Annotated in this window: 52 protein-coding genes and 1 tRNA gene (1 of these 53 only partly in view); 24 read left to right on the top strand and 29 right to left on the bottom strand. The window is 62.8% G+C overall.

Annotated features, from left to right (window positions below; all coding sequences use genetic code 11):
* The 4 genes from GLX_RS11555 to GLX_RS11540 form a co-directional block, all read left to right on the top strand.
* Positions 1 to 1040: the 3' portion of an XdhC family protein gene (locus tag GLX_RS11555; protein ID WP_014106133.1), read on the top strand. 46 nt of this gene lie to the left of the window's left edge; the window shows 1040 of its 1086 coding nt (coding positions 47-1086); its start codon lies off the left edge, out of view; its stop codon occupies positions 1038 to 1040.
* Positions 1037 to 1672, top strand: a complete 636-nt coding sequence (locus tag GLX_RS11550) for a nucleotidyltransferase family protein (RefSeq protein WP_014106132.1) — start codon at positions 1037 to 1039, stop codon at positions 1670 to 1672. The genes GLX_RS11555 and GLX_RS11550 overlap by 4 nt, the downstream gene beginning before the upstream one ends.
* An 81-nt stretch (positions 1673 to 1753) precedes the next feature.
* Complete coding sequence (locus GLX_RS11545; RefSeq protein WP_014106131.1) at positions 1754 to 2104, top strand: RidA family protein; 351 nt, start codon at positions 1754 to 1756, stop codon at positions 2102 to 2104.
* Positions 2105 to 2424: 320 nt separating this feature from the next.
* The gene (locus GLX_RS11540; RefSeq protein WP_014106130.1) at positions 2425 to 3195 is read left to right on the top strand and encodes a CHAP domain-containing protein; all 771 of its coding nucleotides are present in this window, start codon (positions 2425 to 2427) and stop codon (positions 3193 to 3195) included.
* A 13-nt stretch (positions 3196 to 3208) separates the two neighbouring features.
* On the opposite strand, the gene GLX_RS11535 is transcribed toward GLX_RS11540, so the two are convergent.
* The 14 genes from GLX_RS11535 to rfaD form a co-directional block, all read right to left on the bottom strand.
* Positions 3209 to 3667: a 23S rRNA (pseudouridine(1915)-N(3))-methyltransferase RlmH gene (locus tag GLX_RS11535; RefSeq protein ID WP_014106129.1), complete on the bottom strand. Its 459-nt coding sequence runs from the start codon at positions 3665 to 3667 to the stop codon at positions 3209 to 3211.
* A gap of 3 nt (positions 3668 to 3670) precedes the next feature.
* Positions 3671 to 4135 (bottom strand): ribosome silencing factor, encoded by a 465-nt coding sequence (gene rsfS, locus GLX_RS11530; protein ID WP_014106128.1) that lies wholly within the window; start codon positions 4133 to 4135, stop codon positions 3671 to 3673.
* Between the two features lie 80 nt (positions 4136 to 4215).
* Entirely contained in the window at positions 4216 to 4809 is a 594-nt protein-coding gene (locus tag GLX_RS11525) for a nicotinate-nucleotide adenylyltransferase (protein WP_148268674.1), read from the bottom strand.
* A gap of 53 nt (positions 4810 to 4862) precedes the next feature.
* Entirely contained in the window at positions 4863 to 6146 is a 1284-nt protein-coding gene (locus GLX_RS11520; RefSeq protein WP_014106126.1) for a glutamate-5-semialdehyde dehydrogenase, read from the bottom strand.
* 44 nt (positions 6147 to 6190) lie between these two features.
* The gene (ychF, locus tag GLX_RS11515) at positions 6191 to 7285 is read right to left on the bottom strand and encodes a redox-regulated ATPase YchF (RefSeq protein ID WP_014106125.1); all 1095 of its coding nucleotides are present in this window, start codon (positions 7283 to 7285) and stop codon (positions 6191 to 6193) included.
* A gap of 6 nt (positions 7286 to 7291) precedes the next feature.
* Positions 7292 to 7864: an aminoacyl-tRNA hydrolase gene (pth, locus tag GLX_RS11510; protein WP_014106124.1), complete on the bottom strand. Its 573-nt coding sequence runs from the start codon at positions 7862 to 7864 to the stop codon at positions 7292 to 7294.
* A gap of 38 nt (positions 7865 to 7902) precedes the next feature.
* Positions 7903 to 8520: a 50S ribosomal protein L25/general stress protein Ctc gene (locus tag GLX_RS11505; protein WP_014106123.1), complete on the bottom strand. Its 618-nt coding sequence runs from the start codon at positions 8518 to 8520 to the stop codon at positions 7903 to 7905.
* 113 nt (positions 8521 to 8633) lie between these two features.
* Positions 8634 to 9224, bottom strand: coding sequence for a histidine phosphatase family protein (locus GLX_RS11500; protein WP_014106122.1), 591 nt, complete (start codon positions 9222 to 9224; stop codon positions 8634 to 8636).
* Positions 9225 to 9292: 68 nt separating this feature from the next.
* Positions 9293 to 10282 carry a ribose-phosphate pyrophosphokinase gene (locus GLX_RS11495; protein ID WP_014106121.1) on the bottom strand — a complete coding sequence of 330 codons (990 nt, stop codon included), beginning with the start codon at positions 10280 to 10282 and terminating at the stop codon, positions 9293 to 9295.
* A 151-nt stretch (positions 10283 to 10433) separates the two neighbouring features.
* On the bottom strand, positions 10434 to 11930 hold the full coding sequence (locus GLX_RS11490) for a hypothetical protein (RefSeq protein WP_014106120.1): 1497 nt from the start codon (positions 11928 to 11930) through the stop codon (positions 10434 to 10436).
* An 8-nt stretch (positions 11931 to 11938) separates the two neighbouring features.
* Complete coding sequence (gene pgeF / locus GLX_RS11485; RefSeq protein WP_041247379.1) at positions 11939 to 12733, bottom strand: peptidoglycan editing factor PgeF; 795 nt, start codon at positions 12731 to 12733, stop codon at positions 11939 to 11941.
* Positions 12733 to 13785, bottom strand: a complete 1053-nt coding sequence (locus GLX_RS11480) for a class I SAM-dependent methyltransferase (protein WP_014106118.1) — start codon at positions 13783 to 13785, stop codon at positions 12733 to 12735. Before GLX_RS11480 ends, pgeF begins: the two co-directional genes overlap by 1 nt.
* Positions 13782 to 14642: a prolipoprotein diacylglyceryl transferase gene (gene lgt, locus GLX_RS11475; protein ID WP_014106117.1), complete on the bottom strand. Its 861-nt coding sequence runs from the start codon at positions 14640 to 14642 to the stop codon at positions 13782 to 13784. Before lgt ends, GLX_RS11480 begins: the two co-directional genes overlap by 4 nt.
* Before the next feature lie 58 nt (positions 14643 to 14700).
* Positions 14701 to 15681 carry an ADP-glyceromanno-heptose 6-epimerase gene (gene rfaD, locus GLX_RS11470; RefSeq protein ID WP_014106116.1) on the bottom strand — a complete coding sequence of 327 codons (981 nt, stop codon included), beginning with the start codon at positions 15679 to 15681 and terminating at the stop codon, positions 14701 to 14703.
* Between the two features lie 184 nt (positions 15682 to 15865).
* On the opposite strand from rfaD, the gene GLX_RS11465 reads away from it, so the two are divergent.
* The 5 genes from GLX_RS11465 (at position 15866) to GLX_RS11445 (ending at position 18530) form a co-directional block, all read left to right on the top strand.
* Entirely contained in the window at positions 15866 to 16156 is a 291-nt protein-coding gene (locus GLX_RS11465; protein ID WP_014106115.1) for an accessory factor UbiK family protein, read from the top strand.
* 164 nt (positions 16157 to 16320) lie between these two features.
* Positions 16321 to 16824 (top strand): type III secretion system chaperone family protein, encoded by a 504-nt coding sequence (locus GLX_RS11460; protein WP_014106114.1) that lies wholly within the window; start codon positions 16321 to 16323, stop codon positions 16822 to 16824.
* Positions 16824 to 17660, top strand: coding sequence for a pyrroline-5-carboxylate reductase (gene proC, locus GLX_RS11455; protein ID WP_014106113.1), 837 nt, complete (start codon positions 16824 to 16826; stop codon positions 17658 to 17660). The genes GLX_RS11460 and proC overlap by 1 nt, the downstream gene beginning before the upstream one ends.
* A 61-nt stretch (positions 17661 to 17721) precedes the next feature.
* A complete protein-coding gene (locus tag GLX_RS11450; protein ID WP_014106112.1) occupies positions 17722 to 18363 on the top strand; it encodes a TetR family transcriptional regulator in 642 nt (213 codons plus the stop codon).
* Positions 18364 to 18455: 92 nt separating this feature from the next.
* Positions 18456 to 18530, top strand: a tRNA-Gln gene (locus tag GLX_RS11445).
* A gap of 114 nt (positions 18531 to 18644) precedes the next feature.
* Here GLX_RS11445 and GLX_RS11440 read toward each other — a convergent pair.
* Together GLX_RS11440 and GLX_RS11435 are read right to left on the bottom strand one after the other, a co-directional pair.
* Positions 18645 to 19667 carry an alpha-E domain-containing protein gene (locus GLX_RS11440; protein ID WP_041247378.1) on the bottom strand — a complete coding sequence of 341 codons (1023 nt, stop codon included), beginning with the start codon at positions 19665 to 19667 and terminating at the stop codon, positions 18645 to 18647.
* Positions 19649 to 21115 carry a circularly permuted type 2 ATP-grasp protein gene (locus GLX_RS11435; RefSeq protein WP_014106110.1) on the bottom strand — a complete coding sequence of 489 codons (1467 nt, stop codon included), beginning with the start codon at positions 21113 to 21115 and terminating at the stop codon, positions 19649 to 19651. The genes GLX_RS11440 and GLX_RS11435 overlap by 19 nt, the downstream gene beginning before the upstream one ends.
* Before the next feature lie 288 nt (positions 21116 to 21403).
* On the opposite strand from GLX_RS11435, the gene GLX_RS11425 reads away from it, so the two are divergent.
* Both GLX_RS11425 and GLX_RS11420 read left to right on the top strand, forming a co-directional pair.
* Positions 21404 to 22318, top strand: coding sequence for a transglutaminase family protein (locus GLX_RS11425; protein WP_014106109.1), 915 nt, complete (start codon positions 21404 to 21406; stop codon positions 22316 to 22318).
* Positions 22315 to 23382: a zinc-binding metallopeptidase family protein gene (locus GLX_RS11420; RefSeq protein ID WP_014106108.1), complete on the top strand. Its 1068-nt coding sequence runs from the start codon at positions 22315 to 22317 to the stop codon at positions 23380 to 23382. Before GLX_RS11425 ends, GLX_RS11420 begins: the two co-directional genes overlap by 4 nt.
* Before the next feature lie 6 nt (positions 23383 to 23388).
* Here GLX_RS11420 and GLX_RS11415 read toward each other — a convergent pair whose 3' ends face one another.
* A complete protein-coding gene (locus GLX_RS11415; RefSeq protein WP_014106107.1) occupies positions 23389 to 24324 on the bottom strand; it encodes a LysR family transcriptional regulator in 936 nt (311 codons plus the stop codon).
* Between the two features lie 106 nt (positions 24325 to 24430).
* Here GLX_RS11415 and GLX_RS11410 point away from each other — a divergent pair, with 106 nt between their 5' ends.
* From GLX_RS11410 to GLX_RS11400, 3 genes are read left to right on the top strand one after another with little or no spacing between them, the layout of a single operon-like run.
* The gene (locus tag GLX_RS11410) at positions 24431 to 25174 is read left to right on the top strand and encodes a (Fe-S)-binding protein (protein ID WP_014106106.1); all 744 of its coding nucleotides are present in this window, start codon (positions 24431 to 24433) and stop codon (positions 25172 to 25174) included.
* Positions 25171 to 26580 carry a lactate utilization protein B gene (locus tag GLX_RS11405; RefSeq protein ID WP_014106105.1) on the top strand — a complete coding sequence of 470 codons (1410 nt, stop codon included), beginning with the start codon at positions 25171 to 25173 and terminating at the stop codon, positions 26578 to 26580. Before GLX_RS11410 ends, GLX_RS11405 begins: the two co-directional genes overlap by 4 nt.
* Positions 26577 to 27164, top strand: coding sequence for a LutC/YkgG family protein (locus GLX_RS11400; RefSeq protein WP_014106104.1), 588 nt, complete (start codon positions 26577 to 26579; stop codon positions 27162 to 27164). Before GLX_RS11405 ends, GLX_RS11400 begins: the two co-directional genes overlap by 4 nt.
* A gap of 46 nt (positions 27165 to 27210) precedes the next feature.
* Here GLX_RS11400 and GLX_RS11395 read toward each other — a convergent pair whose 3' ends face one another.
* The 4 genes from GLX_RS11395 to GLX_RS11385 all read right to left on the bottom strand — a co-directional run bounded on the left by GLX_RS11395 (position 27211) and on the right by GLX_RS11385 (position 31502).
* A complete protein-coding gene (locus GLX_RS11395) occupies positions 27211 to 27480 on the bottom strand; it encodes an HU family DNA-binding protein (protein WP_014106103.1) in 270 nt (89 codons plus the stop codon).
* A 36-nt stretch (positions 27481 to 27516) separates the two neighbouring features.
* Positions 27517 to 27819, bottom strand: a complete 303-nt coding sequence (locus GLX_RS18190) for a hypothetical protein (RefSeq protein WP_148268592.1) — start codon at positions 27817 to 27819, stop codon at positions 27517 to 27519.
* Positions 27820 to 27851: 32 nt separating this feature from the next.
* A complete protein-coding gene (locus GLX_RS11390) occupies positions 27852 to 29276 on the bottom strand; it encodes a hypothetical protein (RefSeq protein WP_228391381.1) in 1425 nt (474 codons plus the stop codon).
* 165 nt (positions 29277 to 29441) lie between these two features.
* The gene (locus tag GLX_RS11385; protein ID WP_014106101.1) at positions 29442 to 31502 is read right to left on the bottom strand and encodes an NAD(+) synthase; all 2061 of its coding nucleotides are present in this window, start codon (positions 31500 to 31502) and stop codon (positions 29442 to 29444) included.
* A gap of 129 nt (positions 31503 to 31631) precedes the next feature.
* On the opposite strand from GLX_RS11385, the gene GLX_RS17395 reads away from it, so the two are divergent.
* Entirely contained in the window at positions 31632 to 31808 is a 177-nt protein-coding gene (locus GLX_RS17395) for a DUF1328 domain-containing protein (protein WP_041247376.1), read from the top strand.
* Here GLX_RS17395 and GLX_RS11375 read toward each other — a convergent pair.
* The 7 genes from GLX_RS11375 to GLX_RS11345 form a co-directional block, all read right to left on the bottom strand.
* Entirely contained in the window at positions 31762 to 32271 is a 510-nt protein-coding gene (locus GLX_RS11375; protein WP_014106099.1) for a disulfide bond formation protein B, read from the bottom strand. The two genes, GLX_RS17395 and GLX_RS11375, sit on opposite strands and share 47 nt — an antisense overlap.
* A gap of 5 nt (positions 32272 to 32276) precedes the next feature.
* Complete coding sequence (locus tag GLX_RS11370) at positions 32277 to 33629, bottom strand: alpha,alpha-trehalose-phosphate synthase (UDP-forming) (protein ID WP_014106098.1); 1353 nt, start codon at positions 33627 to 33629, stop codon at positions 32277 to 32279.
* Positions 33617 to 34372 carry a trehalose-phosphatase gene (otsB, locus tag GLX_RS11365; protein WP_014106097.1) on the bottom strand — a complete coding sequence of 252 codons (756 nt, stop codon included), beginning with the start codon at positions 34370 to 34372 and terminating at the stop codon, positions 33617 to 33619. The genes GLX_RS11370 and otsB overlap by 13 nt, the downstream gene beginning before the upstream one ends.
* A gap of 96 nt (positions 34373 to 34468) precedes the next feature.
* Positions 34469 to 35080 carry a DUF2155 domain-containing protein gene (locus tag GLX_RS11360; RefSeq protein ID WP_014106096.1) on the bottom strand — a complete coding sequence of 204 codons (612 nt, stop codon included), beginning with the start codon at positions 35078 to 35080 and terminating at the stop codon, positions 34469 to 34471.
* Positions 35077 to 35307, bottom strand: a complete 231-nt coding sequence (locus tag GLX_RS11355; protein WP_014106095.1) for a hypothetical protein — start codon at positions 35305 to 35307, stop codon at positions 35077 to 35079. The genes GLX_RS11360 and GLX_RS11355 overlap by 4 nt, the downstream gene beginning before the upstream one ends.
* Positions 35304 to 35840, bottom strand: a complete 537-nt coding sequence (gene mlaD, locus GLX_RS11350; protein WP_014106094.1) for an outer membrane lipid asymmetry maintenance protein MlaD — start codon at positions 35838 to 35840, stop codon at positions 35304 to 35306. Before mlaD ends, GLX_RS11355 begins: the two co-directional genes overlap by 4 nt.
* A gap of 59 nt (positions 35841 to 35899) precedes the next feature.
* Positions 35900 to 36268: an NADH-ubiquinone oxidoreductase subunit NDUFA12 family protein gene (locus GLX_RS11345; protein ID WP_014106093.1), complete on the bottom strand. Its 369-nt coding sequence runs from the start codon at positions 36266 to 36268 to the stop codon at positions 35900 to 35902.
* A 223-nt stretch (positions 36269 to 36491) separates the two neighbouring features.
* Here GLX_RS11345 and GLX_RS11340 point away from each other — a divergent pair, with 223 nt between their 5' ends.
* The 6 genes from GLX_RS11340 to GLX_RS11315 all read left to right on the top strand — a co-directional run bounded on the left by GLX_RS11340 (position 36492) and on the right by GLX_RS11315 (position 43859).
* Positions 36492 to 38078 (top strand): TSCPD domain-containing protein, encoded by a 1587-nt coding sequence (locus GLX_RS11340; protein ID WP_041247374.1) that lies wholly within the window; start codon positions 36492 to 36494, stop codon positions 38076 to 38078.
* Positions 38079 to 38125: 47 nt separating this feature from the next.
* Positions 38126 to 38593, top strand: a complete 468-nt coding sequence (locus GLX_RS11335; protein ID WP_014106091.1) for a RidA family protein — start codon at positions 38126 to 38128, stop codon at positions 38591 to 38593.
* Positions 38594 to 38671: 78 nt separating this feature from the next.
* Complete coding sequence (locus tag GLX_RS11330; protein WP_014106090.1) at positions 38672 to 39826, top strand: GNAT family N-acetyltransferase; 1155 nt, start codon at positions 38672 to 38674, stop codon at positions 39824 to 39826.
* 223 nt (positions 39827 to 40049) lie between these two features.
* A complete protein-coding gene (locus tag GLX_RS11325) occupies positions 40050 to 41036 on the top strand; it encodes a zinc-dependent alcohol dehydrogenase family protein (protein WP_014106089.1) in 987 nt (328 codons plus the stop codon).
* A gap of 169 nt (positions 41037 to 41205) precedes the next feature.
* Complete coding sequence (locus GLX_RS11320) at positions 41206 to 42978, top strand: DEAD/DEAH box helicase (protein WP_014106088.1); 1773 nt, start codon at positions 41206 to 41208, stop codon at positions 42976 to 42978.
* Positions 42979 to 43079: 101 nt separating this feature from the next.
* Entirely contained in the window at positions 43080 to 43859 is a 780-nt protein-coding gene (locus GLX_RS11315; protein ID WP_014106087.1) for a hypothetical protein, read from the top strand.
* A 79-nt stretch (positions 43860 to 43938) separates the two neighbouring features.
* Here the strand turns inward: GLX_RS11315 and GLX_RS11310 are convergent, their stop codons facing one another.
* Positions 43939 to 44469, bottom strand: a complete 531-nt coding sequence (locus GLX_RS11310; protein ID WP_014106086.1) for a hypothetical protein — start codon at positions 44467 to 44469, stop codon at positions 43939 to 43941.
* Between the two features lie 313 nt (positions 44470 to 44782).
* On the opposite strand from GLX_RS11310, the gene GLX_RS11305 reads away from it, so the two are divergent.
* From GLX_RS11305 to lepA, 3 genes are all read left to right on the top strand, one after another.
* Positions 44783 to 45001, top strand: a complete 219-nt coding sequence (locus GLX_RS11305) for a hypothetical protein (RefSeq protein ID WP_014106085.1) — start codon at positions 44783 to 44785, stop codon at positions 44999 to 45001.
* Positions 44998 to 45669 (top strand): S24 family peptidase, encoded by a 672-nt coding sequence (locus GLX_RS11300; protein WP_014106084.1) that lies wholly within the window; start codon positions 44998 to 45000, stop codon positions 45667 to 45669. The genes GLX_RS11305 and GLX_RS11300 overlap by 4 nt, the downstream gene beginning before the upstream one ends.
* Positions 45670 to 45759: 90 nt before the next feature.
* Entirely contained in the window at positions 45760 to 47565 is a 1806-nt protein-coding gene (gene lepA / locus GLX_RS11295) for a translation elongation factor 4 (protein ID WP_014106083.1), read from the top strand.
* Positions 47566 to 47698 lie beyond the last annotated feature (133 nt).

The following is a 47698-nucleotide window of genomic DNA, read 5'->3' as shown; positions in this document are numbered from 1 at the left end:
AATGGGCACGGGCGGGACAGCCTTGCGCCATGGCAACGGTGACCTCGACATGGGGCAGTTCCCCCCGCCCTGCCGGGAGCATGATGGCCGTATGCGCCAACGGCCGCATTGAAGGTTCGGTCAGTGGAGGATGCGTGGAAGGTGCCGTGATCGAGGAGGCCCGCACCGCGATGAAAATGGGCCGGCCTGCTTCTCTGTCCTATGGGGTCTCAAGCGATGATGCCTGGGTCGTGGGTCTGGCCTGTGGCGGCCTGCTGGATGTGTATGTGGTCGCCATCCGCAGCCCCGAACACCCACAGGGCACGCTGGAACTGGACATGCTGCAAACCGTGGCCGCAAAACGGCGGGCGCGCATTCCGGTCATCATGGCAACCGAACTGGCAACAGGCCGCACTCACCTGCTTTATTCCAATCCCCCCCGGACCGAACCGGATGCAGACGGGCTGGAGGCCAGACTCCATGCCCGGGCCATGGAAGCCTTTGCAACAGGCCGCAGCCTGCGGTTGGAAGATGATGCGGGCCAGACCACATGGTTCCTCCATCTCGTTCCCATGCAGCCGCGCCTGCTGGTTGTGGGCGCCGTGCATATTGCCCAGGTCCTTGCCCCCATGGCGCAGACAACCGGGTTTGACGTGACCGTGGTTGATCCCCGCACCCAGCTTGCCACGCCCGAGCGCTTTCCGGGCATCACGCTGCATACTGAGTGGCCGGACGAGGCGCTGGAGCAGATGGGGGTCGATAACCAGACCGCCATCGTGACCCTTACCCACGACGCCAAACTTGATGACCCGACCCTGCAATACGCCCTTGGTAGCGACGCCTTCTATATAGGTGCGCTGGGCTCGCGCAAAACCCAGGCTTCCCGCATGGAACGTCTGGCGGCAGCGGGTTTCACGCCCGCGCAGATTGCCCGCATCCATGGTCCCGTTGGGCTTGCCATCGGTGCAGTGGGGGCTGCGGAAATCGCCTTGTCCATCCTGGCCGAAATTGTGGCCGTGCGGCATGACAGACCCTTGGGGCGCATATCGGGCTGGACGTGAGCGGAACCTGCATGCGGGTTGCGGCCATCGTGCTCGCGGCGGGCGCTTCCAGCCGGACGGCACCCACACACAAACTGCTGGCCCCCGATGCAACCGGCCTGCCCATGATCGCTTGCACACTGCGCGCGGTTGCCGCCAGCAGGGCCGACCCGCTTGTTATCGTGTTCGGGCACCGCAGTACCGAAATCCATGCCGCCGCCCTGCGCGGCATCCCGCCCGAACGCGCGCACCTGTGCCTCAGCGCACGCAACCACGGCACGGGCCTTTCACGCACACTGGCAGCCGGCATACAGGCGGCTGGGCAGCATGACGTAGCGGGCGCACTGATCTGCCTGGGTGACATGCCACGGATCACCACTGCCCTGCTCGACCGCATGATTGCAGTCTTTGTCGCCAGTCCAGACCGCCCCGGCGTCATGCCGATTCATGATGGCAGGCGGGGAAACCCGATTTTATGGAACCGCACCCTCTTCCCGGCCCTCATGGAGCAGAAGGGCGATAAAGGGGCACGAGCGCTATTGCAGCAGTATGGGGCGGACATGCTGCGGGTCGAAGCCAGCACGGAAACGGTCGAGGATTTCGATACCCCGGCCCGACTGGTGGATTTCAGCCGTCTTTATACTGGCGGTTGACCTTGGACCGGACCGGCGCGAAGAGAGGAGACAGCACATGTGGACCACCCGCATGCCTGCCAACAAACCAGGACCAGTAACATGAGCAAGATCATCCGTACCGAACCAAACCCCATCCTGTCCAAGGTAGTGGAATATCATGGCTTCCTGTTCACGCAGGGATTCGTGGCGCGTGACCTGTCGGCCGACATCACGGCCCAGACCAAGGATATCCTCGCCCAGATCGACGAGGCACTGGAACTGCATGGCACCGACAACACCCGCCTGCTGCAGGCCCAGATCTGGCTGAAGGACATTAACGACCGGGATGCCCTGAATGCCGTATGGAGCCCGTGGCTGCCCAAGGGCGGTGCCCCTGCCCGTGCCTGCGTGGAAGCCAAGATGGCTCACCCGGACGTGCTGGTCGAAATCATGCTGATCGCCACAAAGTAATACATATGGGGAGACAGAAGAGACCGTGCGAAACATGTCACATTTTTGCAACTTTCCTGTCTCCCCAGAATCATTCCACTTCTGTTCTCCCTGCCTGTTTATGGGCTTTTTATGAGCAGAAAACAGGGAGCGATCGGTCCTAATAAAGAATTTATTCCTATTTTTTTATTAAGATGCCATTTTTGAGTTAAATATGCTGCGTTGCTGTTCATCCTTCACAGCGCAGGCTTGTCAGACTTGCACAGGGCTTGCTACTCGATGAACACGATGTGAGCCGGTTATTAAAGAATCACCCCAATGCGGTGGAGAGATTGTAGAAGATGTGGATCAGAAACCTGAAGCGTGGCGTCCTGCTTTCCGTTCTCAGCGCCACGTTCGGATTCATGTTTTCGGAACAGGGGCATGCACATACCACTACCCGGCATGCCAGCCACATCCATCCCGCTACAGCGCATGCGTCCGCCACGTCACACGGGCGCAGCAATATCCACCATGTGACCACCCGACGCGGGCATGTGCATGAACGCGGGCATGTAATCCAGTGCGTGGCTTTTGCCAAATCCGCATCGGATGTTGAAATCCGCGGCAATGCGGTGGATTGGTGGTATAACGCGGCAGGCCGCTATGCCCGTGGCAGCGCACCGGAAGCAGGCAGCGTGCTCAACTTCCGTGGCACACGCCGCATGCCGCTTGGCCATGTGGCGGTTGTGCGGCAACTGGTCAACAACCGCACCATCATCATTGATCAGTCACATTGGGGTCAGGGCGGCATAAGCCGTGATGTCCCGGTCATTGATGTCTCCCCCAACAATGACTGGTCGGCCGTGCGCGTGGCACTGAACAGCCGCAGCGGTGAATTTGGCAGCATCTATCCCACTTATGGCTTCATCTACGCCCGCCCGGCCACGAGTTCGGACGTGATGCTGACGACATACCAGAAAGCCATGCGCAACCCGACCGTGATGGCGCAGGCACAGACCCGTGGCCGCCACAACAACACGGAAGTGGCGGAAGCCCCCGAGGGCATTGCAGGCCACGCTTCGTCCTCTCTGGCCTATACGGATGATGTGCCGAATCGTTCTCTGCGTTAAGGTTGCAAAACGCTCAGGGCCGCCCGGCGCGGTGATACGGATGGCCTGCTGAAATAGCACGGGCACGATAAAGCTGCTCTGCCAGCATGCCGCGCACCAGCATATGCGGCCATGTCATCTTGCCCAGCGAAAGCGTATGATCGGCGCGCTGTACCACCGGGGCATCAAGCCCTTCGGCTCCACCAATCACGAAACATAATGGCCGTGGGGTTTCCACCCATTGCTCCACCATGCGCGAGAAGGCCAGGCTATCGTAGGTCCGCCCCCCTTCATCCATGGCGACAACAAGCGCGCGCTCGGGTAGAGCGGCCAGAATGGCCTGCCCTTCCCGGCGCTTGATTTCATTGGGAGCACCCCGCCCTTCAGCCAGTTCGGTCAGCTTGATGCGGGGTGAAATCCGGTTGGCGTAGCGCTCGAACAGGTCGCGCTCCACCCGGTCCTTCATGCGGCCAACGGCAATCAGGTGAAACAAGTTTTATTCCACCGGCGTGGGTGGCGCTTCCGGCGGTACATCTAGATCCGCACCCCACATCCGTTCCAGGCCATACAGCGCGCGCGCTTCGGTCTTGAACAGATGTACCACGATGTCGCCCGCATCCAGCAGTACCCAGTCGGAGCCACTGGCTCCTTCGGTACGGATGCGCTTCAGCCCGGCTTCACCCAGCTTGCGGTCGATATGCGCGGCCATGGCCGTGATCTGGCGGTCTGCAAGCCCGGTTGCAATCACCATCCGGTCTGCAAAAGATGCCCGTCCCGTCAGGTCGATCACGACTATATCTTCGGCCTTGTCATCTTCCAGGCTCGTAGTGATGATCTCAAGGAACTGGTCCACGCGCGGGTCGCTTTCACGGGTCTGGGTGGATGTAGGACCAGCCACGGCCGCCTTCTTGCGCGGCGTGCCTGGCACCTGCACGGCACTCCCCAGTGCGCCAGTGGTCACGCGCGGCTGCCCGGCGGGAAGGGTGCTGCCGGTACGGCGCTTGGCGCTGCCCTCGGCTGTAGGCTTTCTGGTTATGGCTGTTACTCCCGTCGGCGGCCGAAACTGGCCTGCGATGCACGTATTTCTGTAGCTGATATAGCGTTCTGTGGCGCGGGAAGGAAGACCCATGCCGGAGGTACGCACTGGGCAAGCGTGCCTGCCTCCCGCGCGGGGTGGCGCCAGCGGGCCAGCACATGAGCAACCTGCCCGTGCAATGCGGCACCATTATAACCCGGCCGCGGCAGGATCGCGAGCGGAACCATGCGGATGAGATCGGGCCAGCGCCGCCACCGCTCCATCTGGGCCAGGCCGTCCGCTCCCATCAGCCAGACAAACCGAACATGCGGGAAAAGCCGTTTCAGGCGCACCAGCGTATCTACCGTATAGCGCGTGCCCAACCGGCTTTCGATATCGGTAGCCACCAGTTTCCTGCCCCCGATACCCCGAATACGCGCCCGCACCCCCGCCAGTCGCTGCGCCAGCGGGGCCATGCCCGCAACTGGCTTGAGCGGGTTGCCCGGCGAAACAAGGAACCAGACCTGATCCAGCCGCAACTGGCGCAATGCCCTGCAGGCCAGTTGGATATGGCCTTCATGCACCGGGTTGAACGACCCGCCCAGCAGGCCCACACGCATGTGCCGCCCGTCACCCCGAGCGGGCAGCGCGCCGCCGCTGCCCCGCAACAAGGTCAGGGCCGGACCTGCCCCGTGCCGATCACTTCGTAACGGTAGGTGGTCAGCTGTTCCAGCCCGACCGGCCCACGGGCATGAAAACGCCCGGTGGCAATGCCGATCTCGGCCCCGAATCCGAACTCCCCCCCATCACAGAACTGGGTAGAGGCATTCCACATCACGACCGCGCTGTCCGTCCCGTTCAGGAAGGTGGCGGCCACCGTGGCGTCTTCCGTCACGATGGCCTCGGTATGTGCGCTGCCATAGCGGGCGATATGGTCCAGCGCGTCCTCCACACCATCCACCACACCAACGGACAGGACGGCATCCAGCCATTCGGTAGCAAAATCGGCGTCCGTTGCCGCTGGCAGGTCGGGTACGATGTCACGCGCACGGGCATCGGCACGGAAGGCGCAGCCACGGGTGGCCAGATCCTCGATCAGGCCGGGCAGGATCTTGGGCGCAATCGCCTGATCCACCAGCAGCGTCTCGGTCGCACCGCATATGCCGGGACGGCGCAGCTTGGCGTTGAGCACAATGCGCCGCGCCATTTCAAGGTCAGCTGCCGCATGCACATAGGTGTGGCACAGCCCTTCCGCATGGGCGAGCACCGGCACGCGGGCTTCCGCACAAACCCGCTCGACCAGCGACTTGCCGCCACGGGGAATGATAAGGTCGATCAGTCCGGCAGCCCCCAGCATGGAGGCCACATGCGCACGGTCAGCATCGGGCGGGATCTGCACGCAGTCCATCGGCAGACCGGCAGTCTTCAGCCCGGCCTGCATGGCGGCGTGGATCACCCGCGCGCTGTTCAGGCTGTCCGACCCACCACGCAGGATGACCGCATTACCGGACTTGATGCACAGAGCAGCAGCATCGGCCCCCACATTGGGGCGACTTTCATAGATCATGCCGATCACCCCCACCGGGGTGGCGACGCGGCGGATACGCAATCCATTGGGTCGGTCCCACTCCGCCATGACATGACCCACAGGGTCCGGCAGGGCAGCCACCTGCTCCAGTCCACGCGCCATGGCCTCGACCCGTTCGGGGTTGAGCGTCAGCCGGTCACGAAATGCGGCAGCCCCGGTAAAGGCCGCCAGATCACGCGCATTGGCCGCCAGCAGTTCGGGCTGGGCGGCACGCATGGCGGCAGCAGCGGCTGTCAGGGCATCATTACGGGTTGCCGTCGCACTGCGGGCCAGCACACGACCGGCCTTGCGGGCGGCAAGCGCCATGGTGCGGACCACGTCCGGCTGCGGTGCATCAGCCCGCACGGGGGTTGCAACAGCCTTATCCATGATCCGTTACTCCTTACAAAATGACTGAACCGGGGCGTCCTGTATCAAACATTAAAGCGGAACAGCAGGACATCCCCGTCCTGTACCACGTAGTCCCGCCCTTCAATGCGCAGCTTGCCCGCTTCACGCGCGCCCGCTTCACCATTGCAGGCGATATAGTCATCATAGGCGATGGTTTCACAGGCAATGAAGCCACGCTCGAAATCATTGTGAATGACAGCGGCGGCCTGCGGGGCCTTCGTGCCTTCGGTAATGGTCCAGGCCCGTGTTTCCTTGGGACCTACGGTAAAGTAGGTGCCCAAGCCCAGCAGGCGGTAGCCAGCCGCGATCACACGATCCAGCCCGCTATCCTTCAGGCCGAGGCCTTCGAGGAATTCCACACGGTCTTCCGCGCCAAGCTGGCTGACCTCAGCCTCGATAGCTGCGGAGACAACAACCATCGCCGCCCCTTCCGCTTCGGCGCGGGCGCGTACGCGCTCGGAAAATTCGTTGCCGGTGGCAGCCGAACCTTCATCCACATTGCACACATACAGCACGGGCTTGGATGTCATGAGCTGGAGGCGGCGCACCGCTTCCTCCTGCCCTGCCGGGATCGCCTCACGTGCGGGCCGACCTTCGCGCAGCGCCTCGATCAGCGGTTCCATCAGTTCGACCTGGGCTGCGGCCTCGCGGTCATTACCACGCGCTTTCTTTTGCAACGCCACGATCCGCTTTTCCAGCGATTCAAGGTCGGCCAGCATCAGTTCGGTCTCGATGATCTCCGCATCACGGATGGGATCGACACCCCCTTCGACATGCGTGATGTCGTCATCTTCAAAACAGCGCAGCACATGGATGATCGCATCTACTTCGCGGATATTGGCCAGGAACTGGTTGCCTAGCCCCTCCCCACGTGAGGCACCGCGCACCAAGCCCGCGATATCAACGAATTCAAGGCTGGTTGGCAGGATCTTCTGCGATTTTCCAATACGCGCCAGATTGGCCAGTCGCGCATCGGGCACCGCCACGCGGCCCACATTGGGCTCGATGGTGCAGAACGGATAGTTCGCGGCCTGCGCCGATGCGGTCTCGGTCAGGGCATTGAACAGCGTCGATTTGCCCACATTCGGCAGGCCCACGATGCCACAGTTAAAGCCCATACGCCCTTACTCCCCGGCCTGCGCGGCCATTCTTGTCATGAACAGTTCCGGCTCGCCTCCTGCCAGCAGCACAGCCTCATCAGCCAGCGTATCAAGCATCGGGTCAAGCCACTCGTGGTCCGCGCGGGAAAAATCACCCAGCACATGGCCTGTCACACGCTCGCGGCTGCCGGGATGCCCGATGCCAAGCCGCACGCGCCAGTATTCTTTCGTGCCCAGCATGCGGTCCATCGACCGCAGGCCATTATGCCCCGCAGCCCCGCCGCCACGCTTTACACGGATGCGCCCGGGAGCCAGGTCAAGTTCATCATGGAATGCCGTGATGGATTCGGCTGGCAGCTTGTAGAAGGCCGCCGCCTGCTGAACACTCTCACCCGAGAGGTTCATGTAGGTCATGGGCTTGAGCAGCAGCACCTTGTGCCGCCCGACCATGCCTTCGGCCACCTCCCCACGGAAGCGCCTGCGCCACGGGGAAAACCCGTGGCGCCCGGCAATCCGGTCCACCGCCATGAACCCGACATTATGACGATTCCGGCTCATCCCCGGCTCGGGGTTACCAAGACCGGTCCAGAGCAGCATCGTTTATCTCCTGTCATATTCGCGGCGGTGGGGGTGGATCAGCCCTCGGCTTCTGCCTCGCCTTCGGCGGCTTCGGCGTCTTCATCAACGCTGGGCGGTGCCACATTGACGATGACGAAGTTGTTGTCATGCAGCACGGGGGTCACGTTTTCCGTGCCCTTCAGGTCTGCCCAGCGCACGTTGTCGTGGAAGTCGAGCTTGGACAGGTCGGCAGTGAAGAACTCGGGGATGTTGGCCGGATCAACCACAACGTCCACCGTGTGACGGACGATGTTCATCACGCCACCGCGCTTCACACCGGGGGAGACTTCTTCACCCTCGAAGCGGATTTCCACTTCCACATGCACCTTGTGGCCTGCGGCCAGACGCTGGTAGTCCACATGGATCGGCGCGTCAGACACGGGGTGCAGCTGCACTTCACGCAGCAGGGCGTGCACGGATACGCCCTTTTCCACGGAAATATCATAGATGCGCGACCGCCAGCCGGACTTGTGCAGTTCACGGCGGACGATACGGGGGTCAAGCGCGATCAGGACGGGTTCCTGGCCTGCGCCATAGATAACACCGGGCACGAGCCCGGCACGCCTCGTTGCACGCGCTGCCCCCTTACCAGCCTTCGCGCGCGAAGAGACTTCGATTTTCGTGAATTTGGTCACTTGTCTGCTCCTGAAACAAAAGCGCGCAGGCCTCCAGGGGTGCCAGCGCGTGCGCGGCCTTTAACGGAAAACCGCGCCTGATGCAATCACCCCCGGCCTTCGCGCCCGGTTTTTCAGGAAAGGGCGCTCAGGCTCCAGACCGGCGTGGGGCCAGGTTCGGCCCACATCGGCGTGGCATTGGGCAGACGCACATTAGGCTTGAGGTGCATGGCCGCGCGCAGGGCGCGGAACATGGCGCCATGGCAGACGATCAGCGGCACGCCCTCATGCTCCAGCGCGCGGTTGACGGCCGAGACCGCGCGTTCGCGCAGGTCGGCAAAGCTTTCGCCATTGGGGGGGGTGTACTCGCCTGCGATCCAGCTGTCGTACCATGTGCCCATCGGCTTGCCTTCCTCGTCACCGAAGCAGACTTCCTTCAGCCCGTCATCCAGCGCCACTTCAAAGCGGGGCGCACCGTGGGCGGCAAGCTGGTCGGCCACGATCTCGGCCGTGCGGCGCGCGCGCACCAGCGGCGAGGACACAATGCGCACGATCGGCGCATGATCGCGCCAGTGCCGTGCCAGCAGCAGGCCCGCCGCCTCTGCCTGCGCGATTCCGGTGGCATTGAGCGGAATGTCCGTGCGCCCCTGTGAGCGGCCCTGTGCATTCCAGTCAGTCTCCCCATGGCGCAGATACCAGTAGGGCCGGGAAATCAGGTCGGTCATGGGGCGTTCCTTCTATGTGCAACCTCTTGGTGGGTAACGCCGGGCAGCGGCTACGGTCAATGCCGCCTTCAGTCAAACAGCGAGGAGACCGAGCTTTCATCCGAAATGGCCTGCATGGCGCGCGAAATCAGGGCCGCCGTGCTGATCTGGCGAATATTGGCCGAGTCCTTCACCGCCTGGGTCGCCACGATGCTGTCGGTCAGGGTCAGCATCCCCAACGGCGACTGCCCTATGCGGCTGACCGCGCTGCCGGTCAGCACGCCGTGGGTCACGTAGGCTTCCACCGCTGCGGCGCCGTGTTTCATCAGGGCTTCGGCCGCGTTGCACAGCGAGCCGCCGCTATCGACAATATCATCCACCAGAACGCAATAGCGCCCCCGCACATCACCGATCACGTTCATGACTTCGGACACACCGGCGCGCTCACGACGCTTGTCGATAATGGCAAGGTCAACATTTAGCCGCTGCGCCAACTGCCGCGCACGCACCACGCCTCCCACATCGGGCGAAACGATCATGAGGTTGTGGGGACCACCGGCAATGTCCATCGGCGGGGCCTCATAAGGCAGCGGGGGTTCGCCCTGCAGCTTCATGCGGCCGCGAATATCGCGCGTGAACAGAGGGGCAGCATACAGGTTGTCCACCGGAATATCGAAGAAACCCTGGATCTGCATGGCATGCAGATCCATGGTCAGCACGCGGTTCGCACCCGCTTCAACCAGAATGTTGGCAACCAGCTTGGCGCTGATGGGCGTGCGGGGACCGGATTTGCGGTCCTGCCGGGCATAGCCAAAATATGGCATGACCGCCGTGATGCGCCGTGCCGAACCCCGACGCAGCGCATCGAGCATGATCAGCAGTTCCATCAGGTTGTCGTTGGTGGGCGAACAGGTGCTCTGGATCACGAACACATCCTCGCCGCGCACGTTCTCGTGGATCTCGACAAAGATTTCCATATCGGCAAAGCGCCGCACGGTCGCATTGCAAAGCGGCAGACCCAGCTCCATCGCGACCTTTTCGGCCAGAGGCAGGTTGCTGTTACAGGCGACAATTTTCATCGTGTGGCGCTCCCGGGCGGCGATCAGGCGATGGGGCACCTGTTTTTTGCGCCCCTGTTCCTTAATGTGCCGCCTTCTAACAACCGGCACATGGACTGTCACCTGTCTATGCTGGGCAGTTGCCGCACATCAGCCCGTCGTTGCGTATCCGTCACACCGGTCCGCGCCGTGGCGGCAGGGTCACGCCGGGAAAGGGTCGCGTCGCCACGGGCGGGGTGGCGGGCATAGGCGTGCCATGGATCTCCTGCGGGGCGGCGGCATTCGTTTCAGGAGTGGAAACAACCGTAGCGCTGGGCATGGGTGGCCAGCCATCGGCCTGTCGTGCAGCCGGAACCGCAGGCCGGGCGGTCGCCAACCTGGTCCGGGATGCGGGTGCTACGGCGGGAGTGGACGCCACCATGGGTACCGGGGCAGCGGCGGGCGCAACCGGTGCCGCCGGACTGACAACCGGTTTTGCAATCATTTCCGGCGCAACCGCAGCACGCGGTGCAATTACCGGCGTGCTCGAAGCCACCGGGGCTTTCACCGCCGCCGGAAGCACGGGCGCAGACGGCACGGACGCGCCTGCGGCCGGGACCACGGGCGTACTGGCAACAGGCAACGTGGCGGTTGGCATGGTCGCGCCTGCTACGACCTGACGGGACTCGACAGACGTAGCGCGCGCGGACTGTGACGCAACGAACCGCGCTGGTGCGGCCTGCGATGGGGTTGCCACCGGCTGCGCGCCCAGCGTGCCATCCGCAGCTAGCGGCAGGTTCGCCCGGCCGGAATAGCGCGTTATGATCTGGCGGGCAGCACCAGCGGCCTCATCAGCGGCAGTGACCGCCACCTCTCCCCACTTTTTGTCAAGCGAATGGGCCGCGATATCATGGATCTGGGTGGCGGCACCTGCCTCCTTGCCCTGTGCATCGACCACCTGCCATGTCAGCACGATATGCTGCTGGGGGTTCAGCGAGGTCGTCGTGACCGCATCATTAAGCACCACGGAGCAGCGCACGGTGTAATCGGCCCCAGTGGCTGTATGGCGGATATCCTCATGCGCATCGGGGAAAGCGGCGATAAAGGCCTGCGCCAAGGCATGGTCGCCATCACCCGGTGCGCCGTGCACACCAGCAAAATAGACATGCGCGGGGCGGTTCTTGAGACTGTTGGGGTCCTTTTGCATCTGGGCGGCCTGGATACCGGTCAGCAATTCAGCCACACCCGGTGCCGCCCCCTGTGCTGAACGCGCGACGGCCTGCCCGTCGGCTGCCTGCCACTGGGCGGCGGGAACGGGAGCGCCTTCCATATGGCCGCGTTCCTCTCCCTTGGGGGTGATGACGGCATAGGTCGGCACAACCGCACCATTACGGGCGGCGGTGGTCATTTTCAGCCACCAGTCCCCAGGACGCACAGGCTGGCCCATGGCGGGCACGGACTGCGCCAGCAGGGCCTCGACCATAGCGTGTTGCCAGATCTGCGTGGCTTGCGCGTCCGTGCCCGAGGCGGTCGAGACCGGCACCGCCAGCCGCGCGGTCGGTGCCTGTGCCGCACTGCCCGCGCCGGTGGGGCGGAAGGGGTGCGGCATGCTCATGCAGCCACCAAGGGCACCAAGTGCAACAACGGCTGACACCATGACCAGCCGCCGGGCAGAAACTTCTGACATCATGATCCTATCTATATCGCCCGGCAGGCAATAACGGAAATCTGGTGGCCGATCGGGCCCCCACCGGCCAGCGTGCGGCGACGATGGCTGAAAAACCGAGCTTCATCGTGCAGGGTGTCGAGTCCCACCGCGGCAGCCTGCCCCACCCCGCAGCGCTCCAGTCGCCCCACGCAGTAGCCGGGCAGGTCGAACATGAAGTGATCCTTCCGCACGGCGGGCACGAAAAAGCGGGTGGCGGATGCATCGCACGCCAGCACCGCATCACGCATGTCCGGCCCCACCTCGTAACTATGGGGGGCGATGCAGGGACCGACCACGGCGCTGATCCCATCGGCCGCACAGCCCAGCGCACCCATGGCGGCCACCACCGACTCCACAATACCGCCACATGCCCCGCGCCAGCCCGCATGTGCTGCCCCCACCACCGTGCCGTGCGCATTGCTGAACAGGATGGGCGCGCAGTCAGCAGTAATTACCCCCAGTGCGAGGCCGGGCTGGCTTGTTACCAGACCGTCCCCCTCCGGCCCGGCACCTGTCGCCCATGGGCCGGTGACACTCAGGGTTCGCGCGCCATGCACCTGTGTCAGGCCCAGCAGATGCTCAAGCGGCACGCCTACGTACTGCGCCACCCGGCGGCGGTTCTCACGCAGTGCTTCGGGAGTATCGGCCGAGCGGGTAGAACAGTTCAGGCTGGCATACGGGCCGGTAGACACACCGCCCTGACGGGTAAAGAACCCGTGCCGGGCGGCAGCCAGCAGCGGCGCGCGCACGACCTGTGCATCCGTTATGGCGCTGTCCGTCATCATCATGTTCCCCTGTTGGGCGCGACCTCAGTCCCACGCCTGCCCGCAAAGCCGGGCAATCCGCCGACCAGCCCCGCCGAAAGCCCGAGCACGCGAAAAAGCTGGCCCATGTGCTCCGGCGCTGCAAGTCTTGCCGCTGCCACCCGCGTCTGTGCCGCCTGCCGTGGTGCCGCACGTTCAAGCTGGGCGCAGCGCGCGGCAAGCCCGAGTGCGGCCAGAAATGGTCCCTGCGGCACGCTGCCCCATATATCCACCCCCCCACACTGCGCGGCCCGCTGCGCGATGGAGCGGAAATCGACATGGGCGGTCAGGTCCGCCGTGCCGGGATCATGCAGCGGGTCTGCCGGGCGCCCACCGCGCAGGGCCTGCAGGCTGTCACCCCAGGCGGGGGCGTCGTAACCGTAATCAATCAGCAACGCCGCACCTGATGCGTGCCCCAGACGGGTGGCAAGAGCCTGTGTGAAGTCCAGCGCGGGCTGGCAGGTTTCCAGCACGTCCCCTTCTGGCACCGCGCGCGTGCCTGCCGGGTGATCGGGCGGAAAGGACACAGGCACCGCCACGAATGCACCATGCCGTACAAACCGTTCCGCCCAGCCCCCTACCCGCCGGATGAACTGGCGGATGGGCAGTGCATCAAGGAATTCATTAGCCAGGAAAATCATCGGGCCATCGGGCACGGTGGCAAGGCTGTCATGCCAGCACACGGGCACAGGGGCCATGCCATCCAGCGCGCGGGCCTGTATGCCGCGCAAGCGGGGCGAGGTCTCGATCAGGTGCAGCCGGGCGGCAGTGTGACAGTCCGGGGCCACGCGGCGCACAAGGCGCAGCGCATCGGCCATGAGCGTACCCCGCCCCGGCCCGGCCTCAACCAGAACAAAGGGGTCCGGCCTGCCAAGCTGCGCCCATACAGCGGCTGTCCATGCGCCCAGCAGTTCACCAAAAACCTGTGATATTTCGGGCGACGTGATGAAATCGGCAAACGGGTCACACCCCGCGTAGTAGGCGGCATTGGCCCGGGCCATGAAATGGTCCAGGCGTTCGGCCGCACCACTCACCGTGAGATCCTGCCATCCGCCTGCGCCGCATCGGGTTCGGCCATGACGGATGTGCGTGCGGGCCGCAGGCAGGCATTGAGCATCAGCCCCGCGCCGCCAATGGCCATGGGCACGCACAGCACCTGCCCCATGGTTACGCCAAAGGGCAGGAAGCCAATGAAGGCATCGGGTTCACGGAAGCATTCACACACCGTGCGCGCCACCGCATAACCGAACAGGAACAGCCCCGCGATGAAGCCCGGATGCTGGCGCGCGCGCAGGCTGCGCGATACACACCACAGCACGACAAAAAGCACCAGCCCTTCGGCAAATGCCTCATACAGTTCGGAAGGATGACGCGGTTGTGGCCCGGCATCGGGAAAGATCATGGCCCATGGCAGGGAATCGGATGCAGGCCGCCCCCACAGTTCGCCGTTGATGAAGTTGGCGATGCGCCCCAGCCCCAGCCCGATGGGCACTACGGTCGTGATCCGATCCGAAAAGGCAAGGAAACTCAGCTTGTTAAGCCGCGTAAATACGATCAGCGCAATGATCACCCCGGCCGCCCCGCCATGGAACGACATGCCACCGTGCCAGACCTGCAGGATATTGAGCGGATGGGCCAGATAATAGCCCGGCTGATAGAACAGGATGTAGCCAAGCCGCCCCCCCAGCACCACGCCCAGCGTTGCCCATGTCAGGAAGTCATCCACCTGCACGGTGGTCGCGGCGCGTGGCGGCAGGGCCACCAGGTGGCGCGCAATCCGCCACCCCGCCACCAGGGCGACGATATAGGCCATGGCATACCAGCGTATGACCAGCGGCCCGAAATGGACCATTACCGGATCGAACTGCGGAAAGATCAGGACAGGCAGCATCGGCCCACTTTCATGTCAAGGTTGTGGTGCATCGGGCACGATGCCCGGCGATAGGGGCCTAGAGATAGGGATCGGGACGGGCAAGGTAGCTCTGCACATAATGACTCACGCCATCCTCCAGCGTGGTGAAGGCGCGTGTGTATCCTGCCGCCCTGAGCCTGCGCATGTCCGCACAGGTAAAGGACTGGTACTGCCCACGCAGGCTCTCGGGCATGTCAATGAATTCGATCTGGCGGGCCACCCCCGCCGCATCGCACACCGCGTGCGCCAGATCGACATAGGTGCGCGCAACACCCGTGCCACAGTTGAACAGCCCGCTGACATGGCGGTGCTCAAGCAGCCAGAGCATGACATCCACCACATCGCCCACCCATATGAAATCACGCGCCTGCGCCCCATCGGCCAGGCCCGGCACATCGGAGCGGAACAGGCGCAGGGGCTGGTCCGCGCGCGCCTCGTCATACTTGACCCTGACCACCGAGATCATGCGCCCCTTGTGGTACTCGTTGGGGCCATACACGTTGAAGAATTTCAGGCCCGCCCAGGACAGACCGGGCAACTCGCCCCTGCCCAGCCGGTGCAGCAGGTTACTGTCGAATGCCTGCTTGGACCAGCCATACAGGTTAAGCGGGCTGAGTCGGTCCACCCCCGCCGGGTCATCACTGAACTGCTCCACCCGGTCCGCAGCGCCATAGGTGGCAGCGGAGGAGGCATAGATGAAACGCACGCCTGCCTGCGCGCACCACTCGGCCAACTGCATCGACAGGTCTACATTGGTACGCCAGACCAGATCGCCATCCGTAGCCGTGGTCTCGCTTATCGCGCCGAGATGGATCACTGCCTCCACATCCGGGCCGGTGGCAAGCCATGCCGCCAGCGCCTCGGGGGCGATGATCCGGGCGGGAGCGTGGTGACGCAGGTTGCGCCACTTGCCCGCGCTGCCCAGCCAGTCCACCACCACCGTCTCCACGCCGCGCGCATGAAGTGCCTCCTGCATGCACGAACCGATAAAGCCCGCGCCCCCCGTAATCACGATCACTGTCCCGCGCCCCGCCTGTTGCCTGGAAGTTGCCTGTCGTCTGGAAGTTGATGGTAGCAGCCTGTGCACGACCACGACTATCGTGCGGATAGCCTCGGGGCGGCAATGTGTCTATAGTGGTGCCTTTCATCGCGCCCGCAGTCTGGTCAAGGACACGGCGCGGTACGTTTATGGAGTATCCATTATGTCCGACAGGCCCCGCATTCTTGATGACCTTGCCGGCGTGGCCGGCGGCGCGTTCTCGGCCCTTGCTGGCGTGCGCGAGGAAATCGGTGCCATTGTCCGCGCCCGCGTGGACGAAACACTCGGCAGCCTGAACCTTGTGCGCCGCGACGAATTTGAAGTGGTGCGCGAAGTCGCCACCCGTGCCCGCCTCGCGCAGTCCGAAATGGAAAACCGGATTACCCGGCTGGAAGAACGCGTATCCGACCTGGAAGCCAGCCTGACCGCACCCGCACCCCACTCCGGCACCTGATCGTTACGGCCAAGCACAATGCTTGCAGCCGCTGCGCGCGCGCCATAGGGTAACGGAACGCTCCATGTCCTGATTCCCCGCAACAGGACACGGAACGGGTTGCAGAGACACGGAATCCTGCCATCGCGCCGGATTTCCTCCACGACGGCTTCGGGGAGTGCCACATGCCTGCTCTGACTCAGACAACACGCACACGCAATACGAATCCACTCGATCTGATGGAACAGATCGTAGGCGGATATGACTGGAATTTTGAACGTCGCAGCGATTCGGAAATGGCTGCCGAAGCACCGGGCAAATGGTGCGATTACGGCCTGTTCTTCTGCTGGTCGGAAGAAGTCAGTGCAATGCATTTCACCTGTACATTCGACCTCAAGGTCCCGGCCGAGCAGCGTCAGAACCTGTTCGAACTCGTGGCCCTGGCCAACGAGCGGTTATGGATCGGTCATTTCGGCATGGACCTGGAGCATGGTACCCCGGTCTTCCGCCATGCCGTGTTGCTACGTGGCTCACGCGGGGCCTCCATGGAAAGCCTGGAGGACATGATCGACATCGCCCTGACCGAATGCGAACGCTTCTACCCCGCCTTCCAGTTCGTGCTCTGGGGCGGCAAGAAACCGGCCGAGGCGCTGGAAGCCGCCATGCTTGACTGCGCGGGAATGGCCTGATGGATGCGATGCTTCCCCCCCTCCTGCTTGTAGGCTGTGGCAACATGGGGGGAGCCATGCTCGATGGATGGCTGAAGGAAGGGCTTGCCCCTTCCTTCATCATTGACCGGCACAGGCCCTCCGTTCCCGCTCCGCACCATCTGGTGCGCAGCGCGGATGAGGTGCCCGACAGCTTTCACCCCGGCATGATCGTGCTGGCCACCAAACCGCAGAAGGTCGATGCCGTCATGACCGCCATAGCGCCCTTCGCGCTGCGTGCGCCGGTGCTGTCCGTTCTGGCGGGGCGCCGCGCGGGCGATCTGACGGACTGCCTGACAGACGCCCTGCCTGCGGGCAGCCCGATGCCGCTCGTAATCCGCGCCATGCCCAACACCCCCAGCAGCGTCGGACAGGGCATGAGCGTATGCTATGCCCCGCCCGCCGCAACCGCTGCACAGCGTGCCCTATGCACGCGACTGCTGCGCGCCGTGGGCGATGTGGCCTGGATCGAGCATGAAGACGAGATGGATGCGGTAACCGCCATATCGGGCAGCGGGCCGGCCTATGTCTTCCTGCTGGCCGAACTGCTTGAAGAGGCCGGTATTGCCGAAGGACTGCCCCCAGACCTTGCCCGCCAGATCGCACGCCAGACAGTAGCTGGCGCTGGCGCGCTCATGGTACGCAGTGGCGTGGATGCCGCCACCCTGCGCCGTAACGTAACCAGTCCGGGCGGTACCACGCAAAAGGCGCTTGACGTGCTGATGGCGCCCGATGCATGGCCAGCTACCCTGTCTGCCGCCGTACGGGCGGCCGCCCGGCGGTCGCGTGAACTGTCGGGCGCGTTGCCCGTTTCATGACCATGCACGCCCACATGGCCTGCCCCCGCTGAACCCCTGACCCGGAAGACCTCGCTTTACTATGGACAACGACCAGTTTGACGCCACCCTTCTCCGCTCTGCCCTGGAACGTGCCGCCCTGCACGGGTGGCGCCGCACAACGGTCGTTGACGCTGCGCGCGATGTGGGACTGAGCCTGGATACCGCGCGCAAACGCTTTGCCTGCAAGACCATGCTCCTGATGACCCTGGGGCGTCTGGCAGATGAGGCCGCCCTGGTCGAGGATGGCTCCGAAGGGAGCGTGCGTGAAAAGCTGTTCGACATGCTCATGCGCCGCCTTGACGTGTTCCAGCAGTACCGCGAGGGCGTGCGCGCCGTACTGCGCGCCGTGCCGCTGAACCCGCCGCTTGCCATCGTACTGGGCGGTGCCACGGTGGAAAGCATGAAATGGATTGCCGATGCTGCGGGGATGGACACCACGGGCCTGGCCGGTGCGATGCGCCTGCAGGCGTTGCTGGGTGTCTGGACCCTGACCCTGCGCACATGGGACAAAGACGACAGCCAGGACATGGGCCTGACCATGGCCGCCCTTGACCAGGCGCTGGACCGCGCGGCCCGCTTTACCGGGCTGGGACCGGCCACCCCGCAATCCACCACCGCAGGCACGGCACACGATGCGGATACCGACCCGATGGTTGACCTGCCGCTGGAACCTTTCGCCTGAATGAGGAAACCGGGCGCTTCCCCCTTTACGGGAGCGCCCTTTAGACATTAGAACATCCCCGGATCATGCGAATCGCGTGATACGTGTCCTGCTGGGGCGTAGCCAAGTGGTAAGGCAGCGGATTTTGATTCCGCCATGCGGAGGTTCGAACCCTCCCGCCCCAGCCAGTTTTCAACATCTGAAAATCATAAAAACGTTTTTGATGGTGCTTTTTCAAAAAGCGTCAGGGCATACCGCCTTCCTGAAAAAAGCGGTAGCTGAAAACGCTTATTCCCTGAACCCTATGCCTGCACGGACACCACTGGTGGCCAGAAAGCCTGAGCAATATCGTTCTGGATCTGCCTGAGTTGGCGCTGGATCCAGTCCATGTATTCATGCAGGCCGCGCATGATGATGTCCTCTACCGTCTGCTCGACCAATGTCACACGCAGTTCTTCCACCCGCTCCTGACATGGACCGCAATGGCGCAAGCGGTATTCTCCTGCAAGTGACGCCAGCGCGCAGTCTACACCGCGCAGACTGGCGGAAAGCGAACGTGGGAAACCATCATTCTTGAGCATGAAACCCACGATATTGGCGGGCGTCATGCCTTCGGGCAGCACGCGGCGAAAAGCGTGATAGGCCGCAGCCGACCGCAGCACCGATGTCCACTGGCTCATATCAATATTCGATCCCACCCCTGCGCCACTGGGTAGCAGGGTATGGTATTTGATATCGATCAGCCGGGTAATCTGGTCCGCGCGTTCCAGATTCTTGCCCAGAATATAGAACAGCCACGCCTGATCGCGGTACAGTGTGCCCTCGGTAATGCCAAAATGGGTCTGGCAGTCCTGCTTGAGCCGGGTACACAGGGTGGAAAGATACCCCGCCCCCACATCATCCGGCCCCAGATCCATCACCCAGCGGGTAAAGACATTGAGGTGCATCCACATCTCGGTCGAGATCAGTGGACGAAGCACCCGGGCGTTCTCACGCGCACAGCGCGCCATGGACACGATGGAATCGGGGTTGTCACGGTCAGTAATGTAGAAGGACACGACACTGCGCTCTGTCGCGGCCTCGTGATGCTGGAAGAACAGCGCGTCATCGGCGTTGATGCGGATGACACTGTCCCACCCCGCATCCATGTTGCCTGCCTGTACGGAGGTGCTTGTCACCTCGATCAGCCGCGCCATGTTCTCCATGCGCTCCATGTAGCGCGCCAGCCACATCGTGCTTTCGGCATAGCGCGAGAGCAGGTTGCGCAGCCCCGGCAGCACGGGGGGAGGAAAGGCTGAAACCTGTGTCATGATGCCAGCACCCATGTATCTTTCGCCCCGCCACCCTGCGAGGAATTGACCACCAGCGACCCCTTGCGCAACGCCACACGCGATAGGCCACCGGGCAGAACCCATGTGTTACGCCCGGTTACGGCAAAGGGCCGCAGGTCCACATGCCGCCCCTCCACGCCCGCCGGGCACAAAGTGGGCGAGACCGACAGGCTGATGACGGGCTGGCTGATGTAATTGGCGGGATTGGCGCGCAGTAGCTTACGGAATTCCTCAAGCTGGGCCTGGGTTGCATGCGGGCCGATGAGCAGCCCGTAACCACCGGATTCACCCACCGGCTTGACCACCAGATGCTCTAGGTTGGCCAACGTATAGGTCAGCCCTTCCAGCTCGCCACAGATATGGGTTTCCACATTGGTCAGGATCGGGTCCTGATCCAGATAGTAGCGGATGATACGCGGCATGTAGGCATAGACCGCCTTGTCATCGGCCACACCGGTGCCAAGGGCGTTGGCCAGCGTCACGTTGCCCCGGCGGTAGGCATCCACCAGCCCCGGCACGCCCAGAAGGCTGTCGGGATTGAAGACCAGCGGGTCAAGGAAGTCATCATTGAGCCTGCGGTAGATGGAATGGACCGGCCGTGGGCCGCCCACCGTGCGCATATAGACACGCCCGTCCTCCACCATCAGGTCACGCCCTTCAACCAGCGGAATGCCCATTTCGCGCGCCAGGAACACATGTTCAAAATACGCGGCGTTGTAGATACCCGGTGAAAGCAGGACCACCTGCGGGTCGGCAACACCTGGGGGTGCCACCTCCGCCAGCGCGCGGTGCAGGCGGGGACCGTATTCATCCACCGGGCGGATATCCAGCCCGGTGGCAAGGTCGGGCATGAGGCGCAGCATCATCTGCCGGTCCTCAAGCACATAGGACACGCCCGAGGGCGTGCGGGCATTGTCCTCCAGCACCAGGAACCGGCCATCGCGGTCGCGCACAAGGTCGGTGCCGTTGATATGCACGTAAACACCGCCGGGCACATCCAGCCCCACCATGGCCTGACAGTAATTGGCGTTACCCAGCACAAGGTGCTCGGGCACCACGCCATCGCGCAGGATATGGCGATCATGATAGATATCGTGCAGGAACAGGTTGATCGCCTGCACGCGCTGCTGCACGCCACGTTCCACATGGTCCCACTCAAGCGCGGTCAGCACGCGGGGAATGACATCGAACGGCAGGACGCGATCAATCGCCTCGCGGTCGGAATAGACGGTAAAGGTAATGCCCAGACGGTAGAACTGTGCCTCCACAGCGGCTGCCCTGCGCCGCAGTTCGCCCAGATCGAAACAGGCCAGGCGATCACGCACCAGTTGCAGTCCCGGTGGCGGGATATCCCTGCGGTTGAGCAGTTCACAGAAAAAATCCGGAACGTCATACGTCGCAAACAGCCCGGCTGCCTGTGCTGCCATTTTCATATCATTCATGCCCTACCCCCGCTGGAGTGGAGGTGGATCAGGGGCGAAGGAATCATATCCACCCACCTGCCGTTAATCATTTCGATCCGTTACTACGGGAGCAAGAAAATCGTCTCTTGCCAAGAACGAATCTTGCACAACCTTCCCTTTCGGCTCCAAATCGCTGAAAAATACGATATTGCTGCCTCCGCCAATCCTGATAGCGTGGGGCAGGCACACGACAACCATGTCCGAACCGTACCATCGTCGGGTCTCGATGGCAGGCATGCGGGACTGTTTTACGGGGCTCAAGATTTCATGAACACGCATGCCATGCTGGTCCATCAAACACGTTACCACTACGACCGGCCCGTGCACCTTGGCCCCCAGACCATTCGCCTGCACCCCCTGCCCGGCTGTGCCAGCATGATTTCCTACAGCATGGACATCGCTCCCGCGCAGCACAACTGCACATGGGACCATGATGCATTTGGCAACCGCATTGCCCGCATCACCTTTGCCGAACGGGTCACGCATTTCGACATTACCGTCCGCCTCGCCACGGACCAGACGCCAACCAACCCCTTCCACTTCACCATCGCCCCATCCGCGCGCCTGTGGCCGGCCGGAGCGGAGACATTCAAGGACCACGCACCGGCACCTTACCGGCAACCCGCCTGCCCGCCCGATACACCGACCCCGCTGCTCGATGCGCTGGTGGCACGATGGCGCGCTACCGGGCCGCGCCCCGCTCTGGAAATACTGGTGGAACTGACACGCGCCATCGCCACCCGCATCGCCTACCGCATCCGGCTGGAGGCGGGCGTGTGGTCACCGGAGGAAACCCTGCGTAATGGCGCAGGGTCGTGCCGTGACAGTGCATGGCTGCTGATCGCAGTGCTGCGCAGGCTGGGTCTCGCCGCGCGCTTCGTGTCGGGCTACCTGTTCCAGCCACGCCCCGATGCGCCGGGACAGTACGGCGCTGAACTGCATGCCTGGGTGCAGGCCTACCTGCCCGGCGCGGGATGGATCGGACTCGATACCACATCGGGCCTGCTGGCGGCCCAGGGCCATGTGCCACTGGCCGTGGCGGCCACCCCCCATCAGGCCGCTCCCGTAAGTGGGCTGCTTGACCAGTGCGTCGCCACATTCGAGGCGGTGATGGAAACCTTCCCCCTACCTGCTGGCAGTCAGGTCCTGCCACTCCAGCGGCAAGCCCGTATCTCATTATGAAACTGTTTTTCTGCCAGTCATGCGAACAGGTCCTGTTTTTTGAGAATACGACCTGTGAACGCTGCGGCCATACGCTGGGCTACCTGCCACACGATACTGAACTCTATGCGCTCGATGCCATGGGAGACGGGCTGTGGCGGCCTCTGGGCGCAGGTACCCATCATGCTCCCCGCGCCCTGTGCGCCAACAATGCCCATAGCGCGTGTAACTGGCTGGCCGAACCGGGACAGGCCTACTGCATTGCGTGCAGCTTCAACCGCACCATCCCCAACCTGTCGGTGTCGGGCAACATGGCACGGTGGCAGAAGCTGGAAGTGGCCAAGCACCGGCTGTTCTATACCCTGCTGCGACTTGGCCTGCCCATGTACAACCGGCACCAGGACCCGGCCAACGGCCTGGCCTTCGACTTCCTTGACCGCCTGCCCGATGGCACACCCGCCATGACCGGCCACATGAATGGCATCATCACCATCGCCATGAACGAGACGGATGATGCCCAGCGCGAGAAGATGCGCCAGGAAATGGGGGAATACTACCGTACCCTGCTTGGCCATTTCCGCCATGAAATCGGGCATTACTACTGGAACGTCCTGATCCGCGACGCAGGCCCCGTGCGGCTGGAAGCCTGCCGCGCGGTGTTTGGCGATGACCGGCAGGACTATGCCGCAAGCCTACAGGCCCATTACAACGCCCCCCCCGGCCCCGACTGGCGTGGCCATTATGTCAGCCACTATGCGACGTCCCACCCGTGGGAGGACTTTGCCGAGACATGGGCACATTACCTGCACATCATCTCGACACTTGAAACCGCATGGGCCTATCGCATCTCCATTGATGCGGCAGGCGCGCACGCCCCGCCTCTGAGCACCAGCATCCAGCGCGACCCGTATACGGAAATGTCCTTTGACGAGATCACACAGGGCTGGCTGCCGCTGACCTATGCGGTCAACAGTCTCAACCGCTCCATGGGACTACCCGATTTCTATCCCTTTGTGCTCACGCCTGAAATCCTGCGCAAGCTGTCCTTCATCCACGACCTGGTCCGCGCCAGCCGCGTGGACTGAGGGGGATCAGTCCTCCGTCCCATCCGGGGCGACGGATACGGCGGTATCATGCATGGTGCGACAGCACGCCCGTAGCGTGGAAATGAAATTGGTCAGCAACGGCACATGCTGGCCTGCACGCATGGCAATGGCCAGTTCCGCGCGTGGCGCCTTGATCCCCAGCGAATGATAGGTCACGCCGCCCGAATGGATCTGGTGGAGCGAACGGGGCACGACCGAGACCCCGAGCCCTGCCGCCACCAGCGGTACGGTGGAGGCGATCTGCGGCGCCTGTTGGCCCATGCGTGGGGTAAAGCCGGCATTCTGGCATGCCGACAGGATCGCATCATGAAAACCCGGCCCCAGTTCGCGGGGGAAGATGATGAAGGGTTCATCCGCCAGCATTTCCAGTTCCAGATGCGGCCGGATTGCCAGCGGATGCCCCTTGGGCAGGGCCACCACCGTCTCCTCTTCCAACAGGGGGGAGACAAGAAGCCCCGCACCATCGGGCACCGGGGGGCGGACGATGGCGATATCAATAGCGCGGTCATGCAGGGCCTTGCGCAGGGCGGGAGTGTTGCTTTCCTCCAGATAGATGGTGACATCGGGCCAGACTTCACGGAAGCGCCGCACAGTTAGCGGGATCATGGGCAAGAGGGACACCGCCCCCGCCAGCCCCACGCGGATATGCCCCTTCTCGCCGCGTGCCAGACCGTGGGCAGTGGCCATGAACTGCTGCTGCATGCCCAGCAGGGCACGCGCCTGATCCAACAGCACCAGCCCCACATCCGTAAGCCGCACCCCGCGCGTCAGGCGTTGGAACAGCAGAACGCCCAGTTCATTCTCCAGATGCTTGATCTGCTGGCTCAGAGGTGGCTGTTCTATGCCTAGCTGCTCTGCAGCACGCGTAAAGCTTCCGTTCTCGGCAACAGCCACAAAATAACGTAAATGCCTTAGATCCATGCCACATATAAATTATATATGGGACGGCCTTTCAATATATATTTGACGAAATAACATAGCATGCGCCACGTTTCGCGCCAATCGTGCTGAGGATGAGTGCCAAACAATGAAAATCGGTCTGTTCATTCCGTGTTATATCGACGCATTCTACCCCGAGGCGGGAATTGCCACGCTGGAACTGCTGGAAAAACTGGGGCAGGATGTAGAATATCCGCTGGACCAGACCTGCTGCGGCCAGCCCATGGGCAATTCCGGCTGCAATTCGGACGCGGCAGCGGCGGAAGCCCTGTTTGTTCGTAACTTTGCCAAATACGACAAGATCGTCATGCCTTCGGGCAGTTGCACGCACCATGTGCGCGACAATTTTGATGCCATCGAGCAGACGGATGAAGTCCGCCACGTGCGCGAGAACACCTTTGAACTGGTGGAGTTCCTCCATGACGTGCTGAAGGTCGATGCCTTCCCGTGGGCGGAGTTCAACCACACCGTGGGCCTGCACAACAGCTGCGGCACACTGCGCGCGCTACGCACGGCCAGCATGTCCGAACTGGGGGAGAAGCCCTTCTCCAAACCGATGGACCTACTGAGCAAGGTCAAGGGTATCCGCTTTGTCACCCCCAAGCGGCCCGATGAGTGCTGCGGGTTTGGGGGCACCTTCTCGGTTACGGAAGAAGCCGTATCCGCGCAGATGGGCGTGGACAAGGTACGTGACCACCATCAGGCGGGGGCGGAATATATCGTCTCGGCCGATTCCTCATGCGTCATGCACCAGCAGGGCTGCGCCGAGCGCGCGGGCGTACCCATCCGCTTCATCCATATCGCGCAGATCCTGAACGGAGCAGCCCAATGAGTGACAGGCCGGTCAATCACGCCCGGGCGGCGGAACACTTCCTTGAAGACAAGCCCCACCTGCAGTTCCATGACGAACGCCTGTGGGACATGCGCCAGAAGCGCGATGGCCAGATGCACATCCTGCCCGAATGGCAGGAACTGCGCGAGGAAGCATCCCGCATCAAGGAACACACGCTCTCCCGCCTGCCCGAATACCTTGAGCAGTTCGAGGAAAACGCGAAGAAAAACGGCATCCACGTCCATTGGGCACGCGATGGGGCGGAGCACAACCGCATCGTGAGCGAGATCCTGAAGGCTCATAACGCGCACAACCTGATCAAGAGCAAGTCCATGGTCACCGAGGAGTGTGACATGCGGCCCTATCTTGAAAAACAGGGCGTGCGCGTTACCGAAACGGATCTGGGCGAGCGCATCCAGCAGCTTGATGACCAGTTGCCCAGCCATATCGTGGTGCCGGCTGTGCACAAGCTGACATCGGACGTGGCCAGGATATTCGCCAAGGATTACAACACCGACCCCAATATCCGCGACCCGCACCTGCTGGCCGAGGCCCAGCGCCAGGCAGCCCGCCCGGTCATACTGGGTGCCGATTCGGGCATGACGGGCGGCAACTTCGTAGTGGCGGAGACCGGCACGTTTGTCGTGTGCACCAATGAAGGCAATGCCGACCTGAGTGCCACGGTGCCCAACCTGCATATCGCCACCATCGGCATCGAGCGGCTAGTACCGCGCATGGCCGATCTTGGCGTGTTCGTCCGCCTGCTTTCACGCAGTGCGCTAGGTTCGCCCATTACGCAGTACACCACCCATTTCCGTGGCCCGCAGAAGGGTGGCGAGATGCATGTCGTGCTGGTCGATAACGGTCGTTCCGCACGCCTTGGCATGGAAGATTTCTGGACATCGCTCAAATGCATCCGCTGTGGCGCATGCATGAACACCTGCCCCGTCTACCGCCGCTCCGGCGGACTGTCCTACGGTGCCGTCTATTCTGGCCCGATCGGCGCAATCATTGACCCAACCTTTAACGAGCGCAAATACAGCACGCTTCCCTATGCCTCCACGCTGAACGGAAGCTGCACCAATGTCTGCCCGGTCAAGATCAACATTCACGAGCAGCTGTACAAGTGGCGCCGCGTGCTGGTGCAGCACCACGAAATGCCCTTCGTCAAACGTGAGATCATGCACATGGCGGGCAAGCTGATGGGCCAGCCCAAACTGTACCGCGCCGCCATCAAGGCGACCGAAGTCTCGCTCAGCACCATGCCGCGCTTCGTGCTGTATAACTGGCTGAACCCATGGGGCAAGCACCGCGAAAACCCCCATCCAGTCAAGCAGACCTTCAATGACTGGTACCGCAAGAACCGCAAGCCCGGTAAAGATGACGCACCGGAGGCCAAGAAATGAGCTCACGCGACGAGATCCTGCAGGCGCTGCGCGCCAACCGTCCCACGCCTGAAAACCATCCCCTGCCACCAGTCGCAACCCTGGGAGACATGGATGCCAGCAGGGAACGCTTCATCACCAGCCTGAAGATACTGGGCGGTGACGTGCTGGAGCCGGCAACACCCGGCGAAACGCTGGATGAAGCCATCGCACGCCGCCACCCCGATGCGAAGGTCATCTGCTCCAACGTGCCCGAAGCCCGTGGCACGCTGCCGGTGGAGAAGATTAGAACCCCGCAGGACGCGGCCATGATTGACGTGACCGTGGTGCGCGCGCCCTTCGGCATTGCGGAAATGGGGTCCATTTTCCTGAGCGAGGCTCAGTTGCCGATCAATTCATTCGCGCATCTGGGGCAGCATATCGTGGTGTTGCTGGCGGCCAGTGAACTAACGGCCAACATGCACACCGCCTATCAGCAGCGGCCGGAATTCCGCTCTGCCAATTATGGTGTGCTGATGAGCGGCCCCTCCGCCACGGCTGATATCCAGGGCGTACTGATCCGTGGCGCGCAGGGCGTGCGCTCGCTCTCGGTCTGGTTTACCTGACCGGATGGGACACCCCGCCTGTATAATGGCGGGGTGGCCTGCGGGATCAGACCGCCTTCTTGAGATTGGGACTTGCCTTAAAGCGTACCGTCTTGCCAGCCTTGACCTTGACCGGTTCGCCCGTGCGCGGATTGAGCGCCTTGCGGGCCTTGGTTTTCTTGACTGTGAACGTGCCGAATGAGGGCAGCGTGAAACCACCCTCACGCTTGAGTTCCTTGACAATCGCCTGAATCAGGTCAGAAGCAGCCTGATTGGCAGCAACGCCGGTACAATCAATCGAATCCTGTATAACGGCTGCAATGAAGGCTTTACTCATCGGAACGCCCTGCTCCCTGCTGGCTAAAAACGACTCTCAAAAATCTCCATTACCCGCATAGGAAGGACCTGCCGGCATGCTCCGGGCGGGATGGACGCGGCTTGTAACCCGCTGATCAGGGTTAGACCAGAAATTTTTTGTTATCACATGAAAATTCATGCTGTTGTCATCAGCAAGAACGGCATTCCTGACCAAAACACCCGTGCGGGTAGACAACACTACCCGACAGGGAAAAACCATATCGATATCGAATCTTTCCGAAATAAAAACATTATGCCGTAATATCAGGCGCTGGCAGCCAGCAGCAGAATCGCCTGCACACGCATGAACAAATGCCATCCGGCCTGCCCGGTACTCCCGGATCATTGCCGTCAGCTTTTGAAATTCTGTACCTTCAGGTCCGTCACACCGACAAAGGTGATCTTGGTACTGTCACCCAGGCTTACCATCGTATTGCCCCCGGCAATGGTGGCGTTATCCAGCATGGACTGAATGGTAGCCGGAGTCGCGTCAAAGCCGGACAGCTTGACAACATTGGCCGCCGACTTACCAAAATCCTGGATCAGGTCGTTGCCGCCATCCTTGCCCTTGATGAAATCGAACTCCGTCGTGCCGCTACTGGCCTTGAGCAGGTCATCACCCATTCCGGCCTGAAGCGTATCCTGCCCGCTGCCGCCTACCAGCGTGTCGTTCCCGCTGCCTGCTACGGCGTACAGTTTGCCGGTGGACAGGCCACCATCAAGCGTTTCGTTACCATTGCTAGCATAATAGGTGGTAGCGCCAGATGTATTCGCACTCAGGTCCAGACCCGCAGTGCCAAAGATGGTGGCATTGCCACCAGTCACGGTATCGACAATACCATTGGCCCCATCAAGGAACTGCAGTGTGCCCGACACACTGACCGAGATGGTGCTGGTATCCACACCAGACAGCAGGGTAGACGTGCTGGCGGAGATGGTGTCCCCGCTGCCCCCGGTCACACTCAGGCTACTATCGGCAGTAATGGAACTGCCGCTGACCGACTCTACCGCCAGCGCGCCATCGCCATTGATGGTATCTGCCTCGCCGCTTTGGATGGTGTTGACCTGGGCACCCTCATCTTCAAAAAATGTGGTGTTGATGAAGGCATTGATGGTGGAATGGCTGACATCCTGCATCACCTCGCCATCAACGGCGGTCAGGGTTATACCCCCACTATTGAAGAGGGGGGTCGTGCTGTTCGCGGCTGCCCAGTCACCCGTGACCGTGGGCGTGCTGTCAAAGGCATAGACAGTGTCCGAACCGGCCATAAGATGTACGTCATCGCTGGGCTTGCCGCTAAAGAACAGCGTGTTACCCCCAGCCGCATCATAATCCACGCTGCCGGTACCGGCATGGTAGTCCACCGTCCCGGCATCGCCATCAATGACAGTGGTGGCGCTGCTGCCCCCGTAAAGGAAAAGCTGCTGGTCCAGCACGGAAGACGTGGTACTGCCGATCTCGACCGCGCTGCCCGTCACATCATAGCTGCCCCCGGAAGTGACTTCCTGCAACTGGGCCGCCGCCGCATCATCCATACCATAATCGATCCCGGCAAGGCCCAGAAGGCGCGCTGCCTGAAAGCCGCTATCACCGAAATTTCCCTTAAGGGAGACAAGCTCCGTGCTGGCGACGTTCTCGTCCATGGCAAACTGGCCCAGCTGGCTCAGCGCGGCTTCTTCCCCCACATCCTTCAGCGCCAGTATGATGTCACTGCTATCTGGATTGACATCAAGCGTCAGCCCTGTGGCCCCGGTTACGGTCACGTTTCCCATCATGCATTCCATTCCTTCATACACGCTGGGGGTCTGGTGCATGCCGCCCCACCGCGCCGCTGATGTGCTACCGCCCATGCTGTCGTGACCGCAGCGCGAGCCGGGAAGCTTTCAGGACCGTAATTGTCAGGAAGGGGTTAAGAAATTCAGAATCAGACCTGAATTGGTTTAATTTGACGGAACGCGGCTTTCCAGTTCCTCTATCCAGATTCGGGCATTGCCATCCGACGGCGCGCGCCAGTCGCCGCGTGGCGAGAGCGCGCCACCAGCCAGCACCTTTGGCCCGTTGGGCATGGCCGAACGCTTGAACTGGCTGAAGCCAAAGAAACGGTTGAGGAAAGCCCCCAGCCAATGCCGGATTTCCGCCAGCGTATAGGCTTTCCTGCCTGCATCGGGGAATCCCGGGGGCCAGTCCCCCCGCGTGGCATCCCCCCATGCGTGCAGCGCCATAAAGGCGATCTTGGAGGGACGGAATCCGTAACGCAGCACATGAAACAGCGTGAAATCATGCAGTGCGTAAGGACCGATAAGTGATTCAGTGCTCTGTACCGCCTGCGCGGCCGTGGCAGGCACCAGTTCGGGCGAGATCTCGGTGGCAAGGATGGCATCCAGCACGGTGCAGGTCCGCGCCGTCTCCCGCCCATGGGCCATGACCCAGCGAATCAGATGCTGAATCAGCGTCTTGGGCAGGCCGGCATTAACATTGTAATGCGCCATCTGATCACCCACGCCATAGGTGCACCACCCCAGCGCCAGTTCCGACAGGTCGCCCGTGCCGATCACGATCCCGCCGGACTGATTGGCCAGACGGAACAGGAAATCAGTGCGCAGCCCCGCCTGCACGTTCTCGAACGTGACATCATACACCGCCTCCCCCCTGGCAAAGGGGTGGCCCATCTGTTCCAGCATGAGACGTGCTGCCGGGCGGATATCGATCTCGCGCGCCTGCACACCAAGGGCGGCCATGAGTTCATGCGCATTGTCGCGTGTACCGCTGCTTGTGCCAAAACCAGGCATGGTGTAGCCCAGCACCGCCTGTCGCCCCAGTCCACATTCATCGGCTGCCCGGGCCGCGACCAGCAGGGCATGCGTGGAATCCAGCCCACCCGATACCCCGATCACCAGCGTCTTTGCGCGCGATGCCAGCACGCGGCGCTTGAGAGCCGTAACCTGAATGGTAAAGGCCTCGTAACAATCCTGATCCAGAAGCGCCGCATCACTTGGCACGAAGGGAAAGCGGGGAATGGCGCGCCGCAGACCAAGATCCGTGGCGGGTGGCACCAGGACCAGGTCGATGCGCCGCCAGTCCTGCCCCGCCGCATGGGCGCGGTTATCGGCAAAGGTGCCCATACGCAGCCGTTCCTGGCGCAGCAGGTCCAGATCCACATCCGCCAGCAGCGTGACCAGACCGGTGGGAAAGCGCTCACTCTGCGCCAGTGTCGCTCCATTTTCAAAGATTGAGGTCTGCCCGTCCCATGCCACGTCGGTGGTGGATTCACCTTCCCCGGCGGCAGCATAGATATAGGCGCACAGACAGCGGGCGGACAGGGACTGGCACAGCAGCGTACGCGTGCGGGCCTTGCCGACCGTGATATTACTGGCGGACAGATTGGCAATGACCGTGGCCCCTGCAAGGGCGGCATGGACCGCCGGGGGCTGAGGCACCCACATGTCCTCACACAGTTCGGCGGCCATCACCAGGCCGGGCACATCGGGGGCATGGAACAGCAGGTCGGTGCCAAATGGCACCGTATGGCCCGCCAGCGTGACATGCCCGCCCCGTAGCCCGGCCCCTGCGGTGAACTGACGGGCTTCATAGAATTCACGATAATTGGGTAGGTAGGATTTGGGTATGACACCGACAACCCGCCCATCATGCAGGGCGATGGCGCAGTTGTACAGCGCCCCTTCCCACACCACGGGGGCGCCAACCAGCACCAGCGGCAGCAGGCCCGCCGTCTGCCGAGCCAGCCACACCGTCGCTTCCGTCACCCGGTCAAGCAGCACGTCCTGCTGGCGCAGGTCCTCAATCGCATAGCCCGATAGGCCGAGTTCGGGAAACACCGCCAGCACCGCGCCCGCCTGATGACAGGCCACGATGCCTTCATGAATGCGGCGGGCGTTTTCCATCGGATCGGCCAGCACCACGGGCAGGGTGCAGGCGGCCACGCGCGCAAAACCATGCTGGTACAAACCATGAAAACCTGCCGTACCCCTGCCTGCCGTCATATCCGCACCCCTGCACCGCTTTTGCCAAAATAACCATCCCGGATGAACCGGGAACGCTCTGGCGCATTGTTATGGGACGGATGGCATGCCCCCGTCTGTCATAACAAACCCTCTGAAGGAAACCGAATCATGGACCTGTTACGCTGGACCATCACATTCCTTGTCCTGGCCCTGATCGCCGCGGTCTTTGGCTTCAGCGGTATTTCCGATACCTTTGCCTACTTTGGCAAGATCCTGTTCTTTATCTTCATCGTGCTATTCATCCTTGGATTGATTTTCGGCCGCGGCCGCGGAACCTTGTCCTGACCTGCGTGCCGCGCCGCACGATGAAAATCAGCACCCCTGCGTAAAGACTGCCCAGTGCCGCCATGGATAGCGGCACACCGGGCACAAGGTAGGTCGGCGCGTCACACGGCTTGGCCGGGCGCGCTGGCATTGCGGCCAGACGCTGTGCGAAACTGCCACCATGGAAGACGGGGGCCCGGCATTCAGGCAGCGGGCTGGCCCACCATCCCTGCTCCACCCCCACATGAACAAACCCAAGGCCTACCGCCACCGCCAGCACCGGTATGCACAGCACCAGCACACTGCGTGCGCCATCACGCGGCAGGAAGGCGGCCAGAAGCCCCAGCACCGCCACAATACGGTAGGGCCAGCGCTCCCACAGGCACAACCCGCAGGGCACATGGCCCAGCACGTATTCACTCCACCACGCAACCCCAAGAGCAGCCGCACCGGCCACCACCATTAACACGGCAGTCTGTCGCATGGTGCTCAGGACCGGTCCGCGACGGGGGCCGCTTCAAGCGCGTTCAGGAAATCGGCCGCCCAGCTTACGGCTGTCGTGCTGCTGACCTCCCGCTCAAGCACCTGCCAGCGCGTGCGCCGTTCCGCCAGCCCCATGGTCAGGGCCGCATGCAGGGCATCGGCAATCTCATCGGGGTCATATGGGTTGACCAGAATGCCCTCATCCATTTCCGGCGCGGCACCGGCAAAATGCGACAGGATCAGCACACCGGGATTGGCAGGGTCCTGGGCTGCGACATATTCCTTGGCCACAAGGTTCATACCATCGCGCAGCGGGGTAATGAGGGCGGCCTCCGCCCGGCGGTAGAAACCGGCCAGCACTTCGCGCGGGAGCGGGCGGGTGATATAGCGGATTGGGGTCCAGTCAAATTCGGAATAAGCGCCGTTGATGCGCCCGGTCAGTTCATCAAGCTGGCGGCGCAGCTGACGGTATTCTTCGACACTACCGCGCGAGATGGGGGCCACCTGCAGGAATGTAACCTTGCCCCGATGCTCGGGGTAGCGCGCCAGAAGCGCTTCATAGCCACGGAAACGCTCAGGTAGGCCCTTGGAATAGTCCAGCCGGTCCACGCCCAGCACCAGCTTCGCCCCGCGCAGGCTGCCTTCCAGCCGCTCGACCTCAGAACCTTCCATGCTTTTTTCCGCCTGTGCGCGGAACTCATCAGGGTCGATCCCGATGGGGAATGCCTGGCCACGCGCGGGCAGGCCGTTGGCTTCAAGTGAATGATTCAGGTTCGCGGCATCTTCCGGCGTCTGCACGCCGACAAGGTCGTAGCTCTGCATGTCTTCCAGCAGCAGTTCGGCACCCGGCAGAGAGCGCACCAGACTCCATGGCGGGAACGGAATATGCAGGAAGAAGCCGATCCGGCATGTCACACCGAGGTCACGCAACGCCTGGCCCAGCGGGAACAGGTGGTAGTCGTGCACCCATATCACGTCGTCAGGCCGCAGCAGCGGCAACAGCGTGCGGGCAAACATGGCGTTGACCGCCAAATAGGTCTCCCAGTCCGTGCGGGAGTAGTTCATCAGCCCGACACGGTAGTGAAACAGCGGCCACAGGATGCCGTTGGAAAAGTTCTGGTAGAACCCCTCATACTGCAGCGGCGTCAGGTCGATGGTGGCATAGGTTACGTTATCAATCTGGTCCAGCCGGGGCACAGGGTCACCACCATGCAGTTGCACCTGCTTGCCCGACCAGCCGAACCACAAGGATTCCCCCTCGCGCAATGCATCCTTCAGGCCTACAGCCAGGCCACCGGCCGGCTGGCTGCGCTCACGCGGCGAAGGAACCCGGTTTGAGACAATAATCAGCCGCCCCATGCGTTATTGCCCCCCTGTGCCAGTTGGGCAAGCCACCCACGAAAGGAAGCAGGATCGGGGAAATTGGCGGGAATGCGAAAGCCTACTCCCCCCAGATGCACCGCCATGCGGATGCCATCCTCATCCGTCACGTCATCGCCCACGAAAATCGGGGACCGGCCTGCAAAAGGCGCTGCCTGCATGAGCACTTCCACCGCATGGCCTTTGTCTATGCCGGCAGGACGGATTTCCCACGCCATCTTGGCCGCCTGCACATGGAACGCGCCGCCGGTGGCCGACACCCATTCATCCGCGATCTGGCCCAGCGCTTCCCCCGCATCGGGTGCGCCACGGTAATGCAGCACAAGGCCAGCCTTCTTGCGCTCGACGCGCATGCCCGGATGAGCCTGCGCCAGCCTGTCGGCCTGTTCCAGCCAGGTCTGGGGCACGGGTGGCAGGTCGGCCCGTTCAACGGGCTGACCCGGAGCGTGGCGGATGGCGATGCCATGTTCGCCCGCCACCGCATAGGGCACGCCGGGCAGGAAATGATCGATCTGCTCGATCGGCCGACCGGATATGACGGCCAACGCATTCCCGCATTTTTCCCGCAGACGCTTCAGCGTATCGATCAGACCGGGGGCAACGACCACGGATTCAGGCGTGGGTGCGATATCAACCAGCGTACCATCAAAATCCAGCAGGAACGCCGCACGAGCGGGCGGAGGCAGCTGATCGAGCGAAGGAAGGGAAGGTATCTTGCTCATGATTGTTCTAGCCTCTGGTAAAGCTGGGGAATACGCAAGCCCGGAACCGCGCCGGACAGGCTTGCAGCATTGATACGATAAAAACTAAACTATTTTCTAATGCAGCATCAGCGGGGCTGCCCCTTCGTCTGCCGGATTGGCTGGCAGCGGCGGCGAGAGCGGGCGCGCAACAGGCGCCACGGGCGGCGGCGTATCGGGCGTACCTGCGGCGGGCGCCACAGTGCCATCTGGCATGGGAGACGCGGCCTGGGCAGCGCTGGGGGCCTGGCTTGCCGCCAGTGGCGGCGGGATGGGGGCCACCATATCGCCCGCACAGCTGGCAAGCTGCACATCATAAAGCGGGTTCTGGAACACGCCCGTGGCCGGTTCGGCAATCGCCATCCAGCCCTGAAAGGCGGCCATGCCCTCATGCGCATCATGAACTTCCAGCCATGCCACACTATCGGCCGCCAGCGTGGCCGGGCGCTGGAGGCAGGAGGCGGCATGCAGCGTCAGGCTCTTGTAGGGCACATCCTGCCCCACCGGAATCTCGACCAGCTGCACATGGGCATCAAGCTTGTCCAGCACCCGCACTACGGCAATGCTGCGGCCCTGCCACATATCGGGCGCGTACATGGCCGGTGGCGCCAGCCAGTCGGCGGCGGCAGCCGCACCGGGAAGGACAGCAAGCACAAGGGCAGGCAGGCATGGGAATACGGTGCGCCTCATGCCTTCGGGCTCCGCAGGCCATCCACAAGGCCATGCAGGATCTGGCGCATCGCCGCCTCATCCACACCCATTATGATCGCATCCTCAAACGCATCGCGCAGGATACCCTGTAGTTCGGCATGGTTTTCACGCAGTACCAGCAGCTTGTCACGGCATGAGACCGGGGTACCATCGGGCTGCGGCCAGATTTCAGGCATTGTCACGCCATCATGTCCATCATGGTTCATGGTGCGACATCCCCGGCGGGGGGAGCAGGGGCCTGCGCCGCCTTGTCCTGCCGGTTCTTGGTCAGGGTATCGGTCACGGAGAAGATGAATTTGCTGAGCAGCTGTTCAAGGCTGATGGCCCCCTGCGTCTGGCCGATCGTGCCGCCGGGGGCGAGCATCTTTTCATCCCCACCGGGTGAGAGGGCGATGTATTTACCCCCCAGCAGGCTGTCGCTGGTAATGATGGCCGCCGTATCATCGGGCAGCTTTATGTCGGGGCGCACCGTGAAGGTGACCTGTGCGGCATAGGTTTTGGGATCGACCCGTTCATCCACCACATGGCCCACCGTAATGCCGGCCAGCCGCACATCGGAACCGGTAGACAGGCCATCGATATGGGCAAAGCCCGCATTCAGCCGGTAGCCGGTCTCGTGCGTGCGGCCTTTGTCCAGCACGGCATAGGCCAGCATGCCGGCCAGCACGGCCAGCACGGCAAAACCGGCAAGGAGTTCCGCTGGCTGGTGGCCCGCGCGCCCTGAAACAGCAGCAACCATGGTGACAATGCTTCCCCAATGTCCAATGGCGGGCACCCTAGCAGGTTACGCCACGGGTTTCATCCCTCGGGGTACCATGCCTCATAATCACTGGTGGTAGAAGCCCGCTGCCCGCCGCGCAGGTCACTGCCGGGGGGGTGATAGGCCGCTGCCGTGCCGGTCTGGTTGGGCTGCCACTGCTGCTGCCAGGGCTGGCGCGCGCTTTCGGGCAGGGGGGTGGCATCCATATGGTGCAGCCAGCCCCACCATTCTGGCGGCACGGCGGATGCGTCCTCGCCCTTGTGGTATATGACCCAGCGCTCGTGGCGCTTTTCCCCGCCGCCGGTGCGGTTGGGAGTGCGGGCCTCATAATAACACCGGCCATCGGCGTCCCTGCCGACCAGCCGCCCCCTGAAACGGGTATAGATACGGGTGCCTAGATTTGCCATGCCCCAAGCCTAGTCCGCGCGGGCACGCACGGTCCACGTGGATATGCACTTCCGCCCCTCACATCTGCGGGATCGTGCCCATGTAGCGGGACGGGCGGCGGCTCGCAGCTTTCCACTCACGGGAAGTTATCCCCCATATCCACTGTACCCAGTGGGATGTATAGTTGCGACTCCGCCACAAACGGGTTCCGCAGCACTGCCGGCCACCGGTAAAACGGAAGGCATGACAGCACGAAGCCACTGGAACGGCGTGCGCATGCGGACGGTAGAGGCCGCAGCGGACCCTGACGACGCGCCACGTTCCGTTACCCTGCCCGCCGACTGGGATGACACGGCAGCCGAGGCCCTGGCCCGACTGACTCCCGGCCATGGTCCCGCCAGCCTGCCCGATGAGGCGGCGCACTGGATAGATGACCTGTGCATGGATAGCACGGCCGGACCGGCCGTGCGCCCGGTGGCACGCGCGCTGTCGTGCCTGCTGCTGATGCGCCAGGCCGCTCCCACACAGGATCTGTGGCATGGCCATCATGACCGCAGGCCCGGCTTTGTGGTCAACCTGGCTGCGTTTGTGGAAGCCGACAACAGCTTCATGGCGCGTGACTTCGTGGCAGCACTCCGGTTGCTGGCACGCATGCTGCGTATGATCGCGCAGTACAGGCAGCCCCTGTGCAATGGCGAACTGCCCCTGCCCGACCCCACGCAGCGGACAGCCTCCCACCTGCGCGCCGTTCCCCCCGCCATGCCGCCGCAGCCCCCCTGCGTTGCCGGTTCCCTTTTGCTGACCAACCTCGATGCCTGCCTGGCCGGGCTAGGCTTCGATTATGATAGCGAGTCCGGGCGCGATGCTGCGTGCAGCATCGTGGCGCTGGCCACCCTGGTAGCCCATGCGGGCGAGGGTGCGGACGCCATGCCCCTGCCCCCCGTCCGCAGCATCCTGCCCGGTGTGAGCCAGATTGCACGCAACGTGTGGCAGGAAGCCGCGGTGGAAATCGACCAGCCCGCCGCACGGGTGGAAACCGGCTTTTCCACCTCCGGCCCGATCGACGCGCTGCTGGGCGTGGAAGCCTGCGGTCTGGCCCCCGTGTTTTCCCCACTGCGCCCGGATGGGCGGCTAGCTACGAGCACGCTGGCCCGCCTGGCGTGCAGGGGCCTGACGCTGGAGGCCGCCTTTGCCGCAACCCTTGCGGGCGAGAGCGTGCTGCCGTTACCCAGCGCCGCCTCCCACCAGGCCATGCACCGCGCCCTGAGCGGCTTCGTGGACCGCGCGCCCCCGCGCCCCGACGCCACGCGCGATGTGCTGGCCACCCGTGCGGGGCTGGAACGCGGCGTGCGCCGCCCCCTGCCCGCCCGCCATGGCGGCTTTACGCAAAAAGCCAGCGTGGGCGGCCACCGCCTGTTCCTGCGTACGGGTGAATACGCCGATGGCGCACTGGGCGAGATCAGCCTGACACCCACGCGCGAAAGCCCGATGGTGCGTGGCCTCATGGACACGCTGGGCCAGGCGGTCAGCATCGGCCTGCAGTACGGCGTACCGCTGGAAAGCTATGTCGAGGCCTTTGCCTACACCCAATTCGGCCCCGCCGGCACGGTGGAGGGCGACCCGGTTGCATCCTATGCGACATCCATGCTGGACTACGCCTTCCGTGCCCTGTCCGATGCCTATCTGGGCCGCAGGCTACCCGATGCCCCGCATGAGGAAATCATGGCGGACAGCCCCGCCCCCATGCTGCCGCTTGACCTGCCCGGTTCCGGCAATGACGATGGCGATGACACACCCCCACGGCGGCGCAGGCTGCGCCTGGTCGGCTGATCCAGCCTGACGTGACTGCCCGCCCCCTGATGAAGAAGGACGACCCGATGCCCGACACCACGCCCGAACAGCGCCTCAAGCAGCTTGGTATCATCCTGCCCACTCCCGCCTCGCCTGTTGCCAATTACGTCGGTACCGTGATCAGCGGATCGTCGCTGGTGGTGTCGGGTCAGTTGCCGCTGGTCGATGGCAGGCTGCTCACTACCGGCAAGCTGGGTGGTAGCGTGCCGGTGGAACTGGCGGTCGAGGCCGCACGCTACAGCATGATCAACGTGATCGCGCAGGTTAAGGCCGCCCTTGGCGACCTCTCGCGCGTGAAGCGCGTGGTCCGGCTAGGCGGATTCATTGCCTGCACGCCCGATTTCACCCAGCATGCCACGGTCATGAATGGCGCATCCGACCTCGCAGTGGCGGTGTTTGGTGATGCGGGCCGTCACGCACGCTCCACCGTGGGCGTACCCTCGCTGCCGCTCGATTCGGCCGTTGAGGTCGAGGGGCTATTTGAAATCGGCTGAACACGGATGTAACCCACACGGCAGGGAGCCTGTCATGACCCCAGCACACCACGCCGCCCTTACCGCGCAGTGCCCGTCATGACCGGCACCACCATGATCCTACACCGCAGGATTGCGGAAATCCCGGCACACGAGTGGGATGCCTGCGCGGGGGATGACAACCCCTTTGCCAGCCACGCCTTCCTCTCGGCGCTGGAGGATAGCGGCTCCACCGGCCCTGCCACGGGCTGGCTGCCCCAGCACCTTGCCCTGCGCGATGGCGCGGGCCACCTGCTGGCGGTGGCCCCGCTTTACGCCAAGGGCCATTCCTTTGGCGAATACGTGTTTGACCAGCAATGGGCACAGGCCTTTACCCAGGCAGGGGGGCAGTATTACCCGAAATTGCAGGTGGCCGTGCCCTTCTCCCCCGTGCCGGGGCCACGCCTGCTGGTGGGTGAGGTGCCCAATGCCGATGCCCGCCGCCTGCTGGCCGGCCGTGCGCTACAGCAGGCGTGCAGGGAACTCGATCTCTCCTCCATCCACGTCACCTTCTGCACACAGCATGAATATGACCTGCTGGGCGAAAATGGCTGGCTACAGCGCCTTGGCGTGCAGTACCACTGGGAGAATGCCGGCTACGGCAACTTTGATGATTTTCTGGACGCACTCGCTTCACGCAAGCGCAAGGCCATCCGGCGTGAACGGCGCGATGCCAATGCCTGCGGGCTGACCTTCCATGCCTATCGTGGCGCAGAGATTACCGAAGCGCTATGGCATGATTTCTACCAGTTCTACCTCTCCACCGTGGACCGCAAGTGGGGCAGCGCCTACCTGCAGCCCGGCTTCTTCCCGCTGCTGTCAGAACGGCTGGGGGATAGGGTCGTACTCATGGTGGCGCGGCAAGACGGCGTACCGGTGGCAGGCGCACTCAACCTGATGGGGCGCGATACGCTGTACGGGCGCAACTGGGGGCGGCTTTCGGGCCATGACTGGCCCTTTTTGCATTTTGAGTTGTGCTATTACCGCGCCATCGACTTTGCCATCGAACACGGTCTGAAACGGGTGGAAGCCGGTGCGCAGGGCGAGCACAAGCTACAGCGCGGCTACCGGCCATGCCTGACCCATTCCGCCCACTGGATCAGCCATCCCGGCCTACGTGTGGCGGTGGCTGAGTTTCTGGGCCATGAACGCGCGGCCATCATGGCCGAACTGCCTGCCCTTGATGCCATGACCCCTTACCGCGCTGGGTCATGAGGCTGTGATGATACATGTCATGCCCGCACAGAAACGGATGTGATAACTTACGTTCTCCTGCACACGTCCAGTTATAGAGACTGCCTGAAAACAACCCATTGATAAGAAATGATAAAAATTCAAAATACTGTCTTTTTCAAAAAGGCGGCGTCTTTTGAAATTTTCTCATGAGTGCGGGATGGTCTTCAGGCAGGCTTTTCAAACAGCTTCCAAGGAGCGGACCATGTACGCAATGCGGCTGCTTGCCCCCCATACCCCCCTGCAATGGACCGAACTGCCCGACCCGCAGCCGGGGCCGGGGCAGATCCGGGTCAAGGTCGGGGCGTGCGGCGTATGCCGCACCGACCTGCATGTGGTGGATGCCGATCTGCCCTTTCCCGGTCACGCCCTGACACCGGGGCACGAGATCGTGGGCCGGATCGACGCGCTTGGTCCGAATGTGGAGGGGCTGCACATGGGCCAGCGCGTGGGCATTCCATGGCTGGGCCACACCTGCGGCTGCTGCCACTACTGCGAAACCGACCACGAGAACCTGTGCGACCACCCGCTGTTCACCGGCTACACGCGCGATGGCGGTTACGCCACGCTGGCGGTGGCGGACGCGCATTTTGCCTTCCCCCTGCCCGAAGGCGATGACGACGTGGCCACCGCCCCCCTGCTGTGCGCGGGACTGATCGGCTGGCGCTCGCTGGTCATGGCGGGCAAGGAGGCACGCAGCATCGGGCTTTACGGCTTTGGGGCCGCAGCCCATATCATTGCACAGGTGGCGGTGTGGCAGGGGCGTTCGGTCTATGCCTTCACCCGTCCTGGCGATACGAAAACACAGGAATTCGCCCGCTCCCTGGGCTGCACATGGGCTGGCGGATCGGATGAAGCCCCACCCGAACAACTGGACGCCACCATCATCTTCGCCCCCGTGGGCGCGCTGGTACCTGCGGCGCTGAAGGCCGTGCACAAGGCCGGGCGCGTGGTATGCGCGGGCATCCATATGAGTGAAATCCCCGCTTTTTCGTATGACCTGCTGTGGGAGGAACGCCAGATTGTATCGGTCGCCAACCTGACGCGACAGGACGGGCTGGACTTTCTGGAAATCGTGCCACGGGTGGGAATCCGCACGACAACAACCCCCTATCCCCTGCGTGATGCCAACAAGGCACTGGATGACCTGCGCCATGGTCGCTTTGAAGGGGCGGCCGTTCTGGTGCCCTGAAGGTTGCGGGCAGACAGCGTAAAATGCCCTGCCCGTTTATTATTTCTGGCTTTTGGAGCAATCATTCTTTATGGACCGGCGTTCTCCCTGACGCATGAACACGGGCCGGCGGCCAGTTTCCTTCCTGCGTCGCCCATGTTCTTCATGCTTTGTCCGGATTGCCCGATACATGTCGTTTCCTGAAACCCACCCCGCCCTGCAACGCGCGCTGGACGAGCGTGGGTACGATAATCCCACTCCTGTCCAGACTGCCGTTCTGGATGTTGCCGCCGAAGGGCGCGACCTGCTTGTTTCCGCCCAGACCGGGTCGGGCAAGACCGTCGCCTTCGGCCTCGCCATGGCCGACACCCTGCTGGGTGGGGCCGAACGCTTTGGCCCGGCGGGTCCGCCGCTGGCCGTCATCATTGCACCCACGCGCGAACTGGCCATGCAGGTCACGCGCGAACTGACGTGGCTGTACGCGCCTGCTGGCGGGCGGATCGTCTCGTGCATTGGTGGTATGGACGCGCGGCGTGAAGCCCGCGCCCTGCAGATGGGTGCCCATATCGTGGTCGGCACGCCGGGGCGGTTGTGCGATCACCAGTCGCGTGGCCGTCTGGACATGTCGGAATTGCGCGTGGTCGTTCTGGACGAGGCGGACGAAATGCTCGACCTCGGCTTCCGTGACGAGCTTGAGCAACTGCTCGACGCCATGCCCAAGACACGCCGCACTCTGCTGTTCTCGGCCACCATTGCCAAGGAAATCGCGTCCCTTGCGCGCCGTTACCAGAACGACGCCGTGCGCATCGACACCCTGTCGGGTGCCAAGCAGCATGCCGATATCGAATACCGCGCCATCGTGGCCGATGCGCGTGAACTGATTCCCGCCGTGGTCAACGTGCTGCGCTATACCGACAGCCAGACCACCATGGTGTTCTGCGCCACGCGTGAGATGGTGCGCCACATGCAGGCGGCACTGGTGGAGCGCGGCTTCTCCTCCGTCGCGCTTTCGGGCGAACTGGGGCAGAACGAGCGCACGCGCGCCATCGACAGCCTGCGCAAGGGTCAGGCCAATGTGTGCGTGGCAACCGACGTGGCCGCCCGTGGCATCGATATCCCCGCACTGGCGCTGGTGGTCCATGCCACCCTGCCGACCGATCCCGCCACCCTGCTGCACCGTTCGGGCCGCACGGGCCGCGCGGGGCGCAAGGGCGTGTGCGTGCTGATGGTGCCCATGTCACAGCGCCGCCGTGCCGAGCGACTGATGCAGGGCGCCAAGATCACCGCCACATGGTCCGGCGTGCCGACGGCTGCCGAAATCCGTGCCAATGACGCCAAGCGCCTGCTGGCCGATCCGGTGCTGAACCAGGACGTGGCGGAAGCTGACAGCGAACTGGTAGGCCAGCTGGTTGAAGGCCGCAGCAGCGAACAGCTTGCCGCCGCCCTGCTGCAGATGTACCGCGCCCGTCTGCCCGCGCCCGAGAACGTGCGCCACATCACCCCCGATGCCCCGCGCCCTGTGCGTGAGCGTTCCGAGCGTGATGGCCCCCGCCCCACACGTGACAGCTACGCCAGCGCCGAACCGGGCGCATGGTTCGCCATGAATGTGGGTCGGCAGGAAAAGGCTGATCCCAAGTGGCTGATCCCGCTAATCTGCCGCCTGGGTGGCGTGCGTAAGGCGGATATCGGCGCCATCCGCATTAACGATACCCAGACGCTGTTCGAGATCACCCCGGAATCGACCGATAAATTCCGCTCCTGCATCGCCTCGATCGAAAATGACGAGGTGCAGATCTCTCCCGCGACCGCACCGGCCGGTGGGCCGCCGCGCCGCAGTGGCCCACCGCGTGGGGGCCGGTCGTTCGCGCCGCGCAAGCCCGGCGGTGGGGCTGGTCGTCCCGGTGGCTTTGGTGGGCCGCCGCGTGGGGGTGCTTCCACACGCAAGCGCCCGCCGCGCGCCTGAAGCAGCATCCGGGGCAACCCGAACTCCATACTGGACGTTAAGCGCATGCCTGGTCTCCAACCGGGCATGCGTTTTTCTAACTATGAGATTCAGGTCTGCCCATGTTCCTTTTCCGCCCTGCCATTGCTGGTTTCTGTGTCCTTGCCGCCATAAATATCACCTCCGCCTGCGCGGCACCTGCCGTTCTCCCGTCCGCCGCTGATCCTTCTGCCGCGCTTGCAGAAGAACTGACCATGGCAAGCGGACACTACGCGCCGGATATGGAACTGTTTGGCAAAGGCCCCCTGGCCACCACACTGCGGCAGATGCTTGGAGACCGGTACGCGACCTTCGTGCAGAACATGCAGGTAGCCGGTCCATTGCAGCCCACAGGCGACAGACTGTTCATGATCGGCAACAAGCAGCATGAGGGCGACAGCCGCCTGGCGTGGCTCCTGACCGACAGGCAGGGGCGCAACATAACCGTGGGCCTGCTCAACCCTGGCCGGGTCGAGATATACACCACAGGCCACACACCGCTTGCCAAGCCTGACGATATCCGCACCCTGCTTGCAAACATGAATACCGTCCCGCCCCTGTGCAATCCGGCGCAGGACCTTGCGCCCGGCATGCAGCTTGAATGGCGCGGGCGGCTCCGACCGGGTGAGCAGTGCATTTACCGCGTTAGCCTGCACCGGGGCGAACAAGTCACGGCACGGCTGGAGCCGACAGGTACCGGGTTGGAGATGCAAGTACTCGACCCCCATCTCGCCCCTGCTGGGCCGGAACAGTCATGGCGTGTGCCGGATAATGATCTTTATCTTGTACAGGTCGCCCGACCATCGCACGCTACCGCAGATGGGCCGCGCACCTTCAGCATGAATATTAGCGCACAACCATAAAAAAGCCCGTTACCACAAGGGTAACGGGCCATGGCACCACAAACCGTCCCTGCCGGTTCAGCCAGCAGGGACACAGGGTTTACTGTTTACCCTGCTGGCTTCCGCCATCCAGGAAATCATTGATGTTGGAGCGGGTACCGTTCTTGAGGTTATCCCAGCGCTGGCGTTCGGCGTTGCCGGCATTCTGCAACGCATCCATCCGGTTGCGGGGCGCATTGCGGATCGCATCCAGCCGGTCGCGACCGTTCTGGATCTTGTCGTCCAAGCGTGAACGCTGGTCAGCTACTTTCTGCTGGGCGCTGTCCCGCGCACTGTCCCACTTACCCACCGTATCCTGCTTCAGGTTGTTGACCCGGTTATTATAATCCTGCCGCAGGTTCTGCTGGCTGTCTTTCCAGCTCTGCTCGCGGTTCTGCACATTCTGGTTCACCTTATCGCGGTAGGACTGCAGGCGGTTGTTGGCACAGTCACCTGCTTTCGCCACACGATCAAGCACATCCCAGCCGGGCGTGTTCTGGCTGTTGTTGCAGTCAGACGCCATGGCGCTGACTGCTGTAGCAACCGGCGCGGCGGCAATGGAGAAAGCAAGAAGATATTTGTGGAATTTCATGGACTCAACCTTGGTCAAGGGGATTTCTACCTGAATGCTATGCGGGTCTATGGCATGGATTGGTCAGAAATATGACAGCACGTTACCATCCTGCACAGGATATAGTAATCAATTGCTGAAAAACGTAACGCATGGAGCACATGCCACCCTCCATTCTGGCGCAGACAGAGCCGCCCCGCGTGGTGGACATGCCGCAATAATGCCACTATGTGAACGGGAGCAAGCATATCCGCCACGTCTGTTCCAATCCTGCTGGCCGTAATCATGTGGTGGTGGCGGTACTGTTTTTCCTGTTCCTGGCGGTCCCTGTCCCATGTGGAATGAACCTTATCTTGAATCATGCTGCCGCTCTGCGCTGCATCGGCTAAAACTGAGCGGGCAGGCAGGCAGGCCGGTCGCCGTGCCCGATGCGCCCTGCCTGCGTCGGCTTGAAGGCATGGGGCTGGCCAGTGGCGGGACCACAAACCGCTATACTCTGACCGAACAGGGCCGGGCACGCCACCGGACCGAGATACTGAAACAGCCGACATGATCAGCCATGATGATATCTGGCGCGCCATAGACCGCCTGGCTGCCGAACGGGGGCTGACACCATCGGGCCTGGCCCGCGCAGCGGGACTGGACAGCACGACCTTCAACCCCTCCAAACGGATCACGCCTTCAGGCCGCCCGCGCTGGCCGGGCACGGAAAGCCTTGCGCGCACGCTGTCGGCCACCGGCATTTCATTCGAGGGGTTCAGCCGCCTGCTATCAGGCCACCATGATCACGAAACCACATCACGGGCGCACCATTCGCACCTTAAGATCGCACCATTCTCCCAGCTGGCCCACCCTGAACTATTCGATGAAACCGGCCTGCCGGAAGGCGAACGATGGGAGAAATGGGAGTTCCACGGCATGGCGGACCACCACTCCTATGCCGTGCATGTGGACTGCGACAGCATGGAGCCGATCTTTCGCAAGGGGGGCACCCTGGTCGTCTCCCCCACGGCCGCGATCCGGGTGCATGACCGCGTACTCCTGCACACCCCGCAGGGCACGGCATGCTGCGGTATGGTGACGGAGCGCTGGCATGATGCCCCGGTCACGGCACCCGTGCACGAACTTGTGCGCATCAAGGGCCTTGCCGCCATAGAGGGGGAGGAAATCATCCTTGATGGCGCGACCCGTATCCATCGTATCACGATGGCCTGCATGTAGGCTGCCCACCGCCGGTGGGCATGCGGATATTTTGCATGTGATCCACAGGTAGCGGCTGACTTTCTCCCGATTTTACACTATGTCTCGGCCATGACCGACACGCCCCTCTCCCTGATCCGCAATTTCTCGATCATCGCCCATATCGACCATGGGAAATCGACCCTGGCCGACCGGCTGATCCAGGCCTGTGGCGCGCTGACACAGCGGGAAATGACCAACCAGGTCCTGGACAACATGGATCTGGAACGTGAACGCGGCATCACCATCAAGGCGCAGACCGTGCGCCTGACCTACCCTGCCGAAGACGGCAAGACCTACACCCTGAACCTGATGGACACGCCGGGCCATGTTGATTTCGCGTATGAGGTCAGCCGTTCGCTTGCCGCATGCGAAGGCTCGCTGCTGGTGGTCGATGCATCCCAGGGAGTGGAAGCGCAGACACTGGCCAATGTGTACCAGGCCATTGATGCCAACCACGAGATCGTGCCCGTCCTGAACAAGGTGGACCTGCCCGCTGCCGACTGCCCGCGCGTGAAGGAGCAGATCGAGGAAGTGGTCGGCATTCCCGCCGATGACGCGGTCGAGGTCTCGGCCAAGACTGGGCTGAACATCGAGGCCGTGCTGGAAGCACTGGTCAAGCGCCTGCCGCCGCCCACTGGTGATGCCGAGGCTCCGCTCAAGGCGCTTCTGGTTGATAGCTGGTACGACCCGTATCTGGGGGTCATCACTCTGGTGCGGGTAAAGGAAGGGCGGCTCAGGCGCGGCATGCGCATCCGCATGATGTCCACCGGCGTGGTGCATCTGGTGGACCAGGTGGGCGTGTTCGCCCCGCGCATGACTAACGTGGCCGAACTGGGCCCGGGTGAGATCGGCTACATCAACGCCGCCATCAAGACCGTGGCCGACACCAACGTGGGCGACACCATTACCGACGACCGCCGTCCGGCCGATGCCCCGCTGGCGGGCTTCAAGCCCTCCATCCCCGTGGTGTGGTGTGGCATGTACCCCATCGTGGCCGATGATTTTGAAAAGTTGCGTGACAGCCTGGCCAAGCTGCGTCTCAATGATGCCTCCTTCCACTACGAGGCCGAAACATCAGCAGCACTTGGTTTCGGTTTCCGCTGCGGCTTCCTTGGCCTGCTGCATCTGGAGATCATCCAGGAACGCCTGAGCCGCGAATTCGACCTTGACCTGATTGCGACCGCCCCGTCCGTGGTCTACCGCATGCAGCTGACCAATGGCGAGCAGGCGGAACTTCACAATCCCGCCGACATGCCTGACCAGTCCCTGATCGAGACGATCGAGGAACCCTGGATCCGCGCCACCATCATGGTGCCGGATGAATATCTGGGCGCGGTACTGACCCTGTGCAGCGAGCGGCGCGGCGTGCAGGAAGACCTGACCTATGTCGGCAACCGTGCCATGGCGGTCTATCGCCTGCCGCTGAACGAGGTCGTGTTCGACTTCTACGACCGCCTGAAATCGGTCACGCGCGGTTATGCCAGCTTCGACTACCAGATGGACGGATATGAGGAGAGCGACCTCGTGCGCATTTCCATCCTCGTCAATCAGGAGCCGGTGGATGCGCTGTCCTTCATCGCCCACCGCTCGGCAGCCGAGACGCGCGGACGCTCGATCTGCGCCAAGCTCAAGGAACTGATCCCCCGCCAGCTGTTCAAGATTGCGGTGCAGGCCGCCATCGGCAGCCGCATCATCGCACGCGAGACCATTGGCGCCATGTCCAAGGACGTAACGGCCAAATGCTATGGTGGCGACATTTCGCGCAAGCGCAAGCTGCTGGACAAGCAGAAGGAAGGCAAGAAGCGCATGCGCCAGTTCGGCAAGGTGGAGATACCGCAGAGCGCCTTCCTGGCCGCACTCAAGATGGACCAGTAACGGCCAGTCAATCACCCTGCCCCCACTTGGGGGTAGGGGCTGCGGGCATGGCGTTTTCCTCTTGCGCCAAGAAAATTTGGTGATATGTTCCGCCCCATCGGCTACCACCATCCCGCACGGGATGGGACAGGGT

Source organism: Komagataeibacter medellinensis NBRC 3288 (genome assembly GCF_000182745.2).
GTDB classification, from domain to species: Bacteria; Pseudomonadota; Alphaproteobacteria; order Acetobacterales; family Acetobacteraceae; genus Komagataeibacter; species Komagataeibacter medellinensis.
Note: the sequence above shows the minus strand (reverse complement) of the source record. Positions and strands in the feature narration are given on the sequence as shown.

Excerpts from the sequence above, each read along its gene's own strand:
- GLX_RS11545 (WP_014106131.1), top strand. The coding sequence starts at position 1,754 with ATGAGCAAGATCATCCGTACCGAACCAAACCCCATCCTGTCCAAGGTA.
- GLX_RS11540 (WP_014106130.1), top strand. The coding sequence starts at position 2,425 with ATGTGGATCAGAAACCTGAAGCGTGGCGTCCTGCTTTCCGTTCTCAGC.
- GLX_RS11525 (WP_148268674.1), bottom strand. The coding sequence starts at position 4,809 with ATGCGTGTGGGCCTGCTGGGCGGGTCGTTCAACCCGGTGCATGAAGGC.
- GLX_RS11520 (WP_014106126.1), bottom strand. The coding sequence starts at position 6,146 with ATGGATAAGGCTGTTGCAACCCCCGTGCGGGCTGATGCACCGCAGCCG.
- ychF (WP_014106125.1), bottom strand. The coding sequence starts at position 7,285 with ATGGGCTTTAACTGTGGCATCGTGGGCCTGCCGAATGTGGGCAAATCG.
- pth (WP_014106124.1), bottom strand. The coding sequence starts at position 7,864 with ATGCTGCTCTGGACCGGTCTTGGTAACCCCGAGCCGGGGATGAGCCGG.
- GLX_RS11500 (WP_014106122.1), bottom strand. The coding sequence starts at position 9,224 with ATGACCGACCTGATTTCCCGGCCCTACTGGTATCTGCGCCATGGGGAG.
- GLX_RS11495 (WP_014106121.1), bottom strand. The coding sequence starts at position 10,282 with ATGAAAATTGTCGCCTGTAACAGCAACCTGCCTCTGGCCGAAAAGGTC.
- GLX_RS11490 (WP_014106120.1), bottom strand. The coding sequence starts at position 11,930 with ATGATGTCAGAAGTTTCTGCCCGGCGGCTGGTCATGGTGTCAGCCGTT.
- pgeF (WP_041247379.1), bottom strand. The coding sequence starts at position 12,733 with ATGATGACGGACAGCGCCATAACGGATGCACAGGTCGTGCGCGCGCCG.
- lgt (WP_014106117.1), bottom strand. The coding sequence starts at position 14,642 with ATGCTGCCTGTCCTGATCTTTCCGCAGTTCGATCCGGTAATGGTCCAT.
- GLX_RS11465 (WP_014106115.1), top strand. The coding sequence starts at position 15,866 with ATGTCCGACAGGCCCCGCATTCTTGATGACCTTGCCGGCGTGGCCGGC.
- GLX_RS11460 (WP_014106114.1), top strand. The coding sequence starts at position 16,321 with ATGCCTGCTCTGACTCAGACAACACGCACACGCAATACGAATCCACTC.
- proC (WP_014106113.1), top strand. The coding sequence starts at position 16,824 with ATGGATGCGATGCTTCCCCCCCTCCTGCTTGTAGGCTGTGGCAACATG.
- GLX_RS11450 (WP_014106112.1), top strand. The coding sequence starts at position 17,722 with ATGGACAACGACCAGTTTGACGCCACCCTTCTCCGCTCTGCCCTGGAA.
- GLX_RS11440 (WP_041247378.1), bottom strand. The coding sequence starts at position 19,667 with ATGGGTGCTGGCATCATGACACAGGTTTCAGCCTTTCCTCCCCCCGTG.
- GLX_RS11435 (WP_014106110.1), bottom strand. The coding sequence starts at position 21,115 with ATGAATGATATGAAAATGGCAGCACAGGCAGCCGGGCTGTTTGCGACG.
- GLX_RS11425 (WP_014106109.1), top strand. The coding sequence starts at position 21,404 with ATGAACACGCATGCCATGCTGGTCCATCAAACACGTTACCACTACGAC.
- GLX_RS11420 (WP_014106108.1), top strand. The coding sequence starts at position 22,315 with ATGAAACTGTTTTTCTGCCAGTCATGCGAACAGGTCCTGTTTTTTGAG.
- GLX_RS11415 (WP_014106107.1), bottom strand. The coding sequence starts at position 24,324 with ATGGATCTAAGGCATTTACGTTATTTTGTGGCTGTTGCCGAGAACGGA.
- GLX_RS11410 (WP_014106106.1), top strand. The coding sequence starts at position 24,431 with ATGAAAATCGGTCTGTTCATTCCGTGTTATATCGACGCATTCTACCCC.
- GLX_RS11405 (WP_014106105.1), top strand. The coding sequence starts at position 25,171 with ATGAGTGACAGGCCGGTCAATCACGCCCGGGCGGCGGAACACTTCCTT.
- GLX_RS11400 (WP_014106104.1), top strand. The coding sequence starts at position 26,577 with ATGAGCTCACGCGACGAGATCCTGCAGGCGCTGCGCGCCAACCGTCCC.
- GLX_RS11395 (WP_014106103.1), bottom strand. The coding sequence starts at position 27,480 with ATGAGTAAAGCCTTCATTGCAGCCGTTATACAGGATTCGATTGATTGT.
- GLX_RS18190 (WP_148268592.1), bottom strand. The coding sequence starts at position 27,819 with ATGGCATTTGTTCATGCGTGTGCAGGCGATTCTGCTGCTGGCTGCCAG.
- GLX_RS11390 (WP_228391381.1), bottom strand. The coding sequence starts at position 29,276 with ATGATGGGAAACGTGACCGTAACCGGGGCCACAGGGCTGACGCTTGAT.
- GLX_RS11385 (WP_014106101.1), bottom strand. The coding sequence starts at position 31,502 with ATGACGGCAGGCAGGGGTACGGCAGGTTTTCATGGTTTGTACCAGCAT.
- GLX_RS17395 (WP_041247376.1), top strand. The coding sequence starts at position 31,632 with ATGGACCTGTTACGCTGGACCATCACATTCCTTGTCCTGGCCCTGATC.
- GLX_RS11375 (WP_014106099.1), bottom strand. The coding sequence starts at position 32,271 with ATGCGACAGACTGCCGTGTTAATGGTGGTGGCCGGTGCGGCTGCTCTT.
- GLX_RS11370 (WP_014106098.1), bottom strand. The coding sequence starts at position 33,629 with ATGGGGCGGCTGATTATTGTCTCAAACCGGGTTCCTTCGCCGCGTGAG.
- otsB (WP_014106097.1), bottom strand. The coding sequence starts at position 34,372 with ATGAGCAAGATACCTTCCCTTCCTTCGCTCGATCAGCTGCCTCCGCCC.
- GLX_RS11360 (WP_014106096.1), bottom strand. The coding sequence starts at position 35,080 with ATGAGGCGCACCGTATTCCCATGCCTGCCTGCCCTTGTGCTTGCTGTC.
- GLX_RS11355 (WP_014106095.1), bottom strand. The coding sequence starts at position 35,307 with ATGAACCATGATGGACATGATGGCGTGACAATGCCTGAAATCTGGCCG.
- mlaD (WP_014106094.1), bottom strand. The coding sequence starts at position 35,840 with ATGGTTGCTGCTGTTTCAGGGCGCGCGGGCCACCAGCCAGCGGAACTC.
- GLX_RS11345 (WP_014106093.1), bottom strand. The coding sequence starts at position 36,268 with ATGGCAAATCTAGGCACCCGTATCTATACCCGTTTCAGGGGGCGGCTG.
- GLX_RS11340 (WP_041247374.1), top strand. The coding sequence starts at position 36,492 with ATGACAGCACGAAGCCACTGGAACGGCGTGCGCATGCGGACGGTAGAG.
- GLX_RS11335 (WP_014106091.1), top strand. The coding sequence starts at position 38,126 with ATGCCCGACACCACGCCCGAACAGCGCCTCAAGCAGCTTGGTATCATC.
- GLX_RS11330 (WP_014106090.1), top strand. The coding sequence starts at position 38,672 with ATGACCGGCACCACCATGATCCTACACCGCAGGATTGCGGAAATCCCG.
- GLX_RS11325 (WP_014106089.1), top strand. The coding sequence starts at position 40,050 with ATGTACGCAATGCGGCTGCTTGCCCCCCATACCCCCCTGCAATGGACC.
- GLX_RS11320 (WP_014106088.1), top strand. The coding sequence starts at position 41,206 with ATGTCGTTTCCTGAAACCCACCCCGCCCTGCAACGCGCGCTGGACGAG.
- GLX_RS11315 (WP_014106087.1), top strand. The coding sequence starts at position 43,080 with ATGTTCCTTTTCCGCCCTGCCATTGCTGGTTTCTGTGTCCTTGCCGCC.
- GLX_RS11310 (WP_014106086.1), bottom strand. The coding sequence starts at position 44,469 with ATGAAATTCCACAAATATCTTCTTGCTTTCTCCATTGCCGCCGCGCCG.
- GLX_RS11305 (WP_014106085.1), top strand. The coding sequence starts at position 44,783 with ATGTGGAATGAACCTTATCTTGAATCATGCTGCCGCTCTGCGCTGCAT.
- GLX_RS11300 (WP_014106084.1), top strand. The coding sequence starts at position 44,998 with ATGATCAGCCATGATGATATCTGGCGCGCCATAGACCGCCTGGCTGCC.
- lepA (WP_014106083.1), top strand. The coding sequence starts at position 45,760 with ATGACCGACACGCCCCTCTCCCTGATCCGCAATTTCTCGATCATCGCC.